Origin of the sequence: Pseudovibrio sp. Ad13, from assembly GCF_001623225.1 — a bacterium.
In the GTDB taxonomy this organism is placed as follows: domain Bacteria; phylum Pseudomonadota; class Alphaproteobacteria; order Rhizobiales; family Stappiaceae; genus Pseudovibrio.
In genome coordinates, this window is the sequence record NZ_LMCC01000017.1 from 1 (window position 1) to 56,308 (window position 56,308).

Here is a 56,308-nt window from a genome sequence, read left to right on the forward strand (position 1 = left end):
ACAGGAATGGACCGAGATCAAAACAAGCCTCACTATCAAAACCAACACAGACAACCCGACTATCGGTAAAGCCCGAGTTCTTTGATAATCGAATAATGAATTTGTTAAGCGCCCTGTGCACCGCTGCGAACATCGCAAAACCAACGCGGAAAGCGGGTTCTTAACTTTAGATGTGGGAGACGCTCAAACGTTGTCTTTTCAAAAAACAGCTCTCGCTCAAACGAGTGTCCCCGGCTCTATCTTGGGAGAACGCTCCCAAAGCCTCGGATCATAAGCTTGCCGCATACCAATCGCGACAAGCTGTAGAATTCATATCAGTGTACAGAAAGCCAGTCTCTAGCCGCGCGTTGTGCCTCAGCAATCTCCATATTCGACATTTCCTGAGATACCTCACGACGATATCTTACTGCCTGCGTACTACCTCGCATCGCTGCAAGGTTAAACCACTTATGGGCTTCGATCAGATCGCAAGCACCGGCTTTTCCAGATGCCGCATCCAGACCACGCCGTAACAGAGACTCTACTTCGCATAGGTTTTGCTTCACATGCCGATGAATTACGCCATCAAACTGCAACACAGTCATTAAATCTCTCTCCTAAACACAGTGAACTCGTGTGGATTTGCTCGTAATTTTTCATGAGATAAGAGGAAGCCGACGCCTCCCCGAAATCTAATTGACGTCGCGGACTATTAGATTTTGACACTCTAAAAAGGCGGTTAAAAACCATGATTGAAACGAAAAAAGCTGCTTTAAAGTCAAAAATTACGCAGTTCTGACACGCTGTAAACCAAGGGATATCGCACTGATTGAATTGGTGGGTTGTGCGAATCGAAATCAATGAGAGCTTGTCCAGTCCTCTGTTTGATTGCCTTGCACATTCCCAGCTTTACGATAAGGTAAAGCCATTATTAGCAAGCTTCAGTGTTTTGGGAGGAACCATGAAAGCACCCTTATTGAAATCATCCTTGGCAGCGATACTTTCAATTGGCTTGGCCACATCAGCCCTTGCCGCTGATGCAACCGGCACCTGGCTGAGGGCAAACGGAACCGCCAAGATTAAGATCTCCAAGTGCGGGGGGAATCTTTGCGGCAACATTGTTTGGTTAAAAAAACCACGTAAGGATACAGAGAACCCGGATCCCAAGCTCCGCGATCGGTCCTTAATTGGCTCAAGAACCATTCTTGGTATGAAACCCAGCGGAAAAAACAGCTGGAAGGGCAAGGTTTACAATGCGGAAGATGGCAAAACATACTCCGGCAAAATGGAACTGGTTTCCAGCGATAAATTGAAACTTGAGGGTTGCGTGCTGATCTTCTGTAAAGGCGACACCTGGACCCGTACAAAGTAAATTTACCTTAAGCCCAGAGGCAACAAGCCGAAACTGGCCTGTTATGATAGCTAGTCACCTGCTCCTGAGATTGAGCAGGTGATCAAGCAAGCAGGTTGGAATGGTCCGTTCTGGTTTCATCTTTGGCTTTATTTTTCTCTCAACTTCATTGGCGACAGCAGCCAAAGGCTCAGACCTGCTCGGTTTGTGGCGGACAACCAAGGGTGCAATTATCAGTATCTCACAATGTGGTTCGACCATGTGTGGGCAGCTTCAGTCCTTCAAACCACCCGACGGTAAACGTCAGCAAGATATTCTGGACCTCCGAAATCACGATACGACCAAACGGGAGCGCAAAGTCCTTGGATTAAAGGTACTCTGGAATATAAAGGCAGCTGGAGAAAATAAATGGTACGCAGAAGGCTATGATCCTCGGCGTGGATATGAAATCACTATCAATATTCACCTGTTGCCCAATGGCCTTCTAAAAATGACAGGTTGCAAAAAAATCCTCCTGAATTTTTGTGAAAATGTGATCTGGCAACGCCCTAAACTCAAATAACAAAATCAATCCTGCAGCTTTCCCCCTTGCTATGAAATATCTTAAAGAGCTACCCATAGAACAACCCCAACAAATTGAAACATATCTCGCTGCATTCTTTTCCGGATCATTTTTGGCTTTATGCTAAGGACAACAGCTCAGGCACTCTGAATACTCGCTTCGAAGGCCAAATTGAACTCGAAGACACTCAGGAAGACGCACAACAATTACCGCAGTTTGCTAAGGTTGAAATGCTAAGGATGAGTCTGTGGTTTTATGATCAGCAACAAAAATCCCGACGACCTGATTCCACCACACAGGTTGGAAGAGGTGTTCAAGATAGCATTCCAGCTTCTTTTGGAAAAAGGTCGGCAAGCAGCAAACATCGACGCAGTTGCTGAAGCAGCACAGATTGCCCCTCACTTATTGCACCAAAGATTTGAGGGGGAACGAGATCTCATCGCCCCGGCTATGCGCTGGTACTTCATGCGATTTAGCCAGCAAGTTAGCTCAAGCTCCGCGATGTACGCTGATATTTATTCCTGCATGTACCTGATGCTGACTGATTTTGCAGAGCTATGCGAGGAACAAAACCGTACCGAAGGTAGCCTTTACTGGTCCACCATTGGCGAGATTGGTCGGCTTGATCCGGAGCTGGGTCAAGAGTACCTCGCTTTGCGTCTCCAATGGGCAGCTGAGATCCGGCGGCGCTTGGTAAAGTTTGAAAGCGATCTGCAAGCACCAGAGGACATAGACCATCTGGTGGATTATTTTATGATGGCTTTTGAAGGGATCATCCAGATGGTCAAGTTCGAAACTCCACTGGATCAAATTTTCCCTGCAATCGACATCACCATGGAAGCTCTTTCAACTCGTATGAAAAAGAGCCCAAACTTGCCCGGACTTAAGTAGTCCGGCAAGAGGGCTCTTATGTATCAAAGGATAATCAACTTTCCCTGGGTTCCAAGTTCGAAACTGCAAAAACCCGGAAAACAGACTTAGTTACCAGAGGCGATCGTACCTTTGCCTTGAAGGTGACCAATAAAGGTCTCTTTGATCTGTGGGGCATCCCACTCAAGAGATCCCGGAATTCCGCCAAGCACATCCCCGTTTTCATCGATAAAGAGCGTGTAAGGCATCGCCGCAACCTGAAATGCGGTTCCAACTGCTTGCATATCAACGGCTTGATAGCTGGTAAAGCGCTCCAGTTCCAAACGATCTTGAAGGAAACTTTGGATGCGGTCATACGGAACATCTTCCAATGCTACGACAACAAATTGACCATCCAGACCTTGCGCCTTCAACTCATCTTCAAACCGTTCCATTGCTGGCAGTTCAACACGGCAGTTCGGGCACCATGTTGCCCAGAAATGCAAAATAGCAGGTCCTTTGGTGAAAGCATCGCGCAGTGTTTTAGTACCTGCCTCGTCTTTCACTTCAAGACTGTACTTAGGGTCTTCAAAAGAAGCGGCTGAGACAGGCGAGGCAAACGCCCAAACAGCCAGAATAAGAGAGGTCAGGAAGAATTTATGAGCCCGCATAGTTCCAAGGTCCATTCGCAAGTGATTTCAATTTATCATTCTGCGTGAGCCTAGGTATGAGAGGCCACCGGTTCAAATCAACTTAAAGTGCCGGTGACGTGATGAATAAATAGCCTAAAAAGGGATCGAAGGCGGAAGTCTCCTCTGCAGATACCCCCAAGGCATATACGTCGAACAGCTCTGGAAGAGACTGCTATGTCGTCAGGTTATGATCCACGTTGATTAAACAGCACTGATTGTGCCTGCTTGTCCTCTGCAATATTTGAGGTTTTAGCTTCTGTGTCACCCACATTTAACCCTCTGACAACTGCAGAGCGAGCCAACAAACGTTCGCGCCAAGCCATTACATGCGGAAACTCTTCCAAATCCATTCCCTGCCGTTCCCAGCGATGAGACCAGCCAAATATTGCCATATCCGCGATCGTATATTCCCCGGCAGCAGCATAAGCCCGATCAGCAAGCCGTTTATTAAGCACACCATACAGCCGATGTGTCTCGTTGAAATAACGGGTCATCGCATACTCAATTTTTTCAGGTGCATAGACGCGGAAATGATGGTTTTGCCCAAGCATGGGGCCAAACCCGCCCATTTGCCACATCAGCCATTCTTCAGTTTCAACACGAGCACGTTCTTCAGATGGATAAAACCGCTCAAACTTCCGCCCCAGATATTGCATGATAGCACCTGACTCAAAAATCGAAATCGGCTCACCACCCGGTCCTTCAGGATCAACAATCGCAGGCATCCGATTGTTTGGCGCTATTTTGAGAAAGTCTGGCTCAAACTGCTCACCACGCCCAATGTTCACCAGCTTCAAGTCGTAGGGAACATCAAGCTCCTCAAGCATGATGGAAATCTTCCAACCATTCGGTGTTGGCCAATAATAAAGCTCAATGGGTTTGGTCTGCGATACAGCCATTTGGTCACCTGTAAGAAAACACTTGAAATGGGGGGATAAAGGAAAGTTTCATCCCTTCGGTTCGCGGATGCAGATATTTCGAGAAGCTTGCGGCGAAACCATCCGACTTTCATGCCAGTTAACGCTTAGAAAATAAGCTTGAAGCCTTCATGCGTAGGCAAGAATCCGTTGCTGGTATAAAAGCGATGTGCACCACTGCGTTCTTTGTTTGAGGTCAACTGCACCATACAGCAGCCTTTATCACGTGCCAACTTGACCGCTTGAGCAAGCATTTCCTGCCCAATTCCCTGGCCGCGCATATCAGCACGAGTGTGCATACTCTCAATTTGACCACGCGGTTTGCCGTTGAAGGCAAGACCCTTCACGTAAGTCAGCTGAAAAGTTGCGACCGCCTCGCCCGTTTCTGTCTCACCCACATAAATATCGGTATTAGGGCATTGCTGGATCGCGTGAAACGCTGGCTTATATGTGTCGGTCTCCCCGTTTTCCAGATGAACCCGCTGGGAAGAAGCTCCTCCGTTCATCATCTGCACTACAGCCTCAATGTCTTCGTCTTTGGCAACACGTATCTTCAGCATCAAAACACCCAATATGAGTTAGCGGCAAATTTCAGAATCGCGATCAATCTTCGCGACGCCGAATGTGGTTTTACGGAAGTTATCCTTCTTCCACAAATGAGGCCAACTCACATCTATCTGATTTGAATGTAAAGTATTTCGGCTTGCGGGTGCTTTGCCGGGTGCGAAACCGCCGCTGGTCAAGGCTGCTTGCATGCTGCGTTGTGCGCCGTTGTCTCCCATATCCCAGACAACGAAGCAGTCTTGCCGTTGCCGGGTGCTCGGTTGGAAATTTTGGATGATGTGCCGGGCATCTGGCAGGGTAACGCGCAGGTTTCCGCCGGTGTATTCATCCAGTGAGACAATCGTTGCTTGAGCAGCTTCCGGGAATTGCGCCTTGAGTTGCTCCCCTAGCTCCTCGTAGGGCTTCATATGCCGGCAGTAACCACCGCACATTTTCTTGTCTGGAGCGAGGAAGCCGGAGATGCGGATGCCAAGCACGACAAGAACCAGCAGGGCCAGCACACTGCTGTAGATCTTCACCGACCTTGGCGAATAGCGCCTCTGGGAAATCAGGGTGAACATCACGATGGGCAACAAGAGCAGCACTGGATGCATGTGCCGTTCCTTGATGTATTGCGCCCCGCTGACCAACACGCCCATAAACGCCAGAGCCAGAGAAACAAGTAATGCCCGTTGAAGCAGTCTGCCAACCTGCAGCACATCAGGATCGGCCCCCACTGCTTTAGCACCGCGAAACAGCGCCGGGAAAAACAGCAGCAGCACCAGCGGTAAAAACGGGACGGAGAACCCGAGCACGCTCACCAGCAATCGCAGCTCACCTGTCACAACTCGGGCAAGCCCAGCCCCCTGCTCTCCCTCACGCATCACAGTCAACGCGGAACCGACAAGGGCCTGTTCACCGGTCATGACCCAGTAAAGATAGGGCGAGTACACTGCGGCCGCGATCACACCAGCAACGACCAACATCGGAAGCCGCACCTGCTTGCGCCAATGCCGATCACTGAGTGCTGCCAGAAAAACAGCAGCCGGCACCAGCACGTAAGAGTGCTTGGAAAGCATTCCAAACCCAACTGCGAGCCCCAAACACACAGCCGCAGTCACCGTCTTCTCCCTCAAAAGCCAGAGGAAGCAGTAAACCGTTGCCGCAGAAGCCGCCATCAGCACAGCAGTATGTGTCACGCCCTCATGCAGGTTGAAGCCAATCTGATAGAGCGCCACGTAAGAAAACACGGCAAGCGCCGCCAGCTTTGCATTGGGAATGGCCTGCCGCGCAACGCCATAAAGAAACAGCGCAAAACACAGCACCAGCGCATACTTGAGAACCAGAAAGCTCCAGATCGTCGGCCCAAAGACCTTCTGAACCCCATAAAGCATCCACTCATAAAGCGGAGGCTGACGCACTTGGTAGCCAAGCTTCAACTCCTGCACAAACACGTTCTCAAACATGTCATCCGTGCTGAGTGTGGGGGAGAAATAGCCACGTAGAACCAGATGCAGCAGCAAATACCCTGCAATCAGAACAAAGACGCCAGCGGGACGCCACCAAAATCGGGTTGAAACTGTCTCTTCCGGCATCACTGCATCCCCATCAGAGGCTTGGACCAAAAGCTTAAATCGGAGAGACACCAGCAGATATAAGAAGGGCCACATCCCAGCGGTTCAGCTGGTGGATGTGGCCCTCAAAGCACAAATTAGCCGTCTATACCCTGAGATCTGCGGAGTATTTTTCCACATGAGCGAGCAATTGCGCAGCCCCCTCCTGGTCAGAGGAAAGCACAAAACCCAAACGTTCAGCAGCCCGACTGCCCACATTGTAAGAGCTTGCCCAGATGATGAACGGCGCGAGCAGCATCGGCAGAGCAACCGGCATCACCCAAAGCCAGAGTGAGGCTTCACCAATCCAGCTCAGCCCTATGGCCATCGCACCAATCACACTCACCCACCAGACAGATTTGAGGCAGTCCAGCAAAGGCAAGCGGCCCGCATCGCGGTGCGCATTGGTCCAGCCGCTGTCCCGGCCCATCAGAACCTCAAAGACAGAACGGCACTGAAACACCATCAAAACCGGTGCGAACACCGCAGAGCTAATCAGCTCCACAAAACCGCCCAGTATGCCTTTGCGAGAGGTGTTCTCTACGCCCAGAAATACTTCTTTCAAAACAACGAGTGTTTTCGGCAGCACCAGCAAGGCAACTACGCCAAAGAGCAAAGCTGCCCCTTCATAAGCCGCACTCATCGGAATGTGGCCAAGAACCGGAAGGTGGTTCTGGAAGGTATAGGCCTGCAGCACAGGAAGGTCCAAAGGCGCAAACAAACTTGCCAGAAGAAACGCAGCCCAGACCGGGGAACTCAGGTAAGACATAATGCCAAGTATCAGAGAGAACCGGCCCCAGGGCTTCAGAGCACGAGCCCCAACCACACGGGAATGCTGCAAGTTACCCTGACACCAACGCCGGTCACGCGCGGCATAGCCCAGAATATTCTCAGGTGCGGCTTCATAGGAGCCAGTAATCCGTGGATCACACTCCACCTGCCAGCCCGCACGCGCCAACAGCACAGATTCAACACTGTCGTGGCTCAATATGTGCCCGCCAAATGCCGCGGTGTCATCCAACTCCGGCAAACCACAACTAGAAGCAAACGCACGTGTGCGAATAATCGCGTTGTGCCCCCAAAATGGTCCGCATTCGCCCTGCATCGCTGCAAGGCCAAAAGCAAAGGACCGGCCAAACATGCCAGAGGCAAACATGATGCTGCGGCCAAAATAACTTTTCAGGCCAACAAGCATCGGCACGGTCTGCAACAGCCCAAGATTGGGCTCGGCTTCCATGCGTCCAACCATGTGCACCAGTGTGTCGGCACGCATCAGGCTGTCAGCATCCAGCACCACCATGTAACGGTAGGCACCACCACACCGCTGCACAAACTCAGCAACATTGCCCGCTTTGCGGCCATGGTTGTCAGCCCGGCGACGATAAAAGATCTTCTGTTCCGGATAGCGGGCAACCAACTGGCGCACCACTTGCTCTTCCACTGCCGCAATCTCTTCATCACGGCTGTCAGAAAGCACATGCCAGTGAAACAAGTGCGTTGCATTGTTAGCGCGCAGATCATCCATCATCGCAGCGAGACGAGCGGCAACTTCCGGTGCATCTTCATGGTAGATTGGCATGAGGATTGCAGTGCCAGCAGCAGGCAGAGATCGCGGATCAGTTTCAAGAGGTTGAACAGAGCGACCATAAAGCAAACCCAGCAGAACGGTTGCCCCGCCCCAGGAAAGCCAGAGGGTGCTGACAAACAGCAGCACAATCCGAACAACCTCATAGATATTAAGATAGTCAGCACTCAAGGCTGCATAAAACAGCCCTGTAAAGCTGAGGGACAACGCCAGGCAGAAGACAAAAGCCGCAGCCCGGCGGTGCCCTACCCCGTCGCGAAACGGCTTATCCATGGATTACCGCTCCGAAAAGGTAGAGATGGCTTTTTGCAAGCGCGTCCGTTTGGAAGGAAGCGCAGAGTAGCTGCGCCCAAACCGCATGCGACGCCAGATCAGAACAAGCCAGCTATCATCTGCAGAAAGATCCTGCACTGGCATGGCAAGCGGTGCAACTGGACCGCTGCTCAAGTCAACTTGTGTCGAAAATAGATTAGATGTCATAGGCCTCATGAGCTCCACCCCCACTGGTAAAGCCATTCTTCGGAAACTGCTTTTTCGCCATCAGTCAGCTGAAGGCGCAACTCAACCGGGACTTCAAGGTCATCGCGGGAAACATCCAGAAACACACGATAAACACCCAGTTCTTCAATGTAGCGAACGTCAGCAAAGTTTACTGTGCCGTTTAAAGCAGCGTTTTCAATAAATGGTTTTGCGCGTACAAGCTGCTCCCCATCCAATCCGCTCTCAGCAAACAACTCAGCATCAAAGTCCACCACAAACTTACGGGTCAGCGAGCTTTCCTCAGAAGCCGAATGTCCGGCTTTGCCAGAACGGGTCTGGACCACAGGCATCAGCATCTGCTCACTACGGCCAACCTCATCACCCCAATACATCTTGTAGTGGAATGAGAGTTCATCACCCGCTTTCACCGCTTCATTCGGAGACCAAAAGGCAACAACATTGTCGTTGATTTCCTGATCCGTTGGAATTTCTGCCAGCATAACAGCACCAGAACCCCAATCACCAAGAGGCTCAATCCAAAGGCTTGGACGCTTGTCGTAGCGAGCTTCAAGGTCCTGATAATTCTCAAGATCTTTGTCACGCTGCATCAGGCCAAACCCAACTGGGCTTCTGGCACCAATAAAGGAAAGCTGCAGATTATCCGGGTTGGAAAGTGGCCGCCACGCGGTCTTGCCATTGGCAAAGCGCAGCTTCAGCCCATCACTGTCATGCACTTCTGGTCTGAAATCATCAAACCCGACACGGTCATTCTCACCGTAAAGATACATGGAAGTCAGTGGAGCAATACCAAGCCGCTCCACATCACTGCGGAAGAACAGATGTGCAGTCACATCAACTTCTGTTTGCTGACCTGGCTTAAAAACAAACTGATAGGCTCCGGTCACACTCGGGCTATCAAGCTCAGCCCAAACCGTCACCTTATCAGAGCCATCTACTGGCTTGCCAAGATAAAACGCAGTGAAGTTCGGAAACTCCTCCGGCTTACCGCTGGCTGTATCAATGGCAAGCGCACGTGCGGACAGGCCATAAACATTGCCCGCGCCCAAAGCACGGAAGTAGCTGGCGCCCAGAAACGCCACCAATTCATCCATCCGCCCTTCCACATTGAGTGGATTTAGCAAGCGGAATCCGGCAACACCGGGAAAAGAAACATCGCTCAGCGATGCGGTCAGCTCCGCATCCTGATAGTCAAAGTCAGCAGCTTCAAACACGAATGGTTGAGCAGCGCCCTCGCTTACCTCATGAATTTTAAGAGGATTTTTAAACAACCAGCCCGGATGGAAGGCATGAACCCGAAAGTTCTCGGTGTCCTTCCACTTGCTACGGTCACGTTTATAGCCAATTTTCCGATAGCCATCGTACTTCAAGGCCGCCAGTGCTTCCGGCAGTTCGCTGGTTGGTTCAACATAGGCGTCTTGCGCCTGTGCCTTCATCTTTGCCACGAGTGCGCCAAAGGTGAATGGCACCTGAGATTGAGAGCTTTCGCTTGCAGCAGCCACTGAAGAAGAAGCAAAAGCCCCAAGTCCAACACTGGAGCAAATGACGCCTAATACAGCGATATTGGAAAGAAAACTACTTCGTTGATTAAGCAACGAGACGCCCCCAAGGTTTCAAATACAACAAAGTGCAGTGTTCGCATACACTGCGCAACTATAAGTTCTAGCAGAGCTTAGACCCCAGACCAGACAAGTCTCCATAACGCCCGATCACCTGAAGTTTATCGTAGCGTAATAAGGCGGAGATATGGTCGTGGCTAGGCAGAGCGATGATGATTCACAGCGAAAATTAACCCTGTGAAACATCTCTAAGCTATTAAGATTACTGAGATATTAGGGGTCACTCATTCAAGAGACACGTTTTCACCACGCTCTAACCCCAAACCCACCAAAAGCAATCGCCTCTGTTCGTCAACTTCTTTACACGCACCCGCAGAACCAATCTGAACCCAGCTGGGGACGCGCACTCAAAATGAGATGATATCCAGTCAACTTTTCTTGGGGTCGATGCCTCTCCCTAGTCCCTTTGAAGGGATCAAGCAACCGAACATTTCCAATTCTTATCGGTTTCCCTGATTAGTTTTTAAGCCCCCCCGACATACCCTCCCTCATCTATAAAAGGACGCCCTATGGAAATTGGCATTGGCCTGATCGGTGCAGGGTATATGGGAAAACTGCACGCCGTCGCACTCAACGCAGCCCCCGCAGTGTTCAACACCAAACTCCGTGCCCGACTTGAAATGATCTGCACCACCACAGAAAACGGCGCTCAGGAGAAGGCCGAACAATTCGGCTTTGCCAGATCCACCAGTGACTGGAGCACATTGGTCAACGATCCGCGGGTTGAAGCCATAGTCATTGCCAGCCCACAAGCCACTCATAGAGAAATCGCTCTGGAAGCTTTCAAACTGGGAAAGCCCGTGCTCTGCGAAAAACCATTGGGCGCGAGCCTTGCAGACGCAACCGAAATGGCACAGGCAGCGCAAGCCTCAGAGCAAGTCAATCTGGTGGGCTTCAACTACATCCGCACCCCTGCGACACAACTTGCCCATCAGCTCTTCAAAGAAGGTGTAATCGGAGACATCACTTTCTTTCGCGGAGAACATACCGAGGATTTTTTCGCAAACCCCAATGCCCCAGCCACATGGCGCTCCAGCGGAGACTCCAACGGCACCATGGGAGACCTCGCCCCTCACATGATCAACTGCGCCCATGTACTGGTTGGCCCAATCAGGAAAGTCAGTGCACAGATTGAGACCGTTTTCAAAACACGCCCGTCAGAATGCGCACCAAACATCGTCGAGCAAGTCACCAACGATGATGTGGCTCAGTTTATGTGCACTTTTGAAAACAGAGCGACGGGTCACCTCCTCTTCAGCCGTGTCGCACTGGGCAAGAAGATGGGCATTATCTATGAGATCACCGGCACCAAAGGCGCGCTGCGGTTTGATCAGGAAGACCAGAACGCCCTCTGGCTTTACAAAATAGAGGATGAACCGGAGCAATCCGGCTTCAGAAAGATCCTCACCAATCCTCACCATCCGGATTATGCCGCCTTCTGTCTCGGTCCCGGTCACGGAACCGGCTATCAGGATCAGCTAATCATCGAGGCTCGTGACTTTCTGGAGGCCATTGCGACAGGAACCACGGATTGGCCAGTATTCAAAGACGGCCTCGAAGTTGCAAAAGTTGTCGATGCTGCCCGCCGCTCTCACAAATCAGGAGGGTGGATTGAGGTGACCTAGCCTCACCAAGAAAAAAGGCCCACCAAACTGGCGGGCCTTCGAATTCTATAAAGCTGTATGAACGACTTACTCGAGGCCGATCTTCGCTTTCAGCATGTCAGACACAGCCTGTGGGTTTGCTTTACCCTTGGAGGCTTTCATCACCTGACCAACAAACCAGCCAAGCATGCCTGGCTTTTCTTTCGCCTGCTCTGCTTTGTCAGTGTTGTTTGCAAGGATCTCGTCCACGATGCCTTCAATCGCACCAAGGTCAGTCACCTGCTTCATGCCACGATCTTCTACGATCTGAGCTGGATCACCACCCTCAGTCCAGACGATCTCGAAGAGGTCTTTCGCGATCTTACCAGAAATGGTGCCTGCTTTGATCAGGTCAATGATCTTGCCCAGCTGCTCAGAAGAGATCGGGCTGGAGGTCACATCCAGACCTTCTTTGTTCAAACGGCCAAAGGTGTCGTTGATCACCCAGTTCGCAGCCAGCTTTGCATCACGGCCCTTGGCAACTTCCTCAAAGAAGTCACAGGAGACACGCTCAGCAACCAGAATATCAGCGTCATATGGGGTCAGACCGAAGTCTTTAATGTAACGCGCCTTCTTCTCATCCGGCAGTTCCGGAAGATCCGCAGCCATCTCATCAACCAGCGCCTGAGTGAACTCAAGCGGCAGCAGATCTGGGTCCGGGAAGTAACGGTAATCATGCGCTTCTTCTTTAGAACGCATGGAACGGGTCTCACCCTTCACGCTGTCAAACAGGCGTGTTTCCTGATCGATCTCGCCGCCATCTTCCAAGATGCCGATCTGACGACGGGCTTCGTATTCAATCGCCTGACCAACAAAACGGATGGAGTTCACGTTCTTGATCTCACAACGCGTACCAAACTCACCACCCGGCTTGCGAACAGAAACGTTCACGTCAGCACGCATGGAACCCTGGTCCATGTTGCCGTCACAGGTACCCAGGTAACGTAAAATGGCGCGCAGCTTGGTCAGGTAAGCCTTGGCTTCATCAGCACAGCGAATGTCTGGCTTGGAAACGATTTCCATCAGCGCCACGCCAGAACGGTTCAGGTCAACAAATGACATAGTCGGGTGCTGGTCATGCAGGGACTTACCCGCATCCTGCTCCAAATGCAGACGCTCAACGCCCACTTCAACCTGCTCACCGCTCTTCATATCAAGGTGAATGATACCTTCACCAACGATCGGCTGTTTAAACTGGGAGATCTGATAGCCCTGCGGCAGATCAGGGTAGAAGTAGTTTTTGCGGTCAAAAACGGACTTCAGGTTGATCTCGGCCTTCAGACCCAAACCGGTCTTAATAGCCTGGCGAACACATTCTTCGTTGATCACTGGCAGCATGCCCGGCATCGCCGCATCAACCAAGCTCACATTATTATTGGGATCGCTGCCAAAGCTGGTAGAAGCGCCCGAGAATAGCTTGGCTTCAGAGGTCACCTGAGCGTGAACCTCCATGCCGATTACGATTTCCCAGTCGCCAGTTGCGCCCTTGATGAATTTCTTCGGATCCGGAGTGCGCGTATCGACAAGCAGCGTCATGCGATCAATATCCTGTGTTCGTATAAGTCTTCACGGAAGTCCGGCCACGCGATGCACAGCCACGAAGACCACCTAATTTCTCAATGGTGTTGGGTAGGCCATCAACCCCGCAATGGCAAGTGAATCTTCGGGGGTTTTTGAACCAGAGTGCCTAAATTTCGGGGAGAAGCTTGTAGAAAGTCGCGCAGAAGCATCTGGAGCTTGACCCACGCTGAACAACAATCCCTCAGCACTCACTTTGCGCGGCGACGACTTGCCCCGATTTTCATAGCAATAGCACTTACAATCAGCCCCGTCGCAAAGCGGAACGGGAACAACGCCAGCGGCCCTACTTCAGGGTTCCACGGCAAAGGTACCCCAACAAGCTTGATAAGCCCTTCAAGAAACAGGCTGAGCGCAGCTGCAGCAAATCCTGCAATAAAGATCTTCCCCCGCTGATTGGCGTAGTAGCCCATATAGGCGGCGATCAATATGGCAAACGGATTCAAAAGCCCCGGCCACAGCAGGATTACAGAGATATCGTCGGTCATTAAAGTCTCATTCAGATCAATTAGGAAAGCACCTGCACAGCGCTACGTAGTTCCCCTAGCACATTATTGGAGTGACTGCGAAACAGACTTGGAGCACATCCCCGAAAAGTACGTTGCAGAGAATAATAGGGAGAGACATCCAACACATCCAACACTTCCAGCAAATCTGCAACACCTGCTTGTTTTCGCAGTCCAGCAAGAAATGACACGCTTGCGACACTCAGATAGGTTGCCTATAAGGCAGCCATCAATCAATGGAGTTTTGATGCGAGCTCGACAAGAGTCCCGGTAAAGCCCTGTCGAAGATAGACAGGGCATGCACAATCCAAACAATCTCACTGAGCGCATGAGCGGGCAGACGAGACAAGTGCATCTTTAAAACTCAAAGACATCCATGGATATTTCGAAAGCTGAACAGCGCATTTTGCATGTGCTGGCACAAGGCGGCTGCATTGAATTGCGCCGTGACGACGATGGCACTCTGGAAGAAATGAACTGCGTCACCCGGGACGGCTGGTATTATGCCGGTCTTTCCGAGCACATCTTCAGAAAACTGAAGTACAGACGCCTGATCTCTTCAAAAGGAGGCCGCCCCTATCGCATCACCAAACTGGGCTTGACCCGCGTCCGCAGCCAGCTCGACAATCGCTGACCAACACCACCCTGCAGCACCATGCTGCGGGGTGGTTTTCAATCATGCAAAGCTTGGGTGTCATCTACCCAAAATCTGCTTCAAAACCGCAGCTACAATAGCCTCGGGGCAATCTTCCTGAACCAAATGACCTGCTTGAGGAACTGGAATACAATCTTCCCCGGAAATCAGACCAGCCAAAACCTCCCCCTTCTCATAGGGGATCCACTCATCACACGCCCCCCAAAGTACCGAGACCGGGCAATCCAGAGCCCCATAACTCCCCTGTACTTCATCAGTGTATTTTTGGTCCATCTGCGCAATCTGACGATAAAATGCTGGTTGCCCAACGGGTCCAATCCAAGGATCGGCATAAATCTCCAAAGCCTCCTCGGAAAGCTCGTTATGAGCAGCCGTCTGCAAATAAGCCCGTAACATCGCTTTATGCATATACTCCGGCATCCCAGCAAAGGCCTCAGCATGTTCGCGCACATGTTGCACCAACGGCGATCCCCATGGAGCCAAAGCAACCGCATCAAATATCGTCAGAGAACCGTAACGCAGACCATTCAGATAATAGGCCCGCAGAGCTGTCGCACCTCCAAAGTCATGAGCCAGAACATCAGGGCGATCTAACTCCCATTCCTGAAACAGGGCAGCCAACACCTCATTTTGCACTCCGAGGGAAACATCCTGCCCTTCGCGTTTCTCGGAGTAACCGTAGCCCACCAGGTCAAAGTAATAGACCCTCCTGTGATCAAAGAGATGCGGCACAATCCTGCGCCAGACCTGCGAAGAAAAAGGTGTGCCGTGGATGGCAACCAGTGGCGGTCCATCCCCCATCATTCCCCAGCGAACAGCGTTTCCGTTAATGACCGAAGTGTTTGGAAGTTCCAGCATAGCATGACTCACATTGACATTTAGCTAAATGACTATATGAATATTTACATGGATAGAGCAATACAAATTAAAGCCATCTCCAGTGAGCCTCGTTTAATGGTCCTGCGCCTTCTGAGAGACCCACAAAAACACTTCAGCCATCAGCAATCAGCTGATCCTTCTGAGTTTGGAGTTTGCATGACTTTGATTGCAGAGGCGCTTGGCGTTGCCCAACCCACTGCCAGCAGGCATCTGGATATTTTAAAACAAGCTGGCTTTATAACTGCACAGAAGCATTTGAAATGGTCCTACTGCAAACGCAACGAACCTGAAATCAAAGAGTTTTTGCATTGGCTCAACATGGAAATCTCGCCAAACTAAATCATCTGATGCTCAAATCTCACATTTATTCAATACTGGGAAAAAACGCACAGCATCACGAGACCTCGCAGCAGCGTTCTGCGAGGTCAATTAGCACGAGCATTAGTTACAGGTCGTGTAAAAGAACCTTCGATCCCGGTCCTCGCGATATGAATAGACATGACAGGTCGTTTGATATCGCCCTCGATCCCATAATTCGACAGTCACATGGGTAGCCGGAGGGCGTCCGCCACGATGCCAAACACCACTCTCATCACGCAGGAGCAAGTACAGACCATCAGTCCCTGCCGGATTCTGGTAAGCACGCTGGATATCGCGATCAGATGATTCACTCAGCACCTGCCGAACAGTTGGCCCTGTAAAACTTGAGCGCGAGTCCAAAGTTCTATTACCTACAAGGGTATCAGGCTCATCTGCCCAATAAACGTCAGCCTGAGCACTCGGCAGACCAACACTCAACGCCAGCGCACAGACAACTATAAACTTTCCAATTTTCATTTATTCTTCCTTTCCCCGAAACTTCGGGCAAAAGGAAGACGCAGCAGCCCCCTTTTTAAGCAGCTAAATCCGGCAACAGCGTAAACACATCAAGAGCAGCCCCCCAACAGAAATTACGGAGCTACCGCAGCATCTCACGTTCACCAACAACGTAGCGCACGGGCTGCATCATCCCGACAGCCAAGTGCCAGATATTGTGACAGTGATAGGCCCACATGCCGGGGTTGTTGGCCAGAAATTCGATGGTCACCGTCTGCTTCTTAGGCACCCAAACCGTATCCATCACTGGCGCATAGTCGTCATCAGGACCACCAAGTACGCGAAATGTATGGCCGTGAAGGTGCATAGGATGAGACATGGGAGACCGATTGATCATCCGCAACTGAACCACCTCACCCTGTTTCACATCCAGATACGTCTTTTGCGGATCAGGCCCCGCATAGGGCTCAGGCCAGTAGTGATTGTTCATCATCCACTCATAGGCCTTCATATCTCCCGAAAGCAGCACATCATAAACACGATCAACTTTTCGGCCAAACCCTGATGCCTCAAGCGACTTCAGGCTTCTGAAATCAACAGTAACCCCGTCAAAGGAAGGACGCTTGTCATTCACGCTGGCCTTCACATCATCAGTATGAATAACCCCAAGACACTGCTTATTATCACCAAGCGCAGCAGCATGGATTGTGTAACTACCACTGTCCGGCACATCTACCAGCACATCATAACGGGCTGATGTCGGGACAATCACATTCTGCCCTTCAACAGGCTGCATACGGTTGCCATCAACTTCAATGACTGAGAACTTCAGTCCATCAATAGAAATTCTGAAGAAGGTGCTGCCGGACGAGTTGATCAACCGCAGCCGCAAACGCGCTCCTTTTTTGACGGTCAACGTCCACGGTTTGGAGTTGGGTTGTCCATTCAGAGTGTAACCAGCATTCACAACATCAATATCAAAGTCTTTGGAGTTGGGAGGCTCATAAGCGTCTTTGATCTCGGGCCGATGCCTGCCACTTCGTAAGCCTTTGATGATTTCTCCACCTTCGGCTGGTGGAATGTCGCTAAACATCAGCACTTCATCATGATCATAGGAATATGGATTGTCTTTAGGATCAATAATGAGAGCTCCCAGAAGACCATACTGCTCCTGCAATCCAAGATGGGAGTGGTAATAATAGCTCCCCTGTTGAACCAGCGGAAACTCGTAATATTGAGAGGTTCCCGCTTCAATGGGCAACTGCGCAATTTCGGGGACACCGTCCTGTAAAGACGGCAACAGGATTCCATGCCAGTGAATGCAGGTGGGCTGTTTCATCCGGTTATTGATGAGTACCCGGAACATATCCCCTTCCGTATATCGGATAGGAGTACCCGGCCATGTGCCACCAACAAGCATGCCTTTGAGATCGACACCATACTGAGAGTAAGGTTTCTCATCCACGTCCAGCGTAAAATCCGGCTTAGCAACACCTGCACCAAGGAGTGATTGTGCGCAAGCTGTTTCCTGTGGGACAGAAGCAGGAGGCAAAACAGGTTGAGATTGCTGTGCGCCAGCACTGCCGGAAATGAATGTAGCTGCACCTGCGGCAAGCCCGCCGCTTGCGCTGGTTTTCACAAAGTCTCGACGGCTCAGCTTCATAAGCGCACCTGCTCTTCCAGACGAAAAGAGCAGCTTAGGCAGGGAAACCCTACATTTCCCTAGCATTATCGAGAGGATTATAAGGAATAGGTTACGCGCCGATCAAACGATCAGCGCCCATGGAGCCCAGTGCAAGAGAGCTGGTCAGGCCTGGGCTTTCAATACCCATATAAGTCAACAGCCCCGGAATGCCGTGCGTTTCCTCACCCCAAATTGCAAAATCGGCCGCTTCAGCACCCGCAGGAACCAGCTTAGGACGAATACCAGAATAGTCCGCCTGTAAGCTGCCATCAGCCAAATCAGGGTAGTATTTACGGATCTGCGAATAAAACCGTTCGCCGTGCGCTTCATTCACTTCGTAGTCGATCTCGTCGATCCACTCCACATCAGGACCAAAGCGTGCCTGATTACCCATATCCAGCGTGAGGTGAACACCAAGCCCACCCGGCTCTGGCACAGGATAAATCAGATGCGAGAACGGAGCATCTCCGGCAAGGCTGAAATAGTTGCCTTTCGCATAGTAAAGCTTCGGCACTTTACATGACATGTGCCCGGCCAACTTGGAGAGCATCTTATTGGAGTGAAGACCCGCAGCGATCACAAGCTCATGACAGGTGATCGCGTAGCCATCCTTCATGACAACGGTAAAGCCGTCGCCTTTGAAGTTCTTGGCAGCAAACTCTTCATGCTCGTCATCATCAAAGTGATGATCAGCCGCTTCCAGATCCTCTTCCACCAGAATGTCAGCGCCCATCAACTCACTTGGGCGCATACCGGTTTCGATCTCGGTGACTTCTGTCCCAACAACAACAAGCCCGCCATGCGCCTCTAATCCACCTTGCAGCGCCATCATATACGCATGACTATCCACAATGCCTGTGGAAGGAGAAAACAGAGCTCCCTTACACGCCAGATGCGGTTCAAAGCCCCGCGCCTGTGCTTCATTGAGCATCAAAAGATCATCAACACCATTGGCAGCAGCACGTGCGCGAATGCCATCCAGCATGGAAACCTGGCTTTCATCGGTCGCTACAATCAGCTTACCAACGCGCTTGTACGGCACGCTAAATTCCTCACAAAAGGAATACAGCATCTCCTTACCTTGCACGCAAGCTTTTGATTTCAAAGAATCTTTTGCGTAGTAAATTCCGGCATGGACAACTTCAGAATTACGAGCACTGATTTCGGAGCCGATGATTTCGTGCTGTTCAAGCACAATAACTTCACGTCCCCTGCGCGCCAGTTCATAAGCCGCGCTCAAGCCCACAACTCCTGCACCGATTACGATGCACTCAACGTCTGCCATGCTATTCCTGTTTGCTCTTTTATTGTTGGGAGACAGACCCATAGCACATTACGCAGCAATCTAAACAATATACCCACAGCCTTTCCCGCATTAATCCCCAAGGCAAATGTGTAGATTTTGAGGCAGTATGTCTTGAAACGGCAAAACACCCAACATCTAGTAGGCAGCTTAATATACCAGGGTTCAGCTCATTCAAATTGATCCACAGCCAGATGCATCGCGCAGATACACAAGCAAAAAGCCTGCGTCAGACGCAGACTTTTCCCATGCCCATGTAGGGTGCATGTTGATAATGTGCAACCGGCACAATGCAGGTGAGATCAGAACCTACTGAGCCACAGCCAGCTCTGCCGATTTCACCAGCTGCACGCCCTTGCCCACCAACTCTGCCCGACAGTCCGTCCAGCCTTTCGGATCAATGGAAAGCACAGCATCCTCTGCCAGCTCCACCGCATATCCACGCCCAAGCGCACCAAGCGCCGTGCTCTTCACACAGTAACATCCATCAAGCCCGGCAATCCTGAGCCGTCCGACACCGTGTGTCTTCAGGAAAGCTTCCAGCTCTTCACTGGCAAATGCATCTCCCACACTCTTCACAAGATCCATATCCGGCTGAAACCCGAGCCGCTTATCCAACTCAAGCCCATCAGAGCCCATTGTCCCAAGCCCTTCGCCAAGCAATCCAATCAGAAAGTTCGTATAGCCTCCTTCATAGATCAACCGTGTGGTAATCACCGGTTCCCCGCGCGCCTGTGCATCTGCCGCCAACGCATTAATTCGCGCAATCCGCTCTTCCACAAAAGCAGCAGGCCACTGTCGTGCCTTGGTATCCTTTGTAAAGTCTTCCTGCACATCCAGCACCAGCAACGCAGACTGACCGCGGCTTGCCTTATCAATCACGTCTCCCTGCGTCGGCCCCTGCAACCGCATCAAGCGCTGCGCGGTGTATCCAGCACCAATCAGAAGCACCAGAACCACAAGACCAACAACACTCCACATACTCATCAATGCCTCCAAGTTACGACTGTCCCAGTGAGGAAAAACAACCAAGCAACGCCCGCGGCACTTTCAGGTGCGTCCGCACCTCATTTGCACGCAGGCACTGCAAAAGCCCTTCAAGAATAGACAGTGCTTAGCCAAAGGCTGAGTGATCTGTATCCTCTCACAAAGCGAAACCGCCAGTTCAGGATCTCTCTGCACGTCCCGCTCTTCCATACCCGCACAAAACCACTGCAGGAAAAATTTGTCAACTAAGTTGACAAATAAGATACACTCAACTGAACGCCCTCATGCTAGATTGAGGCATTAAAGTGAGTCTGGTCTTCGTTTTTAAAGTTCAATTTATGAGTAACCGCAAATCAGCAATTGTCCTCGGCGCTTATGGCTTCATCGGTGCCGCCTGCGTCAAACATCTCCAACATTCAGGATTTCATGTCACGGGGGTTGGGCGGTCCCAATCAGCCGCCCGGCAATGCTTTCCTGAATTACAGTGGCGCTTTCTGGATATCGCCACCACAACCACTGAGGATTGGAGCAAAATCTTTGAAACAGCAGATGTAGTCATAAACGCATCCGGCGCCCTGCAAGACTCTGCCAAAGACAATCTGGAAGCAATCCATGTGCAAGCCGTCGAACATATGTGCGAGGCATTGATCAACACAGATAAGCTGTTCATCCAGATCTCAGCCGCAGGCGTCGCGCTTGACGCAACCACCAATTTCTTCCGCACCAAAGCAAAAGGCGATGCAATCATTAAGCAACAGCTTGAGCATGCAATCATTCTGCGCCCTGCCCTTGTTATTGGACCACAAGCCTATGGCGGAACAGCACTTCTACGGGCAGCCAGCGCGATGCCGCTCATCGGCTTTAAGGTATTCCCCAAAAGCCAAATTCAAACCATAGCCTTGGACGACCTGGCACAAGCAGTCACACACTGCGCGCTTGGCAAAATACCGACAGGGACAACGGCAGACCTTGCAGAAGAAACACCGCAAACACTCTGGCAAATCACAAATTCAGTGAGAGCATGGCAAGGCTTCCCGCAATGGCGCTATGCTATCAGCGCCCCAAACGGGCTCCTAACGGCGACAAGCAAACTGGCGGATGCTCTTGGAACGCTTGGTTGGCGCTCTCCCCTGCGCTCCACATCCATCGAAACCCTGCAAAACGGCATCAGCGCGGATACGTCCACTTGGCAAAAGGCGGGTGGTTTTCCCTGCAAATCACTTGATGAAACACTGAGGTGTTTGCCATGCTCAACGCAGGAGCGTTGGTTTGCCAGACTTTATCTTCTGTTGCCCCTCACCATCGCCTGCCTTTCTCTCTTCTGGCTTGCCTCTGGCATTATCGGAGCAATCCAGTTTAGCGACGCACAGAGAGTTCTGACCGAGCGCGGCATGGATCAAACACTCAGTCTGCTCTTTGTCTTTGCAGGCAGCATCGCCGACGTCACGCTTGGCAGCCTCATCCTCTTTAGAAGACACACCCGCCTCGCTTGCCTTGGCATAATCGCGGTGACACTTGGCTACTTAGGTGCCGGCACATTGTGGGCGACGGATCTCTGGGCAGATCCTCTTGGCCCATATGTCAAAACAATCCCCGCCGTGATCCTTGCCCTCTTTCCCTTTCTGCTGCTGGAGGAAAGATGACCTACGAGTTCCTCAAGTTCCTGCACATCATCGGCGCCTGTGTCCTCATCGGAACTGGGGCAGGCATTGCGTTCTTCATGGTGATAGCCGCCAGAACGTTAAACGCTGCGGCCATCGCTCATACAGCCGGAACCGTCGTCATTGCTGACACCCTTTTCACAGCCACTGCGGTGATCATTCAGCCAATCACCGGATATCTGCTGGCAAGAGAAGTTGGCTGGTCTTTGACCGAAGGTTGGATCGTGCTCTCACTCGCACTTTACATGCTTATTGGCGCATTCTGGCTCCCAGTGGTCTGGATACAAATCCAACTCAGAAACCTCGCCACATCAGCCGCCCAAACATGCACACCCTTGCCACCCCGCTACCACACCCTCTACCGCATCTGGTTCGCCTGCGGCTTTCCGGCTTTCGTTGCGATACTTGGGATTGTTTGGTTGATGATTGTGAGGCCGGAGGTTGGTTAAAAAACATTGAATCGACTAAACACAATCAAGCAGTTTGCCAGTCACGGGCAGCACCTCATTATCCTGTGTGTAAAAAGCTCCATTGGAAAAGCTAACACCAATGCCGTACCCTAGGAAAATTTCGTCTTTTTGCTTTAAATTTTGCAGGGAGAATTCTCCCAACACGTAACGCACTTCTACAGCTCCAGCATCAACAACAACACCATCAAATTGCTTCGCATATAATTTTTGCATGTCAACATAACCTGGACTTTCGAGATTTCTAAACTCAATTCCTGATGAAATATTGTCTCCAAAACTTCTATCATCAAACCAAAGGTCTAAGTTAGCCTCAGGCAGCTTGCCTTCATTTGAAATAAATTGAAAGCCAATAGGACTAGACGCGACTCGCCAAAACCGTTGAAGAACACCTTGGCGATCTCCATCATTGCTTATCACTACAGGGATCGCAAAGATGCCTTCACATGCCCCCATCTTCTTTTGTACAGAAAACTCGGGCTGTAACAGTGTTACACGCAACCTAGGACCAGTAGCTCCAGCATAAATTGCGACAACTGCAACAACTAATGAAACAACAGCGATAGCAATCGAAAAGCCGTTTAAAACCAAACTTCTATCAAACCGGCCACCATTTTTAAAGAGATCCAACATTCTGCGCAAGAGCGAACACAAATTATCGATCCCCCGCCTTCCAGAGGCTAAAATTTTTTTCATGTAATTCTCATCCATAGAAAACTTTTAAACACAAAGTTCCATTTCCGCAAAGCATCACCAGAAACCAACGCCCAACAAAAAAGGCCCCGGATCTCTCCGAGGCCTCTCTCATTTCATAGCAGCAGCGCTGAGGCTTACTTGCTCCACCAGTTGGCGGAAGGCTCGAAGCGGCCAGCGGCTTGCTCAATCACTTCACCAACCTGGAACAGAGTGCCTTCGTCAAATGGCTTGCCGATCAGCTGCAGGCCCAGTGGCAGGCCGTCTTTGTTGAGGCCAGCTGGGATGGACATGCCCGGAACGCCAGCCATGTTGGCTGTCACAGTAAACACGTCATTCATGTACATGGTCACTGGATCAGTGATCTCGCCTGGAGCAAACGCTGCATCAGGAGTGGTCGGTGTCAGGATTGCATCCACACCGTCAGCCCATGCATTGTCAAAGTCCTGCTTGATCAGGGTACGAACCTTCTGCGCTTTCAGGTAATACGCATCGTAATAACCTGCAGACAGAACGTAGGTGCCGATCATCACGCGGCGCTTCACTTCGTCACCGAAGCCAGCTGCGCGAGTGTTCTCATACATCTCTACAATGTCATTGCCCGGCACACGCAGACCGTAACGAACACCATCATAACGCGCCAGGTTGGAAGACGCTTCCGCTGGAGCCACAATGTAATAAGCAGGCAAAGCGTATTTGGTGTGCGGCAGAGAAATCTCGACGATCTCAGCGCCAGCTTCCTTCAGCCATGCAATACCCTGCTGCCAGAGCGCCTCAATCTCCTCTGGAATACCGTCCATGTGGTACTCTTTAGGAATACCGATCTTCATGCCCTTGATGGACTTGCCGATGAAATCTTCGTAGTTCGGCACAGGCGCATCAACAGAAGTGGTGTCTTTCGCATCAACAGAAGCCATGGACTTCAGCAGGATCGCGTTGTCACGCACTGTACGGCCAATCGGGCCAGCCTGATCCAATGAGGACGCAAACGCAACCATACCCCAACGAGAACAACGGCCATAAGTTGGCTTGATGCCAACAGTACCGGTCAGCGCTGCAGGCTGGCGGATGGAACCACCGGTATCAGACGCTGTCGCCGCAGCACAAAGATGAGCAGCAACGGCAGAAGCGGAACCACCAGAAGACCCACCAGGCACCAGTGCAGTCTCAGTGCCATTGCGGCGCCAAGGGTTCACAACGTCACCATAGAAGGAAGTCTCGTTGGAAGAGCCCATCGCGAACTCGTCCATGTTCAGCTTACCCAGCATCACAGCACCGTCATCAAACAGGTTTTGCGTGACGGTGGACTCATACTCTGGCTTAAAGCCATCGAGGATGTGAGAACACGCCTGAGTGTGAACACCCTTCGTCGCGTAAAGGTCTTTGATGCCGAGAGGAATACCTTCCAGCGGACGCGCCTCGCCAGCAGCGATTTTTGCGTCAGACGCTTTGGCCTGCTCACGGGCAATATCGCCAGTTACAGCAATATAAGCGTTCAGCGCCTCATTGCCGGACTCGATGGCACCGAGGTAGCTCTCAGTCAGTTCAGTTGCAGTAAAATCGCGGGCAGCAAGCTTATCGCGCGCCTCTGCGATCGTCAGTTTGGTAAGATCAGACACAGTCATTATCCTTGTGAAATCGGGCGCTTATTCAACAACTTTAGGCACGGTGAAGAAGTTGTCTTCATGCACTGGCGCGTTAGAAACGATCTTGTCCGCATAACCGCCATCGCTCTGGCCGTCAGCCCGCTTCTTCATGGTGGTTTCAACCACAGAGGTCATTGGCTCAACGCCGTCAACATTCACCTCATCCAGCTGCTCAACAAAACCAAGGATCGTGTTCAGCTCACCAGTCATTTTCTCCGCCTGCGCGTCATCAACCTTGATGCGCGCCAGACCGGCAACACGTTTTACGGTGTTTAGATCAACCGACATGTTTCACTCCGAAATTACGGGGGCAAAAGACTGCCCGCCTCGAATTCATGGCAAAGAGCTATAAACACAAAAAAACAGCAGAACAATCACTGCCCTGCTGTTCATCCCTCATATTCTCGATATTACGGAACCAATCAGTACCGATTAATAAGAAGCATATTCCAGAGATCTCCCACGCACACCCGACACCACCAACCACAACGCCAGACCCAGCAACAAAGGAAGTGCCGAGAGTGAAAGCCCTGCCCAACCAACAGTGCTGAACAAAATGCCCGTTGAAAGCGCACAGATCGCAGAAACCAACGCTACGACTGAATCATTGGCTCCTTGAGCAAGCGGCGCATCTTCAGGTGCAACAACCTCAACCAAACGAGACGTCGCGCCGATAAAACCAAAGTTCCAGCCAACACCCAGCAGGAGCAAAGCCACATAGAAGGCCCAAATCTCAACACTCAGCGCACCAATCACACCAGCCCCAGCAAGCATCAACAAACCCAGCACCATGACCGAGGTTGTTCCAATCCGGCGGATGATAAAGCCTGTAACAAAGCTCGGACCAAACATGGCGACCAAATGCCAGCGGATTACATCGCTGGATTGACCAACAGAAAACCCACAATAGTCCATCGCAAGCGGTGTCGGAGACATCTGCATAGTCATGAAACCAAAAGAGAGCCCCGCACACGCCGTCGCACTCCAGACAGCTGGTCGGCGCAGCACCTTCAAGGACGCAACAAACCCTTTGTTAGTCTGGTCTTTCGTCAAAGCAGGCGGCAGGCTCAAACCAAGCACAGGCAACGCGCCCACAACAGCAACACCTGCCAACGCCAGATAACTGCCCACAAATGGAATGACCCCGCCAAAATCTTTCACCACACCAACAAGGCTTGGGCCAAGCAGCGCAGAGAGCAACCCCATAGACATGCTCAGCGAGATCGCCATGGGCTTCCACTTTTCGCTGGCGCTGTCAGATGCAGCAAACCGCATAAAGGTGTAGGCCGCCGTGGCAATGCCTAAAAGCACATGCCCAACAAGCAACACGACAAACTGATTGGAATAAAGCGCATAAACGCAGAGCAACGAACCGATAATGCTCAGGACTACACCCAGCAATATCCCGTTCCGACGCCCATACCGCCCCATAAACAGCGAGATTGGTGTAGCAAACAGAAAGTTACCAAACATCTGCAAGGCAAGCGGCACAGTTGCCATGGTGGGGTGGGGTGCAAGATAAGACCCTGCCAGAGCGCTGATCGCAATCAGGATTGGCATCTGCATGGAAAGGATTGCTGTTGCAATCAAAATGAGCGGAAAATTGCGCGCCCTATAGGCAGTCCCCGGCTCCGCTACCTTTGAAAATCCCATAATTATTCCTCGTAGAAACTTTGACCTCCTTGAGATTACCGCCTACAACAATTGGCAGTTAGGACATTCAAGCTTCAAATCATGCCAAACACACAAATCGAGCATTACCGTCATATAGATGCACTCGTGTATCACGGGATCAACCTTCTGGATCTGGCAGGCCCGATGCAGGCTTTCTGGACGGCAGACAGTTATCATCCCAAGTATAAGCTCAGAATTCTCTCTGTTGATGGTCAGCCGGTAGAAACCCAGCCAGGGATCAAAATCGCCGTTGATGGCAAGATATCCGACTGGAACCCAGCCGCTGATCTTCTCATCCCCGGAGGGCGTGTCGATAAAGAGCTGGGCAGCAGTACCCTTCGCTCGCTTCTTCAAAAAGCTGCAGCAAGGGCAAACGGAGAGCGCATCATCTCCATCTGCTCCGGCGCACTTATTCTGGCCGACGCTGGCATTTTAGATGGCAAGCAAGCCAGCACCCATTGGAGCCGCGCTTCCACAGCACAAACAGAGTTCCCAAATGTGAACTGGCAGCTCAACCAACTCTTCGTCAATGCAGGCAATGTCTACAGCTCTGCAGGTGTCACTGCAGGCATCGACCTGACCTTGCACCTCATCGAGCAAGATCTGGGAGCTGCGATCTCACTGAAGACCGCGCAGGAGCTGGTGGTCTACCTGCGCCGCAATGGGGGACAAGCCCAGTTCTCCTCCGCCCTTTCCCTGCAAGCCGCCGGTCAATCCAACATCGCAAAACTCTCAGAGATCATTCTGTCAGAGCCAGAGGCAGACTGGACCATCGAGAACATGGCAAAATCAGCAGGTGTCTCCACGCGCACTCTGCACCGCCGCCTGAAAGAAGACATTGGCGCGACCCCAGCTCAGTTCGTAGAGCGTCTTCGGTTGGATCTTGCCAGAACAGCCCTTCTCAAACGCAGCTCCATCAAACAGGCAGCTCATTTGTCCGGTTTCGGGCATATCCAAAACTTGCGCCGTGCCTTCCAGCGAAACTTTGGCATCACACCCTCTGAGTATGCGGAGAGGTTTTCCTGATGCCTGAGCCGACCACACCAAGAGGCCGCCCACAAAACAACGAACTCACCCGTCTGATCCTGACTACAACGCTCAAAGCACTGGCAACGGATGGCTATCACGGCACCTCAACCCAGCAAATTGCGCAGACAGCAAGCACGTCCAAACAAGCGCTGTATCGCCGCTGGCCAAACAAAGCAGGTCTGACTCTCGAAGCCCTGCGCTACGGGTTCCGCCAGGTTCCCCCCATCTACCCCGGCATGTCTTCTTTTCACAATGACTTGCAGGACGCCACCTCAGGCATCCTCAACGCCCTTTACGACACTCCGTTGGGCACCGCATGGCTTGCCCTGCTCTCAGAGCCTTCGTTAACGGAGGAACTTTCCCTCATTGAAGGTGAACAGCGCACGCACTTCAGACAGGTTTTCGTTTACTGGAATACCACTGCAACCATGGAGACAAGCATCGACCAACTTCTCGGTTTTGTGTTTTTCACCAGCCTCGTTCGCAGGAGAAAACCGGCGCTACGGGAAATTACCGAGTTAATTCAGAGCATTACAAGTCGATCATAAAAAATCAAAGCCGCTCTCCTCTTGGTGAAGACACTTGATTGGCACTTGTACACCCTCTTGGGGCAAGAAGATTGGGCCTCGCAAGAACGGGCAATTTCCGCGGGCCGAGGTTGTCGAACAAACAAAGCATTCTTCCTGACCTGGCTTTGTTTGTCTGGCGAAGTTCATTGTTTCATTGAGGGTAATATAATGAAAATCAAATCTATCGCTGTTGCAGCAGCCATTGCAGGTGCTGCCCTGTCCGCAAGCACATTCGGCGCTTTCGCTGATGAGATCTCGACCTACACCTCTGGTGGTTATGCGATTGGTGGTACCGATCCTGTTGCATACTTCACACAAAACAAGCCTGTTCAGGGTAAAGCTGAATTTACCGCTCAGTATGACGGCGTAACCTGGAAATTCTCCAGCGCTGAAAACCGTGACAAGTTCGTTGCAGAACCAGCAAAGTTCGCTCCGCAGTACGGCGGCTGGTGTGCAGTTGGTGCATCCTTCGGCAGCAAGCTGGAAACCAAGCCTGAGCTTTGGGACATCGTCGACGGCAAGCTCTACCTCAATGCCCACGATGGTGCAGTAAAGCGCATGCAGTCCCGCACAATCGAAACGATCACCAACGCAGACACAAACTGGGTTGAGATCCGCGACGTACCAGCAGACAAACTCTAAGTTTCCTTCAGTGCATATGCTGCAATAGGCGATGCCTAGCGCCTATTCCGACATCTCCCCAAATCTCATGGTGGCATATGCATTGAGCCCTAGAGAAAGCCGCAGATTTCTGCGGCTTTCTTTCGTTTATGGCACCCATTCGTTCAAAGCACACATAAACGAAACTAACGCTGCATCTACAACAAGTTGCACATCTTCAAATGCACTTTGCAGCGAGTAAACCGTCCCCTCACAACCAGTTCTCAAAACGGTGATGAAGCGTTATTGGCCTTAAGATAGGTATTCACGCATAGTGTTTTCAGAACATAGATAAAAACCAGTGGTTCCCCATAATCAACTGGTAAACGAAACAAGCCAGACTTGGCTTCAAAGATCAGTCCGAAGGAGTTGCCCATGCCGATCAAATCTTCAGTTCTTGCAGTTGGACTAGCACTGTCAGCACTTGTAACTGTTCCGATGACGGCAATGGCCGATGACGTAACCAACTTCGTTGAAGAAGGCTACGCAATCAAAGGAACTGATCCGGTCGCTTACTTCACACAAGGCAAGCCAGTTCCAGGCAAAAAAGAGTATTCCACGCAGTATCAGGATGTGACGTGGCTGTTCTCTTCCGCTGAAAATCTCGACAAGTTCAAAAAGGATCCAACCAAGTACGCGCCTCAGTATGGCGGTTGGTGTGCAACTGGTGTGAGCTTCGGAGTAAAAATTCCGATCCAGCCAGAACAATGGAAGATCGTTGACGGCAAACTTTACCTGAATGCCCATGCAGGAGCCCAGCGTCACTTCCTAAAAGACCCGAACGCTTCCATCGCCCGGGCAAATGAAAACTGGCCAACAATCATACACACGCCAGAAGCAGACCTTTAAGCGAACCCCACCCAAGCTCCCTTGAAGGCCACTCAAGCTACGCGTGCCCCCAACTAAGCGTAGCTCCCGCGGTGAAAGCAAAAAAACGCGGAATGTGTCCCTTTCAAACTTTAAATGCCTCAGTTCACGCTGAGGCCTTTTCTTGTTTCAGTGACAAAAATCAATGCAGCTATGAAGCTGCAACACTGTTATTGACTGTCACCATCTCCCCCGGCTTCAGCTTTGCCACACGAAATGCATCATCCTCCATGCATTCGGTAAACTGATCTGCGCTCTGGTCTAAAATTGGGAAGGTACCGTAGTGACACGGAATGATGGTCTGAAACTCGAAGAACCTCTGACACGCCATTGATGCGGTGCGAGCGCCCATGGTGAACCGATCCCCGATCGGCACAATCCCAATCTGGGGCCGGTAAATCTCGTTGATCAGCTCCATATCAGAGAAGATATCCGTATCACCCATATGTAACAGTGTTGGCTCATCCTCAGCCATCACCACAACGCCAGCTGGGTTACCCAGATACACGTCCGCAACGCTGCCTTCACTATCAAACGAACAAGCAGAACTGTGCACTGCATTGGTCAGCGCCACACCAAACGCCCCCATGTTCACGCAGCCGCCATGGTTCATAGGATTGATCTTCTCAATACCTTTGTCCTGCGCCCACATGCAGATTTCCCAGTTCGCCGTAAGCGTTACACCAGTCGCTTTCAAAATATCGATGGTATCGCCCACATGATCGTCGTGGCCGTGGGTCAGCAGAACATGATCAACACCTTCACTCACCTGCTCCACACTCATCTCTGCCGGAAAGCTCGGATTGCCAGACAAGAACGGGTCAATCAGAAGCGTTGCCCCGGGAATGTAAACCTTAAAAGCAGAATGGCCCAGAAACTGTAAATCCATACTACCAATCCCCCAATGCGGAGTGCCGAAACGCGGCACATCCGTGATATCTAAAATATTATCTAAACTAGTAGGAATTTGGTTACACAACCCTTAAATGTAACCGGACACTGGCAAAACTCCGGTAATGCCCTAGGAGATCTTCCAGTCAATCTCTGCAATACCATGTGCTTTCAGGTAGGCATTGGTTTTGGAAAATGGAGCCGACCCGATAAAACCGCGCCGTGCCGACAACGGCGATGGATGGGCACTCATCAAAACCAGATGCTTACTCTCATCAATCAGATCCAGCTTCTTCTGTGCATGCGCGCCCCACAGGATAAACACCAGATGCTCTCGTGCCTCGGACAAGCCCTTGATCGCCGCATCCGTAAACGGCGCCCACCCTTTCTTGGCATGAGACCCGGCCTTGGCTTCCTCCACACTCAAAGACGTGTTGAGCAGCAAAACACCCTGCTCCGCCCAATGTGTCAAACACCCATGAGCTGCAGGCGCTAAACCAAGGTCGCTCTCCAACTCCTTGTAGATATTGCGAAGCGACGGCGGCAGTTTCACGCCTTTGCGAACTGAGAAGGAAAGTCCATGTGCCTGCCCTTCCCCGTGGTAGGGGTCCTGCCCAAGGATGACAACACGTACATCACTCAGAGCAGCTGCATTAAAGGCAGCGTAGCAGTCAGCTGTGGGAGGATAAATGGTCTTACCTTCCGCTTCCTCAGCATCCAGAAAGGCCTGGAGTTTCTGAAAGTAAGGTTTATCCATTTCAGGAGCCAGAATGCCCTGCCATCCCTCTTCAAACTGCACTTGCGTCACGCCTATATCCACCTGCTCAATCATCTTGCACCCTTACCTTTATCAGAACAGCCATCACACAGTTCAGCAGGAAACAGCATGTCCCCGAGAAAAATATAGATTACCTGCTTGGCGTTGCTCTCAAGCCGTGCTAACCCGCCGCCATGGCAAATGATCCCTCACTTTCTCTCGAAGATTTCTGCGACGCGCTTTATGATGATGACCGCCTGATCGGTATCGATCTTGGCAGCAAGACCATTGGTTTGGCACTGACTGATTCAGGCCGGCAGATTGCATCTCCATTGGAGACCATCAAGCGCAAGAAGTTCACGCAGGATGTCGAACGTCTGCTGGATCTTTGTAAGGAACACAGCGTCTTTGGCCTCGTGATTGGCCTGCCGCTCAACATGGATGGCACCGAGGGCCCGCGCTGTCAGGCGACCCGCGCATTTGTGCGCAATCTTGCCCAGAAAACGGAAATCCCGATCACCTACTGGGACGAGCGTCTCTCCACCGCTGCGGTCACACGCACACTTATCGAAGCAGACCGTTCCCGCGCCCGCCGAGCCGAGCTGGTCGACAAGATGGCTGCCTCCTACATCCTGCAGGGCTTCCTGGACCGCATCAACTATGGCGGCACCTCTCTCTTTGAGGACGAGTAGGTCCAGCTCTCAAGCAACAACACTTGAGAAAATTTAAGGCGCCCTGCGCTTTACCACTCTGCTTTTTTCAGGCTACGTGAATAAACGGATACGCGCCTCAATGCGCTGTTTGTCCATCCACTTGCAAAGACACTTTCCTGTCTGTGCAACAGCCTGAAAAGCACAAGCATGTTCTCTGCCCTGTCAGCCATCATCTCTGTCTTGCTCCTCACAGCCACAGGATGGTTCCTCCGTCATCGCAATCTCATCCCAAGAGAGCGCTGGAGCGGTATGGAAGATCTGGCCTATTGGGTATTGTTCCCTGCGATCATCCTGATCAACGTAGGCACCTCAGATTTCTCTGCAATGCCGGTCATGGAAATCACCATTTCCGTACTGGGAACCTTCTCGCTTCTGGCCATTCTCTGCCTCGTCCTGCAACCCTTTCTAAAACAGAAATTTGCAATCGAAGGTCCGCGCTTCACTTCCATTTTTCAAGGTGTCGTGCGCTGGAATGGTTTTGTCGCCATGGCAATCGCAGCCAATAGTTTTGGAGAGGAAGGTGTGGCGCTGGTGGCGGTCATCATGGCAATCATGATCCCGGCAGCAAACCTGCTCTGCGTGATTGTTCTGTCGATCTATGCAGGAGGATCCGTCCCCTCGCCAAAGACGCTTGCAAAAGAACTGATCAAGAACCCTTTCATCATCAGCGTTGCAGCAGGAGGTCTCATCAACGCCTCCGGTGGTTATATTCCGGAAGTTATTGCAAACTATCTGACATTTTTGGGAAGTGCAGCCCTACCAATTGCAGTTCTGTGCGTCGGTGCAGCTTTGGATTTGGGGGCACTGCGTCGCCCGGGCCCAGCGCTTACATCAGCTCTGCTTTTGCGCAACGTACTTGCACCGGGCATTGCCTTGAGTTTTGCGCTCGCGCTTGGACTTGACGAAATCTCGGCAACCATTGTCACACTGGTGTTTTCTGTTCCGGCAGCAGGGGCAAGTTTTGTTCTGGCGAGGAAAATGGGCGGCGACGCCAAGTTGATGGCCGAAATTCTGACCCTTCAGACAGTCGCCGCCGCAATCACTATTCCGACGTGGTTATTGGTCGTGGCCTACTTGATCGGGTAAAGCCACTCAAGGATCCCCTTGGCGTCATAGCGAGCATCCAGCATGCCATAGCTTGAACGCCACTGACCTGCCATACGGGTCTCAATAAACGCATTGGCAATCGCTGGAGGAGCAACTTCTTTCAGCGCTGCAGCTGCAGCTGTGATCGCCAGTTGTTCAGTCAGCAACCGGGCACCACCTTCATCTTCCAGACACGTCCGCGCTGCAGCCTGCAACACTTCAACAGACACCTTGCCGGCAGGGCCAAGATCAGCTTCCAGCATGCCAAGCACATTCATGAAGCTGTCTGGAGTGCGGTGCATAGCCCGCAGCAGGTCCAGCGCCATGATATTGCCTGAGCCTTCCCAGATGCTGTTGACTGGGGCTTCACGGTAGATACGAGCCATGTCGTGATCTTCCACATACCCGTTACCACCCAGACACTCCATCGCCTCAGCTGCAACGTTCTCTGCACTCTTGCAGATCCAGTATTTTGCAGCAGGCGTGATGATCCGCAGGAAGTCAGCAGCCTGACTGTCTTCACCTTCCAAATCCATGCAATGCGAAAGTTTCAGCGCCAGTGCCTCACTTGCAGCCATATCCAGAGACATATCCGCAAGAACCCGCTGCATCAGTGGCTTTTCAATAAGACGAGCCCCAAATGCACTGCGGTTGGAGGTGTGATGAACCGCTCTGGAAATCGCAGCCCGCATCAGGGCAGAAGACCCAATACAACAGTCCACACGGGTAGGTGTCACCATTTTCAAAATGGTCTTGATGCCCTTACCCACTTCCCCGACAAGGAAGCCAACGGCGTTGTTAAACTCAACCTCGGAAGAAGCGTTGGACTTGTTACCCAGCTTGTTTTTCAGGCGCTGGAAGTCCAGACCATTCACTTCGCCAGATTCCAAAATACGCGGTACAAGGAAACAGGTCGGCCCCTCTTCCAACTTGGCCAGCACGAGGAACGCATCACACATTGGTGCAGAGAAGAACCACTTATGACCATTGATCACATAAGTGTCGTCAGAAACCTTTTCAGCGCGAGTGATGATCTGACGCAAGTCGGACCCACCCTGCTTCTCCGTCATGCCCATGCCAAGGCTCGCACCCATCTTCTGGCTGGCAGGGCGGAAACGTTGATCATATTTGCGGCTCAGGATGCGCTCATTCCACACCTTGGCAAGTTCAGGGGCCTGAGTAAGGGCCATGGCAGACGCGTTGGTCATGGTCACCGGGCAAAGGTGCCCACCTTCCACCTGGCTCATCACGAAATACTTGCGCGCACGATTATAAAACGCACGCTCACCACCCGGCTCCATGGACTCAACAGACGCACTGTGCAGGCCAGCTTCAAACGAGCGGCGCATCAGCGCATGATAGGACGGGTGAAATTCGACAACATCCAGACGGCGACCATACGGATCGTGTGTTTTCAGCACCGGTTCGTTAACATTTGCCAGTCTCCCCAGATCCAGTGCATCTGCGGCTCCACACTGCTCACCAAACTTGATAAGCTCCTCCCGTGCAGAATCGTTGGAGCCCGTGCCACCCAGATCAGCAAGGAGAATTGGATCACTCTCGGCAAGGTTATACCCACAATATGGCGGGGCCTGATTAATTACCCCTGTCGTCATAGTGGCTTGTGAAACTTTATCCATTTTTCCTCCCGCGAGTTGCCCCAGCGATTTTGATAGGTTAGCGCGCACGTTGCAACTGCGATTTGCACAATAAAAACTATACATCTGTTGAGCTCTTTACGAACTCGGTGTTTCTGCCTATAGAAGGGTCTTCGATGAGCAAGAAAACCACACATCGATCCTCAGCGTTCCCGCATCGCCATCTCCTCGGTATCGAGGGATTGCAGCCTCCCCACATTAATTACCTTTTGGACCTTGCCGACGAAGCCGTCGAAGTCTCCAGACAGGTAGAAAAGCAGAAAGCTGTTCTGCGTGGGCGAACGCAAATCAACCTCTTCTTTGAGGCTTCCACCCGCACCCAATCTTCCTTTGAGCTTGCAGGCAAGCGCCTGGGCGCGGATGTTATGAACATGTCGGTCTCCACCTCTTCGGTGAAAAAGGGTGAAACCCTGATCGACACCGCAGCAACCCTGAACGCCATGCGCCCTGATTTGCTGGTTGTTCGCCACCACGCCGCTGGAGCGGTCCACCTGCTGGCCCGCAAAGTCGGCTGCGCGGTCGTCAACGCCGGCGACGGCCCTCACGAGCACCCAACTCAGGCTCTGCTGGATGCCTTGACCATCCGCCGCCACAAAGGAACCCTCGGCGGCCTGACAGTAGCCATCTGCGGCGACATCCGCCACTCCCGCGTCGCCCGGTCCAACATCATCCTTCTCTCTAATATGGGAGCCCGCGTGCGTGTCATAGCTCCCTCTACACTACTGCCCTCTGGTATTCATAGTATGGGCGTCGAAGTATTCACAGACATGCGCGAAGGACTAAAAGGCTGCGACATCGTCATGATGCTGCGTTTGCAACGCGAACGTATGAGCGGTGCCTTTGTACCATCTGTTCGTGAGTATTTCCGTTATCACGGTCTGGACTCCGAAAAACTCTCCTACGCCAAACCTGATGCTCTGGTCATGCACCCCGGCCCTATGAACCGTGGTGTCGAGATCTCGGCAGAAGTCGCAGATGGTCCGCAAAGTCTGATCCGCGAGCAAGTGGAAATGGGCGTCGCCATACGTATGGCAGTGCTTGAAGCTCTTGCTCAAAACCTTCCTGACAACAACTAGAGGACACGCGCATGTACAAGAATGTAAACCCGCTGGTCCTGACAAACGCCCGCATCATCGACCCAGCAAACAATGTTGATGAAGCAGGTGCAGTGATTGTGCAGGACGGCACCATTCTCGCCGCTGGTGCAGAGGCTCTCAATCAAGGTGCTCCAGATGGAGCAAAAACCGTTGACTGCCACGGTGCTGTCGTCGCACCCGGTCTCATAGACATGGGCGTCAGCGTAGGCGAACCCGGCGCAGAACACCGCGAAACGCTGGAGAGCGCCAGCCGCGCAGCAGCCGTTGGCGGTGTAACCACCATCCTCACCAGCCCCAACACGGACCCGGTGATTGATGATCCTGCATTGGTGGACTTCATGCTCCGCCGCGCTCGCGACACAGCTATCGTCAACGTGCACCCGATGGCTGCCCTCACCAAGGGCCTGGCTGGCAAGGACATGAGCGAGATCGGTTTGCTTAAGGAAGCAGGCGCCATCGCCTTTTCCAATGACAGACTGCCAATCACCAACTCCTCCGTTCTGGTCCGTCTGCTGACCTACGCTCGTGACTTCGACGCGCTGGTGGTTCATCAGGCTCAGGATAAGGATCTGGCAGGCTCCGGCGTCATGAACGCAGGTCTGAGGGCCTCATGGCTGGGTCTGGGCGGCATCCCACGCGAGGCTGAGTTCGTCGCAATCGAACGCGATATGCGCCTCGTTGCCATGGCAAAAGGCAAGTATCACGCACGCCTGATCTCCTGTCCGCAAAGCGCTGAAGCCATCCAGAAAGCAAAGAACGACGGCCTCAACGTCACTGCAGGCATCTCCATCAATCATCTCACGCTCAACGAAAACGACATCGGCCCCTACCGGACCTTCCATAAGATGTCGCCACCGCTGCGCACGGAAGATGATCGTCAGGCCATGGTAAAAGCACTGGCAGATGGCACAATCGACATCATTATGTCCGATCACAACCCACAAGATGTGGAAACTAAGCGTCACCCCTTTGCAGAAGCCGAATATGGTGCTTTAGGGCTTGAAACAATGCTTGGAGCTGGAATGCGCCTCGTTCTGAATGAGGACATCTCACTTTCCAAACTGCTTGCAACAATGACCTGCAATCCAGCGGACCGTCTTGGTCTTCCTGCTGGCCGCCTCTCAAAAGGTGCTCCAGCAGACCTGATCGTGTTCGACCCGCAAAAACCATGGATCGTAGAAAAAGATAAAATCCGTTCGCGCTCAAAGAATACCCCTTTTGAGGACGAAACTTTAACAGGTCGGGTTTTGACAACCATCGTTGCAGGCGGCATCCTAGATCACGACGCAATTTAACGTGTAGCTCTGAACCAGCCCACGAGGCTTTGGCACAATGCACGCGATACGATAAAGTTTTAAAGCAGTATGCTCATCCGCAAGGACAGGCATACTGCTTTAATATTCAACTACTGGAGAACACCCGTGCCTGATCCAATCAGCTGGTCCCTTGATTTACCCTACTATCTGGCTGCGTTGGCCTTTGGCTACCTATTAGGCTCCATTCCGTTTGGCCTGCTCTTTACAAAAATGGCAGGTCACGGAGATATCCGAAACATCGGATCCGGCAACATTGGCACCACCAACGTCCTGCGCACCGGCAGTAAAAAACTCGCGGCCCTCACTCTGCTGTGTGATGCGTTCAAAGGCACTGCTGCGGTCGTACTTGTAGCTCTTTACATGGGCGGTGAAGCAGCATTAATCGCAGGTCTCGGCGCATTTCTAGGCCACCTTTTCCCGGTCTGGCTCAAGTTCAAAGGCGGCAAAGGCGTTGCTACTTACATCGGCATCCTGCTCGGCATCTTCTGGCCAGTAGGCATCATCTTCATCGCCATCTGGATTGCGACCGCCTACATCACTAAGTTCTCATCCCTGTCAGCACTGGTAGCAAGTCTTGTCACTCCCTTTATTCTGCTGGCTTTCGATCAGTGGCAAATTGCGCAAATGATGGGATTACTCAGCATATTGCTATGGGCAAAACATCACGAGAACATTGCCCGCCTGCTGAAAGGCAAGGAAAGCAAGATCGGTTCCAAGGGATGATGTAAATGGAGACAGCCACCAAAAGCCGGGCACCACACCTAAGTGACACCCAACGGCTTGCGTGGCTTCGCCTTATCCGCTCTGAGAATGTCGGCCCAAGAACATTCCGGGAGCTCTTCAATCATTTTGGCTCAGCACAAGCGGCACTTGATGCCCTGCCAGAGTTATCCCGAAGAGGCGGTAAGAAAACTTATCGCCTTTTTTCTATGGACAAAGCTGAAGCTGAACTGGCTTCCCTCTATAAAATGGGCGCACGCCTCGTCGCCATGGGCGAGCCCGCCTATCCTCCCCTTCTCAGACACATTGATGCACCCCCACCCCTGCTCGCGGTCCGAGCCAGAGAGCCATTGCAACAGGAACTCACCGGCACGCAAAAGACGCTGGCCATCATCGGCGCCCGCAATTGCTCGGTCGCCGGAGCAAAGTTTGCAACAAAACTGGCTGGAGACCTTTCAGCAGAAGGCTTCACCATCATCTCAGGTCTGGCACGGGGCATCGATAGCGCAGCGCATCAGGCCGCTCTCACGTCTGGAACCATCGCAGCCTTTGCCGGAGGCATCGACACCATCTACCCAAAAGAAAATATGGAGCTTTTTGCAAAGATGATCGCAGCCAACGGAGCAGCCATCAGCGAAATGCCCATGGGCTGGAACCCGAGAGCTCGGGATTTCCCCCGCCGCAACCGCCTGATCTCGGGAATGTCATTAGGTGTTATCTTAATTGAAGCCGCAGAAAAATCGGGATCTCTGCACACCGCCCGATACGCACTGGAACAGAACCGAGAGATATTGGCAGTCCCGGGGTCTCCATTAGATCCTCGATCAGTCGGCGCCAACAAACTTATCCAGCAAGGCGCCGCGCTCATTCAATCGACTGACGATATTCTGGAGATCATGGAACCCAAAATCTCTATGTCCTTGCCACTTCATCAGGGGATTGACGAACCTGCCATGGGTTGGCCAGCCTTGGAGCAGGCAGATGCAGACGAGACCACAAACCCGCTCAATGCCAAAGAACAGGACAGACAAGCCATCATCAATGCACTGAGTGAGACACCCATAGATCAGGATGAACTCCTGCGATTTACCGGTGTCACCTTACAGACGCTTCAACTCATCCTGCTGGAGATCGAACTGGCCGGACGCTTGGAGCGGCACAAACCCAACAAGCTTTCTTTGATACATTCTGACAGAGCGTGACAATTTTGCGTCTTAGTCGGTTTCGTTGTTTTCCAGATCCAAGTCCTCAACCTCAACAGGGTCCGGTAATCCACCGGATTGAGCTTCCGCTTCTTTTTGAGCCAGAAGCAATAAGTACCTCAGCAGGTCGAGCCTCTGCGATCGCGCCATGTCACTCAATTCACGACACATTTTGGCGCAGTACTCTGCTACGTCACGTGTTTCGATTGTTCTGTCATTTTTCGGCAACGGGTAATTACGCAAGCTTTTTAACCTTCTTATGCAACCATGACACAACCCTCAGATGGTAAAAAGCGCTTTGCAATCTGAGGGTTACAGCAAGTAAAGCCATTACCTTAGGTTGCGTAAATTAGCAAGCGCAACCAAAATATGACCCAAGGAAAATTAAGGGAGTGGCTTTTCCGCTCTTGACCAATTGATCTGAAAAGGCCATTTGACAGCCGCGAAGTCATCCGAGATTGTGTCGGTTCGACTCATAAAACGGTTTTTGATTTATCAATTCCAAGACGAGATTTACGCGAAAGCCAGGAAATCAATGAACGTAGTCATTGTGGAATCACCGGCGAAAGCCAAGACCATCAATAAATATCTGGGCAAGGACTATATAGTTCTGGCGTCCTACGGCCATGTGCGCGATCTGCCTCCAAAGGACGGCTCCGTGCTGCCGGACGACGACTTTGCCATGTCTTGGTCTGTCGATTCCAAATCTCAAAAGCGCCTGTCGGATATCGCCAACGCTGTGAAGGAGGCTGACCGCCTTATTCTCGCAACTGACCCCGACCGCGAAGGAGAGGCCATTTCTTGGCACGTCTTGGAAGTTTTGAAAAAGAAACGCGTCCTGAAGGATAAGAAGGTCGAGCGCGTGGTATTCAACGCGATCACCAAGAATTCCATTCTGGAAGCAATGAAAAATCCGCGCGAACTGGATGTGCCACTTGTCGACGCCTATCTGGCTCGTCGCGCACTCGACTACCTCGTGGGCTTTACGCTCTCACCGGTTCTATGGCGCAAGCTGCCAGGTGCCCGCTCAGCAGGCCGCGTGCAATCCGTTGCGCTGCGCCTTGTGTGTCAGCGCGAGAACGAGATCGAGACATTCCTCTCTCAGGAATACTGGTCCATTCTGGCAAACCTGAACACACCGGAAAACGCGCCGGTTCAGGCACGCATCACCAATTTTGACGGCCAGAAGATTACGCGCCTCGACATTAAGAACGAGCAGGAAGCCACAGCGATCAAGCAGATGCTTGAAGGCGCGAGCTTCTCTGTCAGCAATGTTGAGAGCAAGCCACAACGACGTAATCCATATGCACCATTCACCACCTCGACCCTTCAGCAGGAAGCTTCCCGTAAGCTCGGCTTTGCAGCAGCACGCACCATGCAGGTTGCGCAAAAGCTTTATGAAGGCGCGAATATCGGTGGTGAAACCACTGGTTTGATCACCTATATGCGTACCGATGGTGTGCAGATCGCTCCAGAAGCAATTCAAAGCGCGCGCGCCGTCATCGGCTCCCGTTATGGGGATGAGTACGTTCCTGAAAAGCCACGGGTGTATACATCCAAAGCCAAAAACGCTCAGGAAGCACACGAAGCGATCCGCCCGACTGACTTGTCCCGTCACCCACGGGACATGGCAAAGTTCCTCGACGAAGACGGCGCACGCCTTTACGAGCTGGTCTGGAAGCGTACCATCGCCTCTCAGATGGAATCTGCTGTACTGGAGCGCACCACTGTTGACATCGAAGCTGCAAACGGCGCCAAGAAAGCTGCCCTGCGCGCATCTGGCTCTGTTGTCCGTTTCGATGGTTTCCTCACTCTTTATCAGGAAGGTAAAGATGATGAGGAAGACGAGGAAAGCAAACGCTTGCCACCAATGACGAAGGGCGACAGCCTCGGCCGTAAAGGCATTGAAGCCAACCAGCACTTCACTGAACCTCCACCACGCTTCACCGAAGCAACACTGGTGAAGAAGATGGAAGAACTGGGGATTGGTCGCCCGTCCACCTACGCCGCAACGCTGCAAACTCTACGCGATCGCGAATACGTAGATTTGGACAAGAAACGTCTGATTCCACAGGACAAAGGTCGTCTGGTAATTGCATTCCTTGAAGACTTCTTCAATCGCTACGTGGAGTATGACTTCACTGCAAGCCTTGAAGACCAGCTCGACAAGATCTCAGCTGGAGATCTGGAATGGAAGGCCGTCTTGCGTGACTTCTGGAACCCGTTCCACGAAATTTGTGATGAGGTGATTAAGCGCTCCAACACGGAAGTGTTGGATGCCCTGAACGAAACCCTCAAAGCACACGTTTTCCCAGACAAGGAAGATGGCTCTGATCCACGCAAGTGCCCGAAATGTGAAACCGGTCGCTTGTCACTGAAAGTCTCCAAATTCGGCGCGTTTGTTGGTTGTTCCAACTACAACAAAAACAAGAAAGACGGCAAAGAACCAAACGAAAATCCGCCACATTGTGATTATACACGTCAGCTCACCTCAGGTGGTACATCTGATGCGGGTGCAGCAGCAGACGGACCTCAGGTTTTGGGCATTGATCCGGAAACCGGCTTGGAAGTCTCCTTGCGCACAGGCCGTTTCGGCCCATATGTACAGCTAGGTGAAGAAGCCAAACCAAAGCGCTCGTCCCTGCCACGTGGCTGGAGCACTGCCGATCTGGATCTGGAGAAAGCCCTTCAGTTGCTTTCCTTGCCACGCGAAGTTGGCACCCATCCAGAAGATGGCAAGACCATTTCCGCAGGCCTGGGCCGTTTTGGACCGTTCGTGCTGCATGATGGCACCTATGCCAATCTGGACAGCCCGGACGAAGTCTTCTCTGTCGGCATCAACCGCGCCGTAACCCTGCTTGCTGAAAAGCGTGCCAAGGGCGGAGGCCGCGGAGCTGCCGCAAAACCACTCAAAGAACTTGGTGACCACCCCGATGGCGGCGCCATCAACGTATACAGCGGCCGTTATGGCCCCTACGTGAAATGGGAAAAGATCAACGCAACCCTTCCAAAGGACGTTGCACCAGAAGCTGTCACGCTGGAACAGGCAACAGAGCTTGTAAATGCCAAGGCAGCAACAAAAGGTAAGAAGAAAGCGCCTGCCAAAAAGGCAGCTGCAAAGAAAACAACGGCCAAGAAAGCAGCGCCCAAAGGGGCACTGAAAGAACTTGGCGATCATCCGGATGGTGGAGCGATGGAGCTGCGCGACAGCGGCCGCCTCGGCGTTCGGATCAAATGGGGCAAGGAGTTCACCTCCCTGCCAAAAGGAACAGACCCGGAGACGGTAACCCGCGAACAGGCAATCGAGCTGATCAACGCGAAGAAGGATTAAGATCCCCGTTACTCTCCGGACAACGAAACATAAGGGCTTCCGTTCATCGGGAGCCCCTTTTCGCGGCATAAAAGCCGCACTGGATGAGATACATTGAGCCGAAAAAAGGCCACTGAAAAAAGACACAAGGGACCGGCAGAAATGCCATCCCGCGAAGACATTCTGAAGTTTATTGCCGACAATCCCGGCAAAGCTGGTAAACGCGAAATCGCCCGCCATTTTGGTATCGTCGGCGCAGCGCGCATCCCCCTCAAACGAATGCTGAGAGATTTGACCGAGGCCGGTCATCTCGAAAAACGCCGGAAACGCATGTTGCGCCCAGGCGATCTTCCTCCTGTCTTTGTTGTAAAAATCACAAGCAGAACTGCTGACGGTGAGCTCCTCGGCATCCCGATGAACTGGGATGAAGAGCATGGAGAGCCACCGAACGTTCTCGTCTTGTCGCAAAAGAACAAAAACAAATTCAACCCCGTCCCAGGCATCGGCGACCGCGCCCTTGTGAAACTGCTGGACGATCAGGATGGATCCCCCGAAGCCAAACACGTCGTGCGCGTGATGAAGCGCCTGGAGAACCAGGACACCGACGTCCTCGGCATCCTGCGCATCAACAAAGCAACCAAAGCAGCAACTCTGGAACCAGTTGACCGCAAGCAGCGCGCTGTCGATCTGGATCCGCGTGAGCTGATGGAATCTGAAGACGGTGACCTCGTAAAGATCGAAGTCCACAAAGTCGGACGATACGGCACACCGCGTGGCCGCATCGTCAAACGCTTTGGCTCCACAACCTCAGAAATGGCTGTCTCCGAAATCGCGTTGCACACACAGGGTATTCGCAATGAGTTCCCAGGAGCTGTGACTGCTGAATCGGAAAACATCAAGCCTGTTGGCCACAAGGGCCGTGAAGATTGGCGTGACATCCCGCTCCTCACCATCGACCCTGCGACAGCAAAAGATCACGATGACGCGGTCTATGCTCAGTTGGACAACAGCCCGGAGAACGAAGGCGGCTGCATCGTTTACGTCGCAATTGCAGACGTCGCAGCCTATGTCACACCGGGCTCACCGATGGATAAGGAAGCACTGCTGCGCGGCAACTCGGTCTATTTCCCTGACCGCGTAATCCCAATGCTACCTGAGCGCATCTCTAACAATTTGTGCTCCTTGCGCGAGAACGAAGACCGCCCGTCCATCGCAACACGGATGGTATTTGACAAGAACGGCAAGAAAACATCCCACTCGTTCCATCGCGTCATCATGCGCAGCGCGGCTAAGCTCTCCTATCAACAGGCCCAAAAAGCCATTGAAGGCGTGACAGACGACAAAACCGGCCCACTGCTGGAACCGGTTCTTGAGCCATTGTGGGCTGCCTATGAGATCCTGAAGCGTGGCCGAGACAAACGGCAGCCACTGGAACTCGACATCCCGGAACGCCGTATTCTGCTGAAAGAAGACGGCACCGTTGACCAGATCGTCGTTCCTGACCGATTGGATGCGCACAAACTCATCGAAGAGTGCATGATCCAGGCGAACGTCGCAGCCGCAGAAGAGCTTGAGAAACGCAACTCTGCCCTGCTCTATCGTGTGCACGATGCGTCGACACCGGAAAAGCTGGAGAACCTGAGAGATTTCCTCTCCACGCTGGACGTCAAACTGCCTCACATTGGCGGCCTGCGCCCTTCCGTGTTCAACAACATTCTCGACAAGTTCAAAGACACCGCAAGCGCAACCATGGTGTCAGAGGTCGTGCTGCGTTCGCAGGCACAAGCGGAGTACAATGCCGAGAACATCGGACACTTCGGCTTGAACCTCCGACGTTATGCACACTTCACATCCCCTATTCGCCGCTATGCAGATTTGATAGTGCACCGCGCACTCATTCGTGCACTCGGCCTCGGGGATGATGGCCTGCCATACGGCATCGAAGAGAAGCTACCTGCCATTGCAGCAGAGATTTCTGCGGCAGAACGACGGGCAATGCTGGCTGAACGCGAAACCATTGACCGACTGATTGCCCTGTACCTTTGCGAGAGAATTGGGGTTGAATTTTCGGGACGAATTGCCGGAGTGACCAAATCTGGCCTGTTTGTCAAACTGCTACAAAATGGCGCAGACGGCTTCATTCCTGCATCTACCATTGGTATGGATTACTACGAATATGTAGAATCGGCTCATGCCCTCGTGGGCAGAGCAACTGGTGAAACCTACCAACTTGGTGACGCAGTGCAGGTCAAACTGGTGGAAGCCGCCCCATTTGCGGGCTCTTTACGGTTTGAAATGCTCACAAAAGGCAAATCCAAGGGCGAAGCAGCGGGACGGGTTGCTAAGCACAAGGGTTGGCAAGCAAGAAACAACAGCAAGCCAAAAGGTTTACGCCGGTCAAAAAACGGAAATAAGCGGAAGCGCACATAAAAAGAACGTGCGCTCCCCTGCATTTACGGGACGGAAAAGGCAGGTATAAATGAATACCCATCAAGATCGGAATACCGGAGAAGCGGTGCTGCGTGGCATGCGCTGCAAATGCCCTTCCTGTGGCATTGGCTCTGTCTTCGACGGTTACTTGAGCGTGAAACAGTCCTGCGACAACTGTGGTGAAGAACTTCACCACCACCGCGCAGATGATGCTCCGCCCTATTTCACAATCTTTATCGTTGGTCACGTCGTCGTTGCGCTGGCCATGTGGGTAGAGATGGCCTACGTGCCGCCTATGTGGCTCCACATGGCTGTCTGGCTGCCTTTAACCATCATCATGTCTCTGTCTCTCCTGCGCCCAATCAAGGGCGCCTTGGTTGGTTTGCAATGGGCACTACGTATGGATGGCTTTGCAACTGCCGGCAAAGCACCTAGTTTTAGCCCAACACGCGCCAATCAGAGGTAAGGAATGTCCACGGAAGACCTGACGAAAGAAGTCAAAGTTGAGCGAGCGGAAGAAAACAACAACCCGGCCGCTCAGCCTTTGAGGCCAAAAGACGCCTCCACACTGCTCATTCTGGACCGCAAGGACGATGGCTCCCTGCATCTGCTGATGGGCAAGCGCCATATGGCGCACAAATTCATGCCTGGCAAATTCGTGTTCCCGGGTGGCCGTGTCGATTCTGAAGACAGCCGCGTCAGATATGTACGCGACTATCATCCAGATGTTCTCGCCAAGCTCAACTACGACAAAAAGCAGATCAAGACTGAAAGCCGCCTGCGTGCACTGGCAATTGCTGCCATTCGAGAAACCTACGAGGAGGCAGGCTTGTTTGTTGGCCGCAAAACCGAAGGCCCGAGCGAACCAGCTGGCCCAGGCTTTGAAGCTTTTGACGAACTGGGCATCCTACCGGATCTTGAGCCACTTCGCTACGTTGCCCGTGCAATCACCCCTCCAGGCAGGACCCGTCGCTTTGATGCGCGTTTCTTCGCTGTATGGGCGGACCAGATTGCGCACAAGCTGGAAACCGGCATTGGACCAACAGAAGAGCTGGAAGAGCTCCAGTGGCTACCAATTGAGCAGTGCAAAGAGCTGGACTTGCCACGCATCACTCTGGCTGTCCTGACAGATCTTGAAAATCGCCTTGCCAAAGACCCGGATCTTTCTCCAGATGGCCCCGTGCCATATTACTACTGGAAGAACGACGGCTTCGCGCGCGAAGAAATTTAGTTCTGATTATCCAAGGCGCAACAAACATATATCGCCACGATACTATGTGTTGCGCCTTGCACTTTTCCTGATAGAAGCATTTAGAGCGTATTCCCGAAAGCAAATCTGTTTTTCGGACAAGAACACGCATGAAACACGGCTTTAGAACATGACGCGTGAATGTATATGAGCGCAATATGGACGAAAGCACCTGCTCGTAACGAGCTTGAAACGCAGTTGTGTAAATGCTTCAGACATCGGGCACTTTAGCCAATTCCCTCTCACCGAAACAGGTTCGCGGCATCATTGCAGCCATCGCAGCGATCACAGCTGTTGGCCTTTCCCTGTCCGCAAGCCTGCCTCTGCTTGCACTCACGCTTGAGTATCGCGGTGTCAGCGACACATGGATCGGCATCAACACCGCATTCTCCGGTGTTGCCTCCATTGCTGCCACTCCGGTAGGCCCTTACCTTGCACGTAAACTGGGCACACCTCAGGCGCTCCTGATCAGCCTGTTGGTCGCTGGCTTCTCCCTGCCCTTCTTTTTTGTGTTTGAAAACTTCTGGGCATGGTTTCCACTCCGTCTGCTATTCCACGGTGCAACAACCTCTGCCTTCATCCTCTCCGAGTTCTGGATCAACGCACTGGCACCTTCAAAGCACAGAGGCTTCCTCATGGGCGTTTACGCCACTGTGCTGGCCCTTGGCTTTGCCTCAGGGCCTCTGGTACTTGCATTTGCGGGCACAACAGGCGCACTCCCATTCTTGCTGGCAAGCGCAGGCATCATTATTGCAGCCTTACCTGTGTTGATCGGCTTCAACGCTGCACCGAGAATCGAAAGTGAAGCGACCTCAAAGCTCTATGCATTTTTGTGGATAGCTCCAGCTGCCACATTCGCCGGATTTGTCTTCGGAGCTGTGGAACAATCAGGCATATCATTGCTTCCTTTGTTCGGCCTCAAGATTGGCCTGACAGCGCAAACTGCGACCCTGCTTGTCTCTGCAATGGCTGCCGGCAACATGGTACTCCAGATCCCGCTGGGAATGCTCTCTGATCGCATGAACCGCCGTCACCTGCTGATCTATTGCGGAGCTTTTGGTGCGATCGGCGCACTGCTTATGATCCCGCTCTCCGGCAGTTTTTATGGCATTTGCGCTCTTCTCTTTGTCTGGGGCGGCGTCGTGGCCGGGCTCTACACAGTTGGCCTCACACACCTTGGTGCACGCTTTGATGGGGCTAACCTGGCCTCCGCCAACGCAGCCTTCGTTCTCATGTATTCTATTGGCCAGTTGGTGGGCCCTGCCAGCACCGGACTTGCTCTTTCCGCGTGGGGTGCGGACGGACTACCACTGGTATTTGCAGGATTCTTGGGCGCATATGTAATTATATGCCTGATAAGGGGGACAAGACTCGGCTCAGCGCCCTAATGCATCTTGACTTTAGCCCTGTGATTAGTAATGTGCGCGCTGAATTCCCAAAGTTTCCCCGGAAGCGCACCCTACCCGAAGCGAAGGTGTGAGGGTGCCACCGGGACAAACAAAACAACCGGCCACTTCTTTAAAAAGGCCGAAAACAGACAGGATCCTTAGCGATGGCCAAGGCGACCACCATTAAGATCAAGCTGCAGTCCACTGCGGACACCGGCTACTTCTACGTGACCAAAAAGAACTCCCGCACCATGACCGAAAAAATGGTGAAGCGTAAATACGACCCAGTCGTAAAGAAGCACGTTGAGTTCAAGGAAACCAAGATCAAGTAAGTCTTGGATTCATCTGAATTTTCAAAAAAGGCGTTTGCAGTCTGCAAGCGCCTTTTTTGTATGCGCTCTCAAGAGCGCGTTCTCACGACAGCCCCTCCAGCACTCAAGCGCAAGCAAGAATCGCTAACTGAGCACTCCTCAACCAACACGCTTGCACGCTCGAACCACTCAATTGTCAGGGGTGGACAACATTTCCTCACACAAGAGGAATTGGACTGAGTATAGTCCGGTCAATACGGTCAATTCCGCTTCAAATTCAATGAGAATTGGCCACCACGATCACTTTGACACATAAGAAAATCGCCCTGACTGAATGACCGATCACACCAGCCTCACGCCTCCTGCAAGCCTTCCACGCACCAACTCTGGCATAGACGCGCAGAAGCCAGCGCAAACAGCACCAGATGCACAGGCCCATGCCTGTGAGCGTCAATCCTCTACTATTGGAAAGAAGTGGTGGCCGGCGAGAACCGGATGACACGAGGAGGCCACTCAGAACCCTGTTACTCGCCGGCCAACCCCACGGACCCAGGAGATGCGGCGGACCTGAGCGCTCCGTAGGGAAACTATGAAGCAGTATTGCCGGGACTTATTCAATCAACCAAAGGCCAATACTGCAATTTTGCAGTCAATAATTTCATGAAGCTGATGATTTCGTATATCACCATCGCAACATTTACGACTTTAGTAAAGCTTTAAGGTAATTGCGCTCCTGAAAATGGAGGGGATTCTTCACCTATACACAACAAAAGGAAAGAAACCGCCGATTATCAAGAGGCATACGCACAGAAACCCAACAGTCCCCGCAAGACTCACTCGGTGATTTCATCTAGTTTCAAAGACCTACGACTTTTGATGAGAGTCTTTCACTCAATGAAAACTGGCAAGATCAAACAGGTTACTAAAGCTTTGCTTTCTGAGGATTGGTAAACCCACAACTTCTAGCTGAGCACAATTTACCAATTAACCACAATCACAACTAATCACGGTTGTATTATGTGTCCTTCAGGAACCCTGAGACTGTCTCCAGGAAGTTGCCAACAGAGATTGGCTTGGAAATATAGGCCTCACATCCGCCCTGGCGAATGCGCTCCTCGTCCCCCTTCATGGCAAAAGCAGTCACCGCAATCACAGGAATGATCTTTAAGTCATCATCCTCTTTGATCCATTTGGTCACTTCAAGCCCTGAAACTTCAGGCAGCTGGATATCCATCAGGATCAGATCCGGCTTATGTGCACGAGCAAGCTCAAGCGCTTCCATGCCATTGCGAGATTGCAAGGTCGCGTATCCATGAGCTTCAAGCAGATCGTTAAACAGCTTCATGTTGAGTTCGTTGTCTTCAACAATCAGCACGGTCTTTTGCATCAGTTCAGTCCTGCACAGAATGCCGCCCCAAAAATGGTTTAGCCATAAATAAAGGTGTGATGCAGCCGCGTTGCGACTGGCATTGGGACAAGTCCCACACTAAATTTCCTGCTACATAGTTAATTCGGATTCGTTTCAGAAAGGCAAACACCAATGAATTTAGGCAAAACCGGCAGTTTGACCGAAGATACTGCACAGGAAATTGCAATTGGTGCCCTTACATTTCTTGGCAGCGAGCCCGAACAGCTCGGTCGCTTCCTGTCTTTAGCCGGGATTGGGCCTCAAGAGATTCGCGATGCGGCAGCCGAGCCAGGCTTCCTGGCAGGCGTCCTTGAATTCCTGATGCAGGACGAGCAACTACTGCTCGCCTACACAGAAAGTGCCGGTGTTCGCCCGACCATGATTGCCGCAGCTCATCTTAAACTTGCTGGAGGCTTAGATTTCCTTGCCCAACATTGAGACCGCAAACGCCAGCGCATTGCAGCAAATCAAAGAGATCGAAAAACGCGCCCATCCGCTCCTCATCTGCGACGTGGATGAAGTTCTGTTGCAATTCATCCCGCACCTTGAGCGTTTCATGAAAGATCATGGCGTCGCCTTCAAGGAAACCGCATACCGCCTCAAGGCAAACATGGTCTACACGCAGACTGGCGAGAACCTGACAGACGATGCTTGTATGGCAGTCATTCATGACTTCTTCGAAAGCGAGGTCGGCAAGCAGGAAGCTGTTCCACATGCTGCTGAACAGCTTGAGCGCCTGTCGAAGCTCTGTGACATCGTCATCCTGACCAACTTGCCCGGCAGCCACAACAAATCCGCCCGTGAGAACCTGCTCGCACGTCTTGGCATGGACTACCCGCTCGTCACCAACGAAGGCCCGAAAGGCGGAGCCGTTGCGGCTCTGTGCGCTAAACGGGGCCATCACCCGGTTATTTTCATTGACGACAGCCCAACCAACATTATCTCCGTCGGCAAAAGCACACCTCACGTACAGCTCGTACATTTCATTGCCGATTCACGCTTCTTCGCAACTGCCGGAGATCTGCCCAACGTTGCCCTGAAGAGCAATTGTTGGAAAGAAACAGGCGATTTTATTGAAAATCTGCTGGTCGCTGCGGTAAGGTAATCTCACAGCTGCAAGTGAACCTTTCACAAAACCAGAGAATCCAAGCGTGGAACAACTTTCAAGCACGACCCTTCAGTATTTTCTGGAGCGTTTTGGACATTTAAACGGGGCGATATTGCAAAACGCCCTGTTCACCTCCGGTGTATCCGGCGGCCCCGGCTCCATACTTCTGGAGTTTGCCGCACATGACTGTCAGCGCCCGGCAACATCGCCACAAGGGGCCATCAGCACGCTGAAGATCAGGGTCGAAGAGAGTCTTGAGTTCAAACTCCACGAACCGGGCGGCGGCGCTTACACCACGATCAAACACCCTATTGTCGGCACGTTTTTACAAGACAAGTTTTTCCTGAACTTTGATCCCGTCAACTCAAAAGACTGGACGATTGAGGAATGGGACAAAGACCAGATGCGCAATTCCGTGTTTTATGTGGGCGGCGCACGAATTTCCTGGGAGATTGAGGACTAGGTCATGCTACAGACCCTGCACCTGAACTCCAAAAATAATCTAAGGTCTGGCTTCCATGGCACCTGAGGCCACCACTCCCCTCAAAGCACTCTGCAGGGACTGTACACACAGGTTTCGGGCAGACCTGACGCGATGCCCCAAATGCGGCAGCCCGCGCATCCTTGCCCACGCAGAACTGGATACACTCGAAATCGCTCACATCGACTGCGATGCATTTTATGCCTCCGTCGAAAAGCGTGAGAACCCAGAGCTGGCAGATCGTCCTGTCATTGTCGGCGGTGGCCAGCGCGGCGTTGTCTCCGCAGCGTGTTACATCGCCCGCATTTACGGCGTGCGCTCTGCCATGCCCATGTTCAAGGCACTCGATGCCTGCCCGGACGCAGTCGTGATCAAACCGCGTATGGAACTGTACTCTCAGGTTGGCCGCCAAATTCGCGAAGAGATGGAAAAACTCACCCCGCTTGTCGAACCCTTGTCCATTGACGAAGCCTTCCTCGACCTCTCCGGCACGCAGAAACTTCATGGCGCGACACCAGCAGAACTACTCGTCCAGTTCGTGAACAAGATCCAGACAGAGCTCAGGCTCTCAGTCTCCGTCGGCCTCGCGCCCAACAAGTTCCTCGCCAAAATCGCCTCAGACCTGGACAAACCCCGCGGTTTTTCAGTCATTGGGGGTGCAGAAAAGAAAGAGTTCCTTGCCAAACAGCCAACCAGCGTCATCTGGGGCGTTGGCAAGGTGTTTCAGGGCAAGCTGGAACGGGACGGCATCAAAACCATCGGCCAGTTGCAGCTCAAAGACCCGACAGACCTTGCGCGCAAATACGGCGCCATGGGCTTGCGCCTTGCAAAACTGTGTCAGGGGGAAGATGACCGGCACGTCTCCTCAAACAGAGGCGCAAAAAGCATCAGCGGCGAAACCACATTCAACACGGATGTCTCTGACGTCACTCAGCTTTCAAAAAGCCTTTGGGCACTGACTGAAAAAGTCTCCTACCGCACCAAGAAGGCAGAAAAATCTGGCAGGTCTGTCACGCTGAAACTCAAAACAGCCGACTTCAAAACCATCACCCGTTCGCGCATGCTGCATGATCCAACCCAACTGGCCGACAAGATCTTCCGCACAGCAGATGATCTGCTGCACAACGTGGCCGACGGTAAAATGCGGTTCCGCCTCATCGGCGTAGGGATTGGGGATCTAGGCCCGGCAGATCAGGCCGACCCGGAAGACTTACTGGACGAACAAGCAGAAAAACGCGCCAAAGCAGAACGGGCAATGGATGCCTTGCGCGGAAAATTCAAAGACAGCTCAGTCGTCTCTCTTGGCCGCTCCATAAAATCACCGAGCAAACGCTGAGCTACCGCAGCTGCTCTTTCTTGATCGCCCCAGCAAACGGTGCGCTCACTTCTTCTTCCAGCGCCACTGAGCTTCCACATGTACTGACATGCACAATAGGCTTCAGATCCAACTCAACCAAAGCACCTTCCAGCTCAAACACCCCATAATTCAGGTTCATGCTTCTTGTGACACCGTTTTCATGAAGCACCGTCCGTAACTGGTAGTCCGGCGTCCGCTCACCACGTGCACCATCACTTAAGTTGAAATAAGCGATAGAAACCGGCCAGGCATCTGCATGTCCCAGAGCATTCGGCAGGGAAAGCTGATCAGAACGCTGCGCCAAAGGATCAGCCAGCTTGCGGCCAACAACAGTGGTGGCCTCAAACAACTGCTCGCCAGTAACACTGCCATCATACAGCTTGGAAACCATAAAGTGCTGCCCACCAGCGGCACCATCAATCACGCTGTGCAGATGCTGCAGCGGAAACATGATGGAACCATCAAAGCTCAGCGTCTTCTCATCTGGTCCGCTCAAATCCACATCTACTTTGGAGCTTTGATGCTCCGCTGTACCTTGTGCTTGCTCGGCTAAAAAATCATCAATGAAGGTTTTGTAGGCAAACGAAAGCTGAGAATTATCTGGTGCTTCAAAGTAGGTGCTACGCAGATCAGTGATAGTCTCCTGCCCCTCGTCATCAACACTCATCACCACAAAACGCAGGTCCACAGTAAATCCATCACAGGCAGAACCGGAAAGCTCATAGACCATGCGCCCGTTCACATCAGAAATGTCCGCACCATTTTGGGCGCTCGACAATCGCATGTCATAAACGGCTTTGTGAGGCTGAAGATCGGCAGCACTGCCTAACGAGGGAAACAGCAGAAAACTCATAGAGAGGGAAGAACCTGCAATCCCGCGAAGACCATGTCTCAAGCGTAGTTTCAGCATAAAACCTCCGATCATGTCGGAACAAAAGACACGTGGGCATGCCTCTCTTCCAGCCTCAAAGAGTGCATAAACGCCACCGCCAACGCAAACATTCCACCAAGGAAATCGGTGCTAGGGTAAATCTTTCAAATTAGATACACGTTTCCCACGTAGACAACGCCCCCTGCACTCTTGCAACCATAGTGATTCTAATGTGAGTCTGCGCCTCACCTTGCAGACCACGGCTTCGTGAAGAGATAAACTCTTGAGTTTTCGTGGATTTGCATCACTTATTGCAAAACAACATTCCGACCGGAGGGAAAACGAATGTCTGATACAATCCAGCAAAACCTCGCAAAGCTTGGTGTCACACTGCCGGAAGCTGCTGCTCCTGCTGCCAATTACGTGCCTTTCGTAAAAACCGGAAACCAGCTTTTCATCTCCGGCCAGCTGCCAATGCAGGACGGCAAGATCGCAAAAACCGGCAAGGTTGGCGCTGACCTGAGCATCGAAGATGGTGTGGAAGCAGCACGTCTTTGCGCAATCAATCTGCTGGCACAGGCAAAAGCTGCCACCGGTGACCTCTCCAAAATCGTACGCCTCGTCAAGATCGTTGGCTTCGTCAACTCCAATGGCGACTTCGGCGACCAGCCAAAAGTCATCAATGGCGCATCTGACTTCATGGTTGCCGCAATGGGTGATGCTGGCCGTCACGCACGCTCTGCTGTCAGCGCTGGTTCACTCCCGTTCAACGCAGCAGTTGAGATCGAAGCAATTTTCGAAGTTGCTGACTAATTGTGTTCTGTTCACACAAAACACCTCCCATTTATTGAAGAAGCAAGTTCGAATAATCCATGCAAGATCTCTCCTGGCTCACCGCCCGCCCGATCGCTCACCGCGGCTTCCATAACAAAGAAGCAGGCATTCTTGAAAACACCCCGTCTGCTATCAAAGCTGCCGTTGAAAACAACTTCGCCATTGAAGTCGACCTTCAGGAAACCAAAGACGGTCAGGTCATCGTATTTCACGACCCGAACCTTGAGCGCCTGACACACGGCGAAGGCAAAGTCATCGACTTCGATCTGGCTGACCTGCGCAAGCTCTCCATGCGCGGCTCCACTGATCCAATGTGGACCCTGCAAGAACTGCTCGACCTGGTCGATGGCAAGGTGCCGCTGGTTATTGAAATCAAAACCCTGAACCTTGCAGAAGGTCAGGATGAGTTCATTAAAACCATCGCCAAAATCCTCAGCGATTATAAAGGTCCGGCAGCAATAAAATCCTTCGACCCGAAGATGCTTCGGACCATGAAGGACGTCGCACCGCAAATCCCGCGTGGCTGCATCTCCATGACCACGCTGAGCGAGAACGATCATCTGCACCTGACAGAACACGAGATCGAGAAAATCTCCTGGATGGTGCACATGGCAGGAACAGACCCACACTTCGTCTCATTCTTCGTGAAAGATCTGCCAGCAGATGGTCCGAGTTTCCTGCGTGAGTTCTACGGCCTGCCAACCATGACATGGACTGTCAGAACCAAAGAAGATCGTCTCAACGCGGCCAAACACGCTGACCAGATTGTCTTCGAGGGCTTCAACCCAGACGAAGATCCACTTTAGGACCAATTGATTTGCCAGTACCACCATCACCCGTTCTGAAAGTTCTCTCATCATTGGATGAGATACCCAGCACCGACTGGGACGCACTGGCAAATCCCGGCACGCCGTCGATCCTTTACGATCAACAGGATTGGATCGATTCACCTGAAACGACCCAATCCGCACCAAACTCGCAAACTGAATCAACTTCTCAAGTTTGCGAGTTTAACCCAATGCTTTCACACGCTTTTTTACAGGCGCTAGAAGAAAGCGGATGTGTCGGATGGGACGCGGGCTGGATCCCGCAACACATCTGGTGGGAAGAAAATGGCAAGCCAATCGCTGCTATCCCAACCTATGCCAAAAGCCACAGTCAGGGCGAGTACGTTTTCGACTATCCATGGGCTGAAGCATTTCAGCGTGCTGGCGGAAACTATTACCCCAAACTGCAATGCTCCATTCCCTTCACACCAGTACCGGGACGCCGCCTGCTGATCTCACCGCAGGCCAACCGACCAGAAACGATCAAGATCCTCACCACAGGCCTGAAAGAGCTGGCAACACGCATCGAAGGCTCATCAGCTCATCTCACCTTCCTCACTGAGCAGGAATGGAAGGAACTGGGCGACGAAGGCTTTCTGTTACGAACAGACCAGCAGTTCCATTGGGAGAACAACGGCTACAACGACTTCACCGAGTTTTTGGAGGTCTTATCCTCCCGCAAACGCAAAAGCATCCGCAAGGAGCGTAAGACCGCACTGGACCACGATATTGAGGTGGAATGGATCACTGGCCCGGATTTACAAGAAAGCCACTGGGACGCGTTCTATGAGTTTTATGTAGACACTGGCAATCGCAAATGGGGTTCGCCTTACCTCAACCGGGAATTCTTCTCACTCCTCAGCGAAAGACTGGCTGACCACACCTTGCTCATCATGGCAAAGCGCAATGGCCGCTACATTGCCGGAGCCCTCAACATGATCGGCGGCAACACGTTGTATGGCCGCAACTGGGGCTGCATTGAGAACCATCCCTGCCTGCATTTCGAGATTTGTTATTACCAAGCCATTGAGTTTGCTTTGTCGCGTGGTCTGCAACGCGTTGAGGCTGGCGCACAGGGAAGCCACAAACTGGCCCGTGGCTACATGCCCAACCTCACCTACTCCGCCCACTGGATTGCACACCCTTCGTTAAGGAATGCAGTCGCACACTATCTGGATCAGGAGCGCCAAGCCGTTCTGCATGAACAGAAAATCCTGTCGGAACATGGACCGTTTCGCCAACAGGATACCTAGAACCTACATTGAGACACCCCCACAAGATTCTGAAGAGACTCACGAATCTCGCCAAACTTGAATCAGTTTCTTAAGTCCACTCAGGTTCTCAACACCTACCAGATCACAACACATATTTCTTATTGGGATTTCCGCAGTGAATCGCGATATGAATGGGGCCAAACATTATTGAGACCATTGAGGACCCCACAATGACCAGCTCCGCATATGATGAACACAACATCTTCGCCAAAATTTTACGCGGCGAACTGCCTTCCGAGAAGGTCTTTGAGGACGAAAATACCATTGTAATCATGGACATCATGCCACGCGCAGATGGTCATGTGCTGGTTCTGCCTAAAAACGGCTCCCGAAACATCCTCGACATTGAAGAAGCTGACCTTGCCGCTGTCGCAAAGACGGCCCAGAAGATGGCTCGTATCCTCAAGCAGGCATTTGCAGCGGACGGTATCACCATCCACCAGTTCAACGAAGGCGCTGGCGGACAGATGGTGTTCCATACCCATTTTCACGTCA

General features: G+C 52.1%; 59 protein-coding genes (1 of these 59 cut by a window edge). 33 read left to right on the plus strand and 26 right to left on the minus strand.

Going from position 1 to position 56,308, the window contains the following annotated elements; genetic code table 11:
- Positions 1–314 precede the first annotated feature (314 nt).
- Both PsAD13_RS19580 and PsAD13_RS28395 read right to left on the minus strand, forming a co-directional pair.
- Positions 315–584, minus strand: coding sequence for a hypothetical protein (locus PsAD13_RS19580; RefSeq protein ID WP_063289404.1), 270 nt, complete (start codon positions 582–584; stop codon positions 315–317).
- A gap of 304 nt (positions 585–888) precedes the next feature.
- Positions 889–1,056, minus strand: a complete 168-nt coding sequence (locus PsAD13_RS28395; RefSeq protein ID WP_244271773.1) for a hypothetical protein — start codon at positions 1,054–1,056, stop codon at positions 889–891.
- On the opposite strand from PsAD13_RS28395, the gene PsAD13_RS19585 reads away from it, so the two are divergent.
- The 3 genes from PsAD13_RS19585 to PsAD13_RS19595 all read left to right on the plus strand — a co-directional run bounded on the left by PsAD13_RS19585 (position 992) and on the right by PsAD13_RS19595 (position 2,783).
- The gene (locus tag PsAD13_RS19585) at positions 992–1,351 is read left to right on the plus strand and encodes a DUF2147 domain-containing protein (protein WP_244271769.1); all 360 of its coding nucleotides are present in this window, start codon (positions 992–994) and stop codon (positions 1,349–1,351) included. The genes PsAD13_RS28395 and PsAD13_RS19585 overlap by 65 nt on opposite strands.
- 100 nt (positions 1,352–1,451) lie before the next feature.
- Positions 1,452–1,892 carry a DUF2147 domain-containing protein gene (locus tag PsAD13_RS19590; protein WP_063319247.1) on the plus strand — a complete coding sequence of 147 codons (441 nt, stop codon included), beginning with the start codon at positions 1,452–1,454 and terminating at the stop codon, positions 1,890–1,892.
- A gap of 255 nt (positions 1,893–2,147) precedes the next feature.
- A complete protein-coding gene (locus tag PsAD13_RS19595; protein ID WP_208986830.1) occupies positions 2,148–2,783 on the plus strand; it encodes a TetR/AcrR family transcriptional regulator in 636 nt (211 codons plus the stop codon).
- 86 nt (positions 2,784–2,869) lie between these two features.
- Here the strand turns inward: PsAD13_RS19595 and PsAD13_RS19600 are convergent, their stop codons facing one another.
- From PsAD13_RS19600 to PsAD13_RS19630, 7 genes are all read right to left on the minus strand, one after another.
- Positions 2,870–3,412 carry a TlpA disulfide reductase family protein gene (locus PsAD13_RS19600; protein ID WP_208986831.1) on the minus strand — a complete coding sequence of 181 codons (543 nt, stop codon included), beginning with the start codon at positions 3,410–3,412 and terminating at the stop codon, positions 2,870–2,872.
- A gap of 206 nt (positions 3,413–3,618) precedes the next feature.
- A complete protein-coding gene (locus PsAD13_RS19605; protein WP_063319249.1) occupies positions 3,619–4,332 on the minus strand; it encodes a glutathione S-transferase N-terminal domain-containing protein in 714 nt (237 codons plus the stop codon).
- Positions 4,333–4,457: 125 nt separating this feature from the next.
- On the minus strand, positions 4,458–4,910 hold the full coding sequence (locus PsAD13_RS19610; protein WP_063319250.1) for a GNAT family N-acetyltransferase: 453 nt from the start codon (positions 4,908–4,910) through the stop codon (positions 4,458–4,460).
- Positions 4,911–4,928: 18 nt separating this feature from the next.
- On the minus strand, positions 4,929–6,488 hold the full coding sequence (locus tag PsAD13_RS19615) for a glycosyltransferase family 39 protein (RefSeq protein ID WP_063319418.1): 1,560 nt from the start codon (positions 6,486–6,488) through the stop codon (positions 4,929–4,931).
- Between the two features lie 124 nt (positions 6,489–6,612).
- A complete protein-coding gene (gene mdoH, locus PsAD13_RS19620; protein WP_063319251.1) occupies positions 6,613–8,364 on the minus strand; it encodes a glucans biosynthesis glucosyltransferase MdoH in 1,752 nt (583 codons plus the stop codon).
- Positions 8,365–8,367: 3 nt separating this feature from the next.
- Entirely contained in the window at positions 8,368–8,571 is a 204-nt protein-coding gene (locus PsAD13_RS19625) for a hypothetical protein (RefSeq protein WP_057463442.1), read from the minus strand.
- A 5-nt stretch (positions 8,572–8,576) separates the two neighbouring features.
- Complete coding sequence (locus tag PsAD13_RS19630) at positions 8,577–10,184, minus strand: glucan biosynthesis protein (protein WP_063319252.1); 1,608 nt, start codon at positions 10,182–10,184, stop codon at positions 8,577–8,579.
- A 533-nt stretch (positions 10,185–10,717) separates the two neighbouring features.
- Here PsAD13_RS19630 and PsAD13_RS19635 point away from each other — a divergent pair.
- Entirely contained in the window at positions 10,718–11,833 is a 1,116-nt protein-coding gene (locus PsAD13_RS19635) for a Gfo/Idh/MocA family oxidoreductase (protein ID WP_063319253.1), read from the plus strand.
- 66 nt (positions 11,834–11,899) lie between these two features.
- Here the strand turns inward: PsAD13_RS19635 and gatB are convergent, their stop codons facing one another.
- Together gatB and PsAD13_RS19645 are read right to left on the minus strand one after the other, a co-directional pair.
- The gene (gatB, locus tag PsAD13_RS19640; RefSeq protein ID WP_063319254.1) at positions 11,900–13,387 is read right to left on the minus strand and encodes an Asp-tRNA(Asn)/Glu-tRNA(Gln) amidotransferase subunit GatB; all 1,488 of its coding nucleotides are present in this window, start codon (positions 13,385–13,387) and stop codon (positions 11,900–11,902) included.
- Positions 13,388–13,620: 233 nt separating this feature from the next.
- Positions 13,621–13,917 carry a hypothetical protein gene (locus tag PsAD13_RS19645; protein ID WP_063319255.1) on the minus strand — a complete coding sequence of 99 codons (297 nt, stop codon included), beginning with the start codon at positions 13,915–13,917 and terminating at the stop codon, positions 13,621–13,623.
- A 394-nt stretch (positions 13,918–14,311) separates the two neighbouring features.
- Between PsAD13_RS19645 and PsAD13_RS19650 the strand changes: the two genes are divergently transcribed.
- Positions 14,312–14,569, plus strand: a complete 258-nt coding sequence (locus tag PsAD13_RS19650) for a YjhX family toxin (RefSeq protein WP_054667435.1) — start codon at positions 14,312–14,314, stop codon at positions 14,567–14,569.
- A 60-nt stretch (positions 14,570–14,629) separates the two neighbouring features.
- Here the strand turns inward: PsAD13_RS19650 and PsAD13_RS19655 are convergent, their stop codons facing one another.
- Entirely contained in the window at positions 14,630–15,448 is an 819-nt protein-coding gene (locus tag PsAD13_RS19655) for an alpha/beta hydrolase (protein WP_063319256.1), read from the minus strand.
- A 177-nt stretch (positions 15,449–15,625) separates the two neighbouring features.
- Here PsAD13_RS19655 and PsAD13_RS28595 point away from each other — a divergent pair, with 177 nt between their 5' ends.
- A complete protein-coding gene (locus tag PsAD13_RS28595) occupies positions 15,626–15,808 on the plus strand; it encodes an ArsR family transcriptional regulator (protein WP_342585919.1) in 183 nt (60 codons plus the stop codon).
- A gap of 102 nt (positions 15,809–15,910) precedes the next feature.
- Here PsAD13_RS28595 and PsAD13_RS19665 read toward each other — a convergent pair whose 3' ends face one another.
- The 4 genes from PsAD13_RS19665 to PsAD13_RS19680 form a co-directional block, all read right to left on the minus strand.
- A complete protein-coding gene (locus PsAD13_RS19665) occupies positions 15,911–16,306 on the minus strand; it encodes a hypothetical protein (protein ID WP_057463344.1) in 396 nt (131 codons plus the stop codon).
- A gap of 121 nt (positions 16,307–16,427) precedes the next feature.
- Positions 16,428–17,948 carry a multicopper oxidase family protein gene (locus PsAD13_RS19670; RefSeq protein WP_063319257.1) on the minus strand — a complete coding sequence of 507 codons (1,521 nt, stop codon included), beginning with the start codon at positions 17,946–17,948 and terminating at the stop codon, positions 16,428–16,430.
- Between the two features lie 91 nt (positions 17,949–18,039).
- Entirely contained in the window at positions 18,040–19,254 is a 1,215-nt protein-coding gene (locus PsAD13_RS19675; protein ID WP_063307806.1) for an NAD(P)/FAD-dependent oxidoreductase, read from the minus strand.
- A gap of 327 nt (positions 19,255–19,581) precedes the next feature.
- Positions 19,582–20,259 carry a cysteine hydrolase gene (locus tag PsAD13_RS19680; RefSeq protein WP_063319258.1) on the minus strand — a complete coding sequence of 226 codons (678 nt, stop codon included), beginning with the start codon at positions 20,257–20,259 and terminating at the stop codon, positions 19,582–19,584.
- Positions 20,260–20,597: 338 nt separating this feature from the next.
- Between PsAD13_RS19680 and PsAD13_RS19685 the strand changes: the two genes are divergently transcribed.
- Together PsAD13_RS19685 and PsAD13_RS19690 are read left to right on the plus strand one after the other, a co-directional pair.
- Complete coding sequence (locus tag PsAD13_RS19685; protein WP_063319419.1) at positions 20,598–21,902, plus strand: SDR family oxidoreductase; 1,305 nt, start codon at positions 20,598–20,600, stop codon at positions 21,900–21,902.
- Positions 21,899–22,369 (plus strand): DUF2269 domain-containing protein, encoded by a 471-nt coding sequence (locus PsAD13_RS19690; RefSeq protein ID WP_063319259.1) that lies wholly within the window; start codon positions 21,899–21,901, stop codon positions 22,367–22,369. Before PsAD13_RS19685 ends, PsAD13_RS19690 begins: the two co-directional genes overlap by 4 nt.
- Before the next feature lie 15 nt (positions 22,370–22,384).
- Here the strand turns inward: PsAD13_RS19690 and PsAD13_RS19695 are convergent, their stop codons facing one another.
- The 4 genes from PsAD13_RS19695 to PsAD13_RS19710 all read right to left on the minus strand — a co-directional run bounded on the left by PsAD13_RS19695 (position 22,385) and on the right by PsAD13_RS19710 (position 26,379).
- Positions 22,385–23,083, minus strand: a complete 699-nt coding sequence (locus PsAD13_RS19695; RefSeq protein WP_063319260.1) for a hypothetical protein — start codon at positions 23,081–23,083, stop codon at positions 22,385–22,387.
- 134 nt (positions 23,084–23,217) lie between these two features.
- Complete coding sequence (gatA, locus tag PsAD13_RS19700; protein ID WP_153040941.1) at positions 23,218–24,699, minus strand: Asp-tRNA(Asn)/Glu-tRNA(Gln) amidotransferase subunit GatA; 1,482 nt, start codon at positions 24,697–24,699, stop codon at positions 23,218–23,220.
- A 27-nt stretch (positions 24,700–24,726) separates the two neighbouring features.
- Positions 24,727–25,014 (minus strand): Asp-tRNA(Asn)/Glu-tRNA(Gln) amidotransferase subunit GatC, encoded by a 288-nt coding sequence (gene gatC, locus PsAD13_RS19705; protein WP_057463353.1) that lies wholly within the window; start codon positions 25,012–25,014, stop codon positions 24,727–24,729.
- A gap of 144 nt (positions 25,015–25,158) precedes the next feature.
- The gene (locus PsAD13_RS19710) at positions 25,159–26,379 is read right to left on the minus strand and encodes an MFS transporter (protein WP_063289423.1); all 1,221 of its coding nucleotides are present in this window, start codon (positions 26,377–26,379) and stop codon (positions 25,159–25,161) included.
- A gap of 81 nt (positions 26,380–26,460) precedes the next feature.
- On the opposite strand from PsAD13_RS19710, the gene PsAD13_RS19715 reads away from it, so the two are divergent.
- The 4 genes from PsAD13_RS19715 to PsAD13_RS19730 all read left to right on the plus strand — a co-directional run bounded on the left by PsAD13_RS19715 (position 26,461) and on the right by PsAD13_RS19730 (position 29,507).
- Positions 26,461–27,426, plus strand: a complete 966-nt coding sequence (locus PsAD13_RS19715) for a helix-turn-helix domain-containing protein (RefSeq protein ID WP_063289424.1) — start codon at positions 26,461–26,463, stop codon at positions 27,424–27,426.
- The gene (locus tag PsAD13_RS19720; RefSeq protein ID WP_063319261.1) at positions 27,426–27,977 is read left to right on the plus strand and encodes a helix-turn-helix domain-containing protein; all 552 of its coding nucleotides are present in this window, start codon (positions 27,426–27,428) and stop codon (positions 27,975–27,977) included. The genes PsAD13_RS19715 and PsAD13_RS19720 overlap by 1 nt, the downstream gene beginning before the upstream one ends.
- A gap of 189 nt (positions 27,978–28,166) precedes the next feature.
- A complete protein-coding gene (locus tag PsAD13_RS19725) occupies positions 28,167–28,640 on the plus strand; it encodes a YHS domain-containing (seleno)protein (protein ID WP_057463357.1) in 474 nt (157 codons plus the stop codon).
- A gap of 393 nt (positions 28,641–29,033) precedes the next feature.
- On the plus strand, positions 29,034–29,507 hold the full coding sequence (locus tag PsAD13_RS19730) for a YHS domain-containing (seleno)protein (RefSeq protein WP_057463358.1): 474 nt from the start codon (positions 29,034–29,036) through the stop codon (positions 29,505–29,507).
- Between the two features lie 169 nt (positions 29,508–29,676).
- On the opposite strand, the gene PsAD13_RS19735 is transcribed toward PsAD13_RS19730, so the two are convergent.
- Together PsAD13_RS19735 and ung are read right to left on the minus strand one after the other, a co-directional pair.
- Entirely contained in the window at positions 29,677–30,414 is a 738-nt protein-coding gene (locus tag PsAD13_RS19735) for a metal-dependent hydrolase (RefSeq protein ID WP_063319262.1), read from the minus strand.
- Positions 30,415–30,546: 132 nt separating this feature from the next.
- Positions 30,547–31,248 carry a uracil-DNA glycosylase gene (ung, locus tag PsAD13_RS19740; protein WP_063319263.1) on the minus strand — a complete coding sequence of 234 codons (702 nt, stop codon included), beginning with the start codon at positions 31,246–31,248 and terminating at the stop codon, positions 30,547–30,549.
- Between the two features lie 119 nt (positions 31,249–31,367).
- Here ung and ruvX point away from each other — a divergent pair, with 119 nt between their 5' ends.
- The gene (gene ruvX, locus PsAD13_RS19745; RefSeq protein ID WP_063289427.1) at positions 31,368–31,865 is read left to right on the plus strand and encodes a Holliday junction resolvase RuvX; all 498 of its coding nucleotides are present in this window, start codon (positions 31,368–31,370) and stop codon (positions 31,863–31,865) included.
- Between the two features lie 168 nt (positions 31,866–32,033).
- Positions 32,034–32,972, plus strand: a complete 939-nt coding sequence (locus PsAD13_RS19750) for an AEC family transporter (RefSeq protein ID WP_057463362.1) — start codon at positions 32,034–32,036, stop codon at positions 32,970–32,972.
- On the opposite strand, the gene PsAD13_RS19755 is transcribed toward PsAD13_RS19750, so the two are convergent.
- Positions 32,957–34,612, minus strand: coding sequence for an acyl-CoA dehydrogenase family protein (locus PsAD13_RS19755; RefSeq protein WP_082596874.1), 1,656 nt, complete (start codon positions 34,610–34,612; stop codon positions 32,957–32,959). The genes PsAD13_RS19750 and PsAD13_RS19755 overlap by 16 nt on opposite strands.
- A 134-nt stretch (positions 34,613–34,746) precedes the next feature.
- On the opposite strand from PsAD13_RS19755, the gene PsAD13_RS19760 reads away from it, so the two are divergent.
- From PsAD13_RS19760 to dprA, 4 genes are all read left to right on the plus strand, one after another.
- Positions 34,747–35,706: an aspartate carbamoyltransferase catalytic subunit gene (locus PsAD13_RS19760; protein WP_082596876.1), complete on the plus strand. Its 960-nt coding sequence runs from the start codon at positions 34,747–34,749 to the stop codon at positions 35,704–35,706.
- Between the two features lie 11 nt (positions 35,707–35,717).
- Positions 35,718–37,022 (plus strand): dihydroorotase, encoded by a 1,305-nt coding sequence (locus PsAD13_RS19765; RefSeq protein WP_063291713.1) that lies wholly within the window; start codon positions 35,718–35,720, stop codon positions 37,020–37,022.
- 126 nt (positions 37,023–37,148) lie between these two features.
- Positions 37,149–37,766 carry a glycerol-3-phosphate 1-O-acyltransferase PlsY gene (plsY, locus tag PsAD13_RS19770; protein WP_063319264.1) on the plus strand — a complete coding sequence of 206 codons (618 nt, stop codon included), beginning with the start codon at positions 37,149–37,151 and terminating at the stop codon, positions 37,764–37,766.
- Positions 37,767–37,771: 5 nt separating this feature from the next.
- Complete coding sequence (dprA, locus tag PsAD13_RS19775; protein ID WP_063319265.1) at positions 37,772–38,965, plus strand: DNA-processing protein DprA; 1,194 nt, start codon at positions 37,772–37,774, stop codon at positions 38,963–38,965.
- Positions 38,966–38,977: 12 nt separating this feature from the next.
- Here dprA and PsAD13_RS27870 read toward each other — a convergent pair whose 3' ends face one another.
- Complete coding sequence (locus PsAD13_RS27870) at positions 38,978–39,115, minus strand: hypothetical protein (RefSeq protein ID WP_193777078.1); 138 nt, start codon at positions 39,113–39,115, stop codon at positions 38,978–38,980.
- Positions 39,116–39,500: 385 nt separating this feature from the next.
- On the opposite strand from PsAD13_RS27870, the gene topA reads away from it, so the two are divergent.
- The 7 genes from topA (at position 39,501) to PsAD13_RS27875 (ending at position 48,152) form a co-directional block, all read left to right on the plus strand.
- Positions 39,501–42,296 carry a type I DNA topoisomerase gene (gene topA, locus PsAD13_RS19780; RefSeq protein ID WP_057463364.1) on the plus strand — a complete coding sequence of 932 codons (2,796 nt, stop codon included), beginning with the start codon at positions 39,501–39,503 and terminating at the stop codon, positions 42,294–42,296.
- A gap of 141 nt (positions 42,297–42,437) precedes the next feature.
- Complete coding sequence (gene rnr / locus PsAD13_RS19785) at positions 42,438–44,705, plus strand: ribonuclease R (RefSeq protein ID WP_063319266.1); 2,268 nt, start codon at positions 42,438–42,440, stop codon at positions 44,703–44,705.
- Between the two features lie 49 nt (positions 44,706–44,754).
- Entirely contained in the window at positions 44,755–45,171 is a 417-nt protein-coding gene (locus PsAD13_RS19790) for a DUF983 domain-containing protein (RefSeq protein ID WP_063319267.1), read from the plus strand.
- Between the two features lie 3 nt (positions 45,172–45,174).
- On the plus strand, positions 45,175–45,936 hold the full coding sequence (locus tag PsAD13_RS19795) for a hypothetical protein (protein ID WP_063291716.1): 762 nt from the start codon (positions 45,175–45,177) through the stop codon (positions 45,934–45,936).
- A 224-nt stretch (positions 45,937–46,160) separates the two neighbouring features.
- Positions 46,161–47,342 (plus strand): MFS transporter, encoded by a 1,182-nt coding sequence (locus tag PsAD13_RS19800; protein ID WP_063319268.1) that lies wholly within the window; start codon positions 46,161–46,163, stop codon positions 47,340–47,342.
- Positions 47,343–47,506: 164 nt separating this feature from the next.
- Positions 47,507–47,674: a 50S ribosomal protein L33 gene (rpmG, locus tag PsAD13_RS19805; protein WP_008552972.1), complete on the plus strand. Its 168-nt coding sequence runs from the start codon at positions 47,507–47,509 to the stop codon at positions 47,672–47,674.
- A 313-nt stretch (positions 47,675–47,987) separates the two neighbouring features.
- Positions 47,988–48,152, plus strand: a complete 165-nt coding sequence (locus tag PsAD13_RS27875; RefSeq protein WP_193777079.1) for a hypothetical protein — start codon at positions 47,988–47,990, stop codon at positions 48,150–48,152.
- A gap of 516 nt (positions 48,153–48,668) precedes the next feature.
- Here PsAD13_RS27875 and PsAD13_RS19810 read toward each other — a convergent pair.
- Entirely contained in the window at positions 48,669–49,040 is a 372-nt protein-coding gene (locus tag PsAD13_RS19810; RefSeq protein WP_057463368.1) for a response regulator, read from the minus strand.
- Positions 49,041–49,193: 153 nt separating this feature from the next.
- On the opposite strand from PsAD13_RS19810, the gene PsAD13_RS19815 reads away from it, so the two are divergent.
- From PsAD13_RS19815 to PsAD13_RS19830, 4 genes are read left to right on the plus strand one after another with little or no spacing between them, the layout of a single operon-like run.
- A complete protein-coding gene (locus PsAD13_RS19815; RefSeq protein ID WP_063291718.1) occupies positions 49,194–49,499 on the plus strand; it encodes a DUF3572 domain-containing protein in 306 nt (101 codons plus the stop codon).
- The gene (locus PsAD13_RS19820) at positions 49,486–50,166 is read left to right on the plus strand and encodes a hypothetical protein (RefSeq protein ID WP_063289435.1); all 681 of its coding nucleotides are present in this window, start codon (positions 49,486–49,488) and stop codon (positions 50,164–50,166) included. The genes PsAD13_RS19815 and PsAD13_RS19820 overlap by 14 nt, the downstream gene beginning before the upstream one ends.
- A 46-nt stretch (positions 50,167–50,212) precedes the next feature.
- Positions 50,213–50,632, plus strand: coding sequence for a hypothetical protein (locus PsAD13_RS19825; protein WP_063304127.1), 420 nt, complete (start codon positions 50,213–50,215; stop codon positions 50,630–50,632).
- Positions 50,633–50,687: 55 nt separating this feature from the next.
- The gene (locus tag PsAD13_RS19830; protein WP_063319269.1) at positions 50,688–51,986 is read left to right on the plus strand and encodes a DNA polymerase IV; all 1,299 of its coding nucleotides are present in this window, start codon (positions 50,688–50,690) and stop codon (positions 51,984–51,986) included.
- Position 51,987: 1 nt separating this feature from the next.
- Here the strand turns inward: PsAD13_RS19830 and PsAD13_RS19835 are convergent, their stop codons facing one another.
- Positions 51,988–52,917: a DUF1849 family protein gene (locus PsAD13_RS19835; protein ID WP_159096806.1), complete on the minus strand. Its 930-nt coding sequence runs from the start codon at positions 52,915–52,917 to the stop codon at positions 51,988–51,990.
- A gap of 306 nt (positions 52,918–53,223) precedes the next feature.
- Between PsAD13_RS19835 and PsAD13_RS19840 the strand changes: the two genes are divergently transcribed.
- The 4 genes from PsAD13_RS19840 to PsAD13_RS19855 all read left to right on the plus strand — a co-directional run.
- On the plus strand, positions 53,224–53,691 hold the full coding sequence (locus PsAD13_RS19840; protein ID WP_063291721.1) for a RidA family protein: 468 nt from the start codon (positions 53,224–53,226) through the stop codon (positions 53,689–53,691).
- Between the two features lie 59 nt (positions 53,692–53,750).
- Positions 53,751–54,518, plus strand: coding sequence for a glycerophosphodiester phosphodiesterase family protein (locus PsAD13_RS19845; RefSeq protein ID WP_063319270.1), 768 nt, complete (start codon positions 53,751–53,753; stop codon positions 54,516–54,518).
- 35 nt (positions 54,519–54,553) lie between these two features.
- A complete protein-coding gene (locus PsAD13_RS19850) occupies positions 54,554–55,792 on the plus strand; it encodes a GNAT family N-acetyltransferase (protein WP_063319420.1) in 1,239 nt (412 codons plus the stop codon).
- Between the two features lie 191 nt (positions 55,793–55,983).
- Positions 55,984–56,308: the 5' portion of an HIT family protein gene (locus PsAD13_RS19855; RefSeq protein ID WP_063289440.1), read on the plus strand. It continues 113 nt past the right edge of the window; 325 of the gene's 438 nt are visible here — the first part of the coding sequence; the start codon lies at positions 55,984–55,986; its stop codon lies off the right edge, out of view.

What these genes read in the sequence shown, in the direction of transcription:
- PsAD13_RS19840 (WP_063291721.1), top strand. Translation starts at nt 53,224, where the DNA reads ATGTCTGATACAATCCAGCAAAACCTCGCAAAGCTTGGTGTCACACTG.
- mdoH (WP_063319251.1), bottom strand. Translation starts at nt 8,364, where the DNA reads ATGGATAAGCCGTTTCGCGACGGGGTAGGGCACCGCCGGGCTGCGGCT.
- PsAD13_RS19800 (WP_063319268.1), top strand. Translation starts at nt 46,161, where the DNA reads ATGCTTCAGACATCGGGCACTTTAGCCAATTCCCTCTCACCGAAACAG.
- PsAD13_RS19600 (WP_208986831.1), bottom strand. Translation starts at nt 3,412, where the DNA reads ATGCGGGCTCATAAATTCTTCCTGACCTCTCTTATTCTGGCTGTTTGG.
- PsAD13_RS19665 (WP_057463344.1), bottom strand. Translation starts at nt 16,306, where the DNA reads ATGAAAATTGGAAAGTTTATAGTTGTCTGTGCGCTGGCGTTGAGTGTT.
- PsAD13_RS19685 (WP_063319419.1), top strand. Translation starts at nt 20,598, where the DNA reads ATGAGTAACCGCAAATCAGCAATTGTCCTCGGCGCTTATGGCTTCATC.
- PsAD13_RS19795 (WP_063291716.1), top strand. Translation starts at nt 45,175, where the DNA reads ATGTCCACGGAAGACCTGACGAAAGAAGTCAAAGTTGAGCGAGCGGAA.
- PsAD13_RS19730 (WP_057463358.1), top strand. Translation starts at nt 29,034, where the DNA reads ATGCCGATCAAATCTTCAGTTCTTGCAGTTGGACTAGCACTGTCAGCA.
- PsAD13_RS19835 (WP_159096806.1), bottom strand. Translation starts at nt 52,917, where the DNA reads ATGCTGAAACTACGCTTGAGACATGGTCTTCGCGGGATTGCAGGTTCT.
- PsAD13_RS19715 (WP_063289424.1), top strand. Translation starts at nt 26,461, where the DNA reads ATGCCAAACACACAAATCGAGCATTACCGTCATATAGATGCACTCGTG.
- PsAD13_RS19695 (WP_063319260.1), bottom strand. Translation starts at nt 23,083, where the DNA reads ATGAAAAAAATTTTAGCCTCTGGAAGGCGGGGGATCGATAATTTGTGT.
- PsAD13_RS19635 (WP_063319253.1), top strand. Translation starts at nt 10,718, where the DNA reads ATGGAAATTGGCATTGGCCTGATCGGTGCAGGGTATATGGGAAAACTG.
- PsAD13_RS19755 (WP_082596874.1), bottom strand. Translation starts at nt 34,612, where the DNA reads ATGGATAAAGTTTCACAAGCCACTATGACGACAGGGGTAATTAATCAG.
- PsAD13_RS27875 (WP_193777079.1), top strand. Translation starts at nt 47,988, where the DNA reads ATGACCGATCACACCAGCCTCACGCCTCCTGCAAGCCTTCCACGCACC.
- PsAD13_RS19760 (WP_082596876.1), top strand. Translation starts at nt 34,747, where the DNA reads ATGAGCAAGAAAACCACACATCGATCCTCAGCGTTCCCGCATCGCCAT.
- PsAD13_RS19650 (WP_054667435.1), top strand. Translation starts at nt 14,312, where the DNA reads ATGGATATTTCGAAAGCTGAACAGCGCATTTTGCATGTGCTGGCACAA.
- PsAD13_RS19580 (WP_063289404.1), bottom strand. Translation starts at nt 584, where the DNA reads ATGACTGTGTTGCAGTTTGATGGCGTAATTCATCGGCATGTGAAGCAA.
- PsAD13_RS19670 (WP_063319257.1), bottom strand. Translation starts at nt 17,948, where the DNA reads ATGAAGCTGAGCCGTCGAGACTTTGTGAAAACCAGCGCAAGCGGCGGG.
- PsAD13_RS19750 (WP_057463362.1), top strand. Translation starts at nt 32,034, where the DNA reads ATGTTCTCTGCCCTGTCAGCCATCATCTCTGTCTTGCTCCTCACAGCC.
- PsAD13_RS19590 (WP_063319247.1), top strand. Translation starts at nt 1,452, where the DNA reads ATGGTCCGTTCTGGTTTCATCTTTGGCTTTATTTTTCTCTCAACTTCA.
- PsAD13_RS19680 (WP_063319258.1), bottom strand. Translation starts at nt 20,259, where the DNA reads ATGAGTATGTGGAGTGTTGTTGGTCTTGTGGTTCTGGTGCTTCTGATT.
- topA (WP_057463364.1), top strand. Translation starts at nt 39,501, where the DNA reads ATGAACGTAGTCATTGTGGAATCACCGGCGAAAGCCAAGACCATCAAT.
- PsAD13_RS19605 (WP_063319249.1), bottom strand. Translation starts at nt 4,332, where the DNA reads ATGGCTGTATCGCAGACCAAACCCATTGAGCTTTATTATTGGCCAACA.
- rnr (WP_063319266.1), top strand. Translation starts at nt 42,438, where the DNA reads ATGCCATCCCGCGAAGACATTCTGAAGTTTATTGCCGACAATCCCGGC.
- gatB (WP_063319254.1), bottom strand. Translation starts at nt 13,387, where the DNA reads ATGACGCTGCTTGTCGATACGCGCACTCCGGATCCGAAGAAATTCATC.
- gatC (WP_057463353.1), bottom strand. Translation starts at nt 25,014, where the DNA reads ATGTCGGTTGATCTAAACACCGTAAAACGTGTTGCCGGTCTGGCGCGC.
- PsAD13_RS19725 (WP_057463357.1), top strand. Translation starts at nt 28,167, where the DNA reads ATGAAAATCAAATCTATCGCTGTTGCAGCAGCCATTGCAGGTGCTGCC.
- PsAD13_RS19710 (WP_063289423.1), bottom strand. Translation starts at nt 26,379, where the DNA reads ATGGGATTTTCAAAGGTAGCGGAGCCGGGGACTGCCTATAGGGCGCGC.
- PsAD13_RS19690 (WP_063319259.1), top strand. Translation starts at nt 21,899, where the DNA reads ATGACCTACGAGTTCCTCAAGTTCCTGCACATCATCGGCGCCTGTGTC.
- PsAD13_RS19645 (WP_063319255.1), bottom strand. Translation starts at nt 13,917, where the DNA reads ATGACCGACGATATCTCTGTAATCCTGCTGTGGCCGGGGCTTTTGAAT.
- PsAD13_RS19675 (WP_063307806.1), bottom strand. Translation starts at nt 19,254, where the DNA reads ATGGCAGACGTTGAGTGCATCGTAATCGGTGCAGGAGTTGTGGGCTTG.
- PsAD13_RS27870 (WP_193777078.1), bottom strand. Translation starts at nt 39,115, where the DNA reads ATGGCGCGATCGCAGAGGCTCGACCTGCTGAGGTACTTATTGCTTCTG.
- PsAD13_RS19830 (WP_063319269.1), top strand. Translation starts at nt 50,688, where the DNA reads ATGGCACCTGAGGCCACCACTCCCCTCAAAGCACTCTGCAGGGACTGT.
- PsAD13_RS19610 (WP_063319250.1), bottom strand. Translation starts at nt 4,910, where the DNA reads ATGCTGAAGATACGTGTTGCCAAAGACGAAGACATTGAGGCTGTAGTG.
- PsAD13_RS19625 (WP_057463442.1), bottom strand. Translation starts at nt 8,571, where the DNA reads ATGACATCTAATCTATTTTCGACACAAGTTGACTTGAGCAGCGGTCCA.
- rpmG (WP_008552972.1), top strand. Translation starts at nt 47,507, where the DNA reads ATGGCCAAGGCGACCACCATTAAGATCAAGCTGCAGTCCACTGCGGAC.
- PsAD13_RS19790 (WP_063319267.1), top strand. Translation starts at nt 44,755, where the DNA reads ATGAATACCCATCAAGATCGGAATACCGGAGAAGCGGTGCTGCGTGGC.
- PsAD13_RS19735 (WP_063319262.1), bottom strand. Translation starts at nt 30,414, where the DNA reads ATGGATTTACAGTTTCTGGGCCATTCTGCTTTTAAGGTTTACATTCCC.
- PsAD13_RS19655 (WP_063319256.1), bottom strand. Translation starts at nt 15,448, where the DNA reads ATGCTGGAACTTCCAAACACTTCGGTCATTAACGGAAACGCTGTTCGC.
- PsAD13_RS19810 (WP_057463368.1), bottom strand. Translation starts at nt 49,040, where the DNA reads ATGCAAAAGACCGTGCTGATTGTTGAAGACAACGAACTCAACATGAAG.
- ung (WP_063319263.1), bottom strand. Translation starts at nt 31,248, where the DNA reads ATGATTGAGCAGGTGGATATAGGCGTGACGCAAGTGCAGTTTGAAGAG.
- PsAD13_RS19595 (WP_208986830.1), top strand. Translation starts at nt 2,148, where the DNA reads ATGATCAGCAACAAAAATCCCGACGACCTGATTCCACCACACAGGTTG.
- dprA (WP_063319265.1), top strand. Translation starts at nt 37,772, where the DNA reads ATGGAGACAGCCACCAAAAGCCGGGCACCACACCTAAGTGACACCCAA.
- PsAD13_RS19720 (WP_063319261.1), top strand. Translation starts at nt 27,426, where the DNA reads ATGCCTGAGCCGACCACACCAAGAGGCCGCCCACAAAACAACGAACTC.
- PsAD13_RS19765 (WP_063291713.1), top strand. Translation starts at nt 35,718, where the DNA reads ATGTACAAGAATGTAAACCCGCTGGTCCTGACAAACGCCCGCATCATC.
- PsAD13_RS19615 (WP_063319418.1), bottom strand. Translation starts at nt 6,488, where the DNA reads ATGCCGGAAGAGACAGTTTCAACCCGATTTTGGTGGCGTCCCGCTGGC.
- PsAD13_RS28595 (WP_342585919.1), top strand. Translation starts at nt 15,626, where the DNA reads ATGACTTTGATTGCAGAGGCGCTTGGCGTTGCCCAACCCACTGCCAGC.
- ruvX (WP_063289427.1), top strand. Translation starts at nt 31,368, where the DNA reads ATGGCAAATGATCCCTCACTTTCTCTCGAAGATTTCTGCGACGCGCTT.
- PsAD13_RS19815 (WP_063291718.1), top strand. Translation starts at nt 49,194, where the DNA reads ATGAATTTAGGCAAAACCGGCAGTTTGACCGAAGATACTGCACAGGAA.
- PsAD13_RS19845 (WP_063319270.1), top strand. Translation starts at nt 53,751, where the DNA reads ATGCAAGATCTCTCCTGGCTCACCGCCCGCCCGATCGCTCACCGCGGC.